The following is a 55,072-nucleotide window of genomic DNA, read 5'->3' as shown; positions in this document are numbered from 1 at the left end:
TGCTGTCGGTCGAGGACGAAGGCGTTTCGCCGATGATCTTCTACCGCAGCGACTGCGCCGACATGGCGCTGGCGCCGGAAAACATCGATGAAGCCTTCATCGCCTCGGCCCGCTCGATCGTCGTCACCGGGACGCATTTTTCCCGCCCCAACAGCGATGCCGCGCAGCGCAAAGCGATCCGCATCATGAAGGCCAAGGGCGGCAAGGTGGTGTTCGACATCGACTACCGGCCCAACCTCTGGGGCCTTGCTGGCCATGCCGAAGGCTTCGAGCGTTATGTGAAGTCCGACCGGGTTTCGGCCCAGTTGAAGACGGTGCTGCCCGATTGCGACCTCATCGTCGGCACCGAGGAAGAGATCATGATCGCGTCGGGCGCCGACGACTGCCTGAGCGCCTTGAAGACGATCCGCTCGCTGTCGTCCGCCACTATTGTGCTCAAGCGCGGCGCCATGGGCTGCATCGTCTATGACGGACCGATCAGCGACGATCTCGAGGACGGCGTCGTCGGCAAGGGGTTTCCGATCGAGATCTACAATGTGCTGGGAGCCGGCGACGCGTTCATGTCCGGCTTCCTGCGCGGCTGGCTCGGCGGCGAAGATCATGCGACGGCGGCAACCTGGGCGAACGCTTGCGGCGCTTTCGCCGTGTCGCGGCTGCTCTGCGCGCCGGAATATCCGACCTTCGACGAGCTCCAGTTCTTCCTCAAGAACAGCAGCAAGCATCTGGCGCTGCGCAAGGACGAGGCGATCAACCACATCCATTGGGCAACGACGCGCCGGCGCGACATTCCCTCGCTGATGGCGCTCGCCTGCGACCACCGCGTCCAGCTTGAGGATGTGGCTGCGAAGGCCGGTGCCGATCCCGCACGCATCCAGGATTTCAAGGTGCTGGCGGTCAAGGCTGCGGCGAAGGTCGCCGCCGGCCGCGACGGCTACGGCATGCTGATCGACGAGAAACATGGCCGCAAGGCGATGTTCGAATTCGCGCATCATCCCTTCAACTGGCTTGGCCGGCCGGTGGAGTTGCCGGGCTCGCGGCCGCTGCGCTTCGAATTCTCGCAGGACATCGGCTCGCAGCTCACCGAATGGCCGGTCGATCACTGCATCAAGTGCCTGTGCTTCTATCATCCCGACGATCCGGCGGCGCTCAAGGAAGAACAGCAGCAGAAGCTGCGCGCGCTGTTCGAAGGCGCGCGGAAAGTGGGCAGGGAACTTCTCGTCGAGATCATCGCCGGCAAGCATGGCAAGCTCGACGACACGACGATCCCGCGCGCGCTGGAAGAGCTCTATGCGCTCGGCATCAAGCCGGACTGGTGGAAGCTCGAGCCGCAGGCTTCGGCAGCGGCGTGGGCCAGGATCGAAGCCGTCATCCTGAAGCACGATCCGTGGTGCCGTGGTGTCGTGCTGCTTGGCCTGGAGGCGCCGCAGGACGAGCTGGAAGCGGCTTTCGCCGCTACCGCCAAGGCGCCCATCGTCAAGGGCTTTGCCGTCGGCCGCACCATCTTCGTCCACGCAGCCGAACAATGGCTGGCCGGCAAGATGTCGGATGACGATGCGATCGCCGACATGGCGCAGCGCTTCGAACAGCTGACCGAAGCGTGGCTTGCCGCGCGCGGCCGCAAGGCGGCATAAGAAGGCCCGGCATAAAGACTGCGGAGGAAAACACCATGAGCAAGACAATCCGCCTGACGATGGCGCAGGCGCTGACCCGCTTCCTGTCGCGCCAGATGACCGACATCGACGGCAGCAAAGTCCCGATCTTCGGCGGCGTCTGGGCGATCTTCGGTCACGGCAATGTCGCCGGCATCGGCGAGGCGCTCTATCAGGTCCGCGACGAACTGCCGACCTTCCGCGCCCACAACGAACAGGCGATGGCGCATGCGGCGATCGCCTATGCCAAGGCCAATTTCCGCCGCCGCTTCATGGCGGCGACCTCTTCGATCGGTCCCGGTGCGCTCAACATGGTGACGGCGGCGGCGCTCGCCCATGTAAACAGGTTACCCGTCCTGTTTCTGCCCGGCGACGTCTTCGCCAACCGCATCCCAGATCCGGTGCTGCAGCAGGCCGAGGATTTCTCCGACGGCACGGCGACGGTCAATGACTGTTTCCGGCCGGTGTCGCGCTATTTCGACCGCATCACCCGGCCGGAGCAGATCATCCCGGCGCTCAGCCGCGCCATGGCCGTGCTGACCGATCCGGCCGAGTGCGGGCCGGTGACGCTGTCGCTTTGCCAGGACGTGCAAGCCGAGGCCTATGACTATCCCGAGAGCTTCTTTGCCGAGCGGGTCTGGCACCAGCGCCGGCCGCGTCCGGATCGCCACGAGCTTGCGGCTGCTGTCGCCGCGCTCAAGGGAGCAAAGAAGCCGCTGGTGATCGCCGGCGGCGGTGTCCTCTATTCGCAAGCCTCGGAAGGGCTGGCGAAGTTCGCCGAGGGCGCCGGCATTCCGGTCTGCGAGACGCAAGGCGGCAAATCCTCGCTGCCGGACGACCATCCGCTCAACATGGCTGCGATCGGCGTCACCGGCACTTCTGCCGCCAACCGGCTGGCGGAGGAAGCCGATGTCGTGCTGGCCATCGGCACGCGCCTGCAGGACTTCACCACCGGCTCGTGGGCGCTGTTCAAGAATTCCGGCAAGACCATCATCGGGCTCAACGTGCAGCCTTTCGACGCCGGCAAGCACCGCGCGCTGCCGCTGGTTGCCGATGCGGCCGAGGGCCTGGCCGAGCTGGGTGCTGCGCTGAAGGGTTGGAAGGCACCTTCCACCTGGACCGACAATGCGGCCACCGGCAAGACGGCCTGGCAGGCCGAGGCCGCCAAGGTGACGGCGTCGACCAATGCCGCCTATCCGTCCGATGCGCAGGTGATCGGCGCGGTGCAGCGCGCCATGGGCTCCGGTGTGACGCTGCTGCATGCCGCCGGCGGCCTGCCGGGAGAACTGCACAAACTTTGGCAAGCCGGCGCGCCCGGTTCCTATCACGCCGAATACGGCTTCTCGACCATGGGCTACGAGATTGCCGGCGGGCTCGGCGCCAAGATGGCGAAGCCCGGCGAGGAGGTCGTCGTCATGATCGGCGACGGCTCCTATCTGATGCTGAATTCGGAGATCGCCACCTCGGTGATGCTCGGCCTCAAGCTGACCATCGTGCTGCTCGACAACCGCGGCTATGGCTGCATCAACCGGCTGCAGATGGCAACCGGCGGCGCCAACTTCAACAATCTCCTGAAGGACTCGCGCCACGAGGTCCTGCCCGACATCGACTTTGCCGCGCATGCGGCGAGCCTGGGCGCGATTGCCGAAAAGGTGCCGTCGATTGCCGGGCTGGAAAACGCGCTGGCACAAACCAAGAAGAATACGCGCACCACGGTGCTCGTCATCGACACCGACCCGCTGGTTTCCACCGATGCCGGCGGCACATGGTGGGATGTGGCGGTGCCGGAAGTGTCGGCACGGCAGCAGGTCAACGCGGCGCGCAAGGCCTATGACGAAAAGCGGCAGATGCAGACCGTGGGCGATTGATGTAAATGCTGGCGCCCCTACCTCCCCCTTGTGGGGAGGTCGGACCGTAGGTCCGGGTGGGGGTCTGGCGCCGCACCCCACTCCGCTGCTTTGCAGCGACCCTCCCCACAAGGGGGAGGGTAGATACGAACTGAAACTGGAGCGACGACTTGAAAGCGAAACTGGGCATGTCCCCCATTGCGTGGTGGAACGACGATCTTGCGGAACTCAGCGATGACGTGTCGCTGGAAGAATGTCTGCGCCAGTCGCGCTCGGCCGGATTCACAGGCATGGAGATGGGCCGGCGCTTTCCCAATGATCCCGATGTCATGCTGCCGATCCTGAAGGCAGCCGATGTCACGCTGTGCGGTGGCTGGTTCTCGGGCACGCTGGTCGATGGGGAGATGGCTGACAACAAGGATCGCATCCAGCCGATGATCGACCTGTTCAAGGCTGTGAGCGCGCCTTGCATCGTCTATGGCGAGGTCGGCCGCTCGATCCAGGGCGACCGCTCGAAGCCGCTGGCCACCAAGCCGAAGCTGTCGGACGACGAGATGAAGGCCTATGCGAAGCGCCTCACCGAGTTTGGCGAATGGTGCGCCGAACAAGGCATGCCGCTGTCCTATCACCACCACATGGCGGCGGTGGTCGAGACGGAGCCGGAGCTCGATGCCTTCATGCGCCATTCGGGCGAAGGCATTCCCTTGCTGCTCGATGCCGGACATCTGGCCTTTGCCGGCGGCGACGTACTGCGTGCCATCGACAACCACCACAAGCGCATCAGCCATGTACATGTGAAGGATGTGCGCATGGGCGTGATCGACAAGCTCGACCGCACGAAGCAGTCCTTCCTCGACGCCGTGGCGCTGGGCGCCTTCACGGTACCGGGCGACGGCTCGCTGGATTTCGGCGCCATCGTGCAGCGCTTCGCCGACCATGGCTACGAGGGTTGGTTCGTGGTCGAGGCCGAGCAGGACCCGAAGAAGAACCCGCCGCTCAGAATGGCTCAAGTTGGCTACAAGGAATTGATGCGCGTCATGACCGCCGCCGGCTACACGGTGGAGACGCAAGGCTTTCCCAATGCCTAGGGCTAGGTCTTCCCTATGCCTGATGCGATGGGTTCCCGGCGAAGCCGATTGCTGTAGATTGGCCCGATGAAAGATTCCGAACACCCCTTCTTCCGGCCTTTGTGGCGGCGTGTCGCCGTCGTCGCGGTCTGCGTCATCTGGTCGATCATCGAATTCGCCACCGGCACGCCGTTCTGGGGCGTGCTTGCGCTCGGCTTCGCCGGCTACGCCGTCTGGCAGTTCTTCTATCTCTACAAGCCGGCCGACGAGGCCAAGCCTCCGGTCGAGCCAAAGGAATAAAGCGGCCTATGACGCAGAAGGCTGACGGGTCGAGCACTGCGCGCATAACGGATCGCATGCGTTGGAGATTGGCTGAAACGCTCCTCGCTTCGTCATCCTGGGGCGGAGCAAGGAGCGAAGCGACGCAGCGCAGACCCCGGGGTCCATGCCGCGACATCAAAACGGCGCTGCGGTGCAGAATTCCGTTCCGCTGCGTTCTTGGACTGAGGTTACGGCATGGATCCTAGGGTCTCCGCGACGGAGCTTCGCTCGTGCTACGCCCTAGGATGACGAAGTTGGGAGGCTTCGGCCAATCTCGAAGATTGCGATAGGAGAGACACAATGTCGAAGCTGCTCGTCAAAGCCAACAAGGGCCATGGCCGCGTTGCCCATGTGACGCCGCAAATCGCAGGTTGGACCTATGTCGGTTTCGACCTGCATCGGCTGAAGGCCGGCGCGAGCGCGTCCGGCAAGACGGAGGATCGTGAAGTCTGCCTGGTGTTCGTCACCGGCAAGGGCAGCGCCACGGCCGGCGGCAAGGACCTGGGCTTGCTCGGCGAACGCATGTCGCCCTTCGAGGGCAAGCCCTGGTCGGTCTACGTCCCTGAGGGCTCGGACTGGTCGGTGACGGCGGATACCGAGCTGGAGCTGGCGGTCTGCTCGGCGCCGGGCCTTGGCGGCGGCTTGCCGGTTCGCGTCATCGGACCGAACGATCTCGGTCAGGAGGTGCGCGGCAAGGGCACCAACACGCGCTACGTCACCAACATCCTGCCGGAGGGCAAGCCGGCCGATTCGCTGCTGGTGGTCGAGGTCATCACGCCCGGCGGCCACACGTCGAGCTATCCGCCGCACAAGCACGACCAGGACAATCTGCCCACCGAATCCTATCTCGAGGAGACCTACTATCACCGCCTCAACCCGCCGCAGGGTTTTGCCTTCCAGCGCGTCTACACCGATGCCGACAAGAACGGCCATCGCGCGCTCGATGAGGCGATGGCGATCGAGGATGGCGATGTCGTGCTGGTGCCAAAGGGCTATCACCCCTGCGCCGCCTGCCACGGCTACGACCTCTACTATCTCAACGTCATGGCCGGACCGAAGCGGACGTGGAAATTCCACAATGCGCCCGAGCACGAATGGCTGATGAAGGCCTGACCGGTTCGTTCAGCCTTCGCAACAACTGGTCCAGCACGAAAAAATCGTCGGCTAATGACCCGGCCGCACCGTTTTGTTACCTGAATGCCTGCAAGGCTTCGTCAATCCGTCATGGAAATCACCTATGGCAGCGGGACTGACGAGGACTTCCCATGCGTTATGCCATCTATTTCACCCCCCGGCAGGACGAGAAGCTGGCGCGGATCGCCGCCAACTGGCTGGGCCGCGACCCGTTTGGCGCCGCGACAAGGCCGGTCGAGGCGGTAGCCGACCTGTCGGCGGCGGAAGTCGCTTTCCACACCGCTTCGGCGCGCCGTTATGGCTTTCACGCGACGCTGAAAGCCCCTTTCCGCCTGGCCGCCAACGAGACGGAAGCCTCGCTGCGCGCCGCACTCGACCATTTTGCCGAGGCGACGCCGGTGGTGACCATCCCGCGTCTCGTCGTCAGCCAGATCGACGGCTTCTTCGCACTGGTGCCGGAAGGCTCGCTGCCTCCGCTCAACCGCTTCGCCGATGACGTCGTGCTTGGCTTCGACCGGTTTCGCGCGCCACTGACGGAAGCCGAGATTGAGCGGCGCAGCCCGGATTCGCTGAAGCCGGCCGAGTTCCGCAATCTCTGCCAGTGGGGCTACCCCTATGTCTTCGAGACCTTTCGCTTCCACATGACGCTGTCCGGCCGGGCAACGTCACAGGAAAGCCCTCGTTTGCGCGCAGCAATCGACAGTCTGTTCGCGGACATTCTGCAACAGCCCGTGCTGGTGGATGCGCTGACATTGTTTGTCGAAACCGAACCGGGCGCACCGTTCATGGTGCTCTCGCATCACGCACTCGGGCGCCGTTCCGCCAGAAAAACTGCCTGACACCCTGCCGGAACAACCCCAGCCGGAATAACCAAGGACTGCCTGAAATGACCGCCGAGACTGTTCTCCACAACGCCCGCATCGTGCTTGCCGACGAGATCGTCGAGGGTTCGCTGGTGCTGCGCGATGGCTTTATCGCCGGCATCGAAACCGGCACCAGCCGGATCGGCGAGGATATGGGCGGCGATTACATCATTCCCGGGCTGGTCGAGCTCCACACCGACCATCTCGAAGGCCACTATGCGCCGCGGCCCAAGGTGCGCTGGAATCCGATCGCCGCCGTGCTCGCCCATGACGCGCAGGTGGCGACCGCCGGCATCACCACCGTGCTCGACGCCTTGCGCGTCGGCATGGACGAAGATGCCGACCTGACATCAGCCGATATCCGCAAGCTGGCCGACGCCATCGAGGACAGTGTGCAGCAGGATCGTCTGCGCGCCGACCATTTCATCCATCTGCGCTGCGAGGTTTCGGCGCCGGACTGCCTCAAGGCATTCGCCAATTTCGACGGCGACGAGCGGGTCAAGCTGGCATCGCTGATGGACCATGCGCCCGGCCAGCGCCAGTTCGTCAACCTCGAAACCTATGCCTATTATTACCAGCGCAAGCTGAAGCTGACCGATCGCGACTTCAAGGTGTTCTGCGAAAAGCGGATGGGGGAATCGGCGCTCAATTCGGCACCGAACCGGGCGGTGATCGCCGCCGCCTGCCATGAGCGCGGCATCGTGCTGGCCAGCCATGACGACGCCACCCTTGGCCATGTCGGCGAGGCGATCGAACAGGGCGTGCGCGTCGCCGAGTTCCCGACCACGGAAGAAGCCGCCAGGGCCTCGAAAGAGGCCGGGCTCGGCGTGCTGATGGGTGCGCCCAACGTCATGCGCGGCGCTTCGCATTCGGGCAATGTCTCGGCCCGCACGCTGGCCAGCGACGGCCTGCTCGACATCCTGTCGTCCGACTACATTCCCTTCAGCCTGATCCAGTCCGCATTCTTCCTCGGCGACGTCGTCGAAGGCATTTCCCTACCGCAGGCGGTCGCTATGGTGTCGAAGAACCCGGCCGATGCGGTTGGCCTGACCGACCGCGGCGTCATCGAGCAGGGCCGCCGCGCCGATCTGGTGCGCGTGCGCGTCGACGATCACATCCCGGTCGTGCGCACCGTCTGGCGGCAGGGGCGCCGGGTCGCATGATGGTGTCGGCGTTGATCGAGCGGGAATTGTCTGCCGAGACGTTTCCGATCCGCGATGGCGTCTTCGTCGCCGTGGTTGGACCAAGCGGCGCCGGCAAGGACACGGTGATCGGCTACGCCCGCGCCCGCTTTGCCGACGAGACAAGGCTGGAGTTCGTCCGCCGCGTCATCACCAGGCCGAGCGATGCCGCCAGCGAGGACCACGACACGCTGGCCGATGCCGCCTTCGTCGAGGCCGAAGCCGACGGCGCCTTCGCCATCTCCTGGGAGGCGCATGGTCTGCGCTATGGCATCCCGGCCGAAGTCGACTGGGCGGTCGCCAACGGCCATGTCACGGTGGCCAACGTATCGCGCGCGATCATTCCCGTTCTGCGCGAGCGCTATGCCAATCTGGCCATCGTCGAAATCACCGCCTCGCCGGAGGTGCTGGCCGAGCGGCTGGCGATGCGCGGCCGCGAGTCGCGCGGCGAGGTACTGGCGCGCCTGGCGCGCAGCGCCAATGTGACCCTGTCCGGACCTGGCGTCACCTCGATCGACAACAGCGGCCCACGCGAAGCGGCCGGCGAACGCTTCGCCGAGGTGCTGCGCAAGGCGATGGCTTTTTCCGACATGTCGGGTCTGATCTAGAGTTCTTCCCTTCTCCCACAGGGGTGTTTGGACTGGGGACATCGCGAACAGGTGTGCGAGGACATCGCGAACAGTTTTGCGCCTTTTGCGCGAGGGGGTTCGGGATGCCATTCGAGGACAGAAGCGCGATGTCCCCAGTCCAAACAAGGGGGAGAAGGAAGTCCGCGCCGTGCTACTCCGCGGCTTGGCCCGCCACGCCCTTGCGGGTGGCGTCGAGCATCAGTCGCCGTTCCCGGAACACGCCCCATTGCTGGTCGACCAGCACGCCGATGAGGATGACGCCGCCCATCACCGCGAAGTTGAGGGAGGATGGGATGCCGAGCAGATTAACGAGGTTCTGCAGCTCCTGCAGCAGCACCGTGCCGAGGATGACGCCGATCAGCGAGCCCTCGCCGCCGCGCAGCGAGAAGCCGCCGAGCACGGCTGCGGCAATGGCGTAGAGCTCGTAGAACTGGCCGTGGCTGGCTGGCGAAATCGAGCGCGTGTACATGGCGAAATAGATCGCCGACAGCGCCGTCAGCACGCCGCAGATGACATAGGCGGCCATGACGACGCGGCCGGTGCGGATGCCGGAATATTTCGCCGCCTCCTCGTTCTTGCCGATGGCATAGAGATAGCGGCCGAACACCGAACGGTGCAGCACCACCCACATGATGATGGAAATGACGATCAGCGCGATGAAGCTGTTGGGAACGCCCCACGAGCGGCCGGCAGTGAGGAATTCGAGGTCCGGAAAGTTCTGGCCGAAGGCGAAGCCGGCGGTGCCGTCGGCGGTGTAGAAGCGGGCGACGCCGCGGTAGATCAAGAGGCCGCAGAGCGTGACGACGAAAGGCTGCAATTTGAGCCTTGTGATCAGCCAGCCATGCACCAGGCCGATGATGGCGCCGAGGAAGAGGATCAGCACGAAGGCCAGCGGCCAGTCCAGGTTGCGCACGGCGATGAAGTCGATGAACAGCGTTCCCAGCAGCGCGACCACCGAGCCGACCGACAGTTCGATGCCGCCGGTGATGATGACGAAGGCCTGGCCGATCGACAGGATGCCGAACAGGCCGATCAGGTTCGAGGTGTTGGCGAGGTTGATCGGCAACAGGAAGCGTGGATTGATGATCGCCACGATCGCCCCGACCACCAGGATCAGGATCAGCAGGCCGAGATCTTTCTTGCTCATCGTCTTCTCCCCAATGCCTGCCTGAGCAGGTTCCGCGAGACCTGCGGCAAAACAGAACGCTATTTCGGCTGCTTGCCCACCGCCAGCAGCAGCACGTTTTCCTGGCTGAACCGATCCTTGTCGAGAATGCCCGAGATCTGGCCTTCATGCATGACGGCGATGCGGTCGGACACGCCGATCACCTCTTCCATGTCGGAGGAGATCATCAGCACGGCGACGCCGGCGTCGGCGAGTGCCCGCATCAGCCCGTAGATTTCCGCCTTGGCGCCGATGTCGATGCCGCGCGTCGGCTCGTCGAGGATCATCACTTTCGGATTCATGGCCAGCCATTTGCCGAGCACAACCTTCTGCTGGTTGCCGCCCGACAGCGTGCCGGTGCGCGTCTGCACCGAAGGCGCCTTGATGCCGAGATCTTTCTTCTGCTTCTCGGCGGTCGCGGTCTCGGCACTGGCCGAGACCAGGGAGCGCCGCGCATGCGCCGGCAGATTGGGCAGCGAAATGTTCTGCGCGATCGACAGGTCGAGCAGGATGCCGGTCAGCTTGCGGTCTTCCGGCACCAGGAAGATGCCATGCGCGACGGCATCCGCCGCGGAAGCCAGCGCAAGCGGCTTGCCGTCGAGTTCGAGCGCGCCGCCGAGCTTCGAGTCGATGCCGAAAAACACCCGCGCCAGTTCGGTGCGGCCGGAACCGACAAGGCCGGCAAGCCCGAGGATTTCGCCGCGCCTGACGTCGAGGTCGACCGGCCGGCCGGGATAGGCTGGCGTGCGGATGGCCTTGGCCGAAAGAGCCGTGGCGCCGGGCGCACGCGCGGCTTCCGAGGCTTTTTCGCGCTCTTTCAGCATGCGGCCGATCATCAGCTTGACCATCTGGTCGTGGCCGATGTCGTGCTTGCCCAGTGTGCCGGCCAGCATGCCGTCGCGCAGCACGACGACGCGGTCGGCGACGCGCTCGACCTCGTGCAGGCGGTGCGAAATGAAGATGACGCTGATGCCATCAGCCTTCAACGCCTTGATGACGTCGAGCAATTTGTCGGTTTCGGCGAGCGGCAGGCTCGACGTCGGCTCGTCGAGGATGACCAGCCTTGCCTCGATCGACAGGGCCTTGGCGATCTCGACCATCTGCTGCTGGGCCAACGACAGAGCGGAGACCGGCGTGTCGGCGGAGAAATTGGCGCCGACGCGCTTCAACAGCGGTGCCACCATGGCGCGCAGTTTTGCGCGGTCGACGAGCTTGAGCGGCCCGGCGCGCAACGGCTCGCGGCCGAAGAAGATGTTGGCGGCGACGTCGAGATTGTCGAACAGATTGAGTTCCTGGTGGACGAAGGCGATGCCCGAACCCAGGCTGCCTTCGACGGTCAGGCCCTGGTGAGCGGTGCCGTCAACCGTGATCGTGCCGCTGTCCGGCGTGGTGACGCCGCCGAGGATCTTCATCAAGGTCGATTTGCCGGCGCCGTTTTCGCCGACGAGGCCTATGACCTCGCCCGGCCTGACCTCCATGGAGAAGCCGTCCAGCGCGACGACGCCCGGATAGGTCTTGCGCACGTTCTCGAGGCTGAGGAACGGGGTGGTCGCAACAATGGATGTGTCGGAATAGTTCATCATGCCTGACAGCGATTGGCGGGCCGACCTCTCGGCAGACTGACGATCCTCGCGGTGTTCGTCAATGCGCGCAGCCGGCTCAAGCAAAGTTGAGCCGGCTGAACTGCTTGTGGTCTCAGTTTCCAGACATCGCCTTCAGGTTGGCGGCATAGGTGTCGACGTCATCCTTGCCGATGATCTTGGTCGGGATGATGATGAGGCCGCCTTCCGGGATGCCCGACTTGTCGCCCTTGAGGTAGGCTGCCATCAGCTTCATGCCCTGATAGGCCCATTCGAAGGGCTGCTGCACGACGGTTGCGGCAACGGTGCCTTCCTTGACGCCGCCCAGCGTGATCGGATCGTCATCGAAACCGACGACGGTGATCGAGCCGAGCTTGCCGGCATCGCGCAGCGCTTCATAGATGCGCGGCGTGTTGTAGGAATAGAAGCCGACCATGCAGGTGACGTCGGGGCTGGCGACCAGCGCGTCCTCGACATTCTTCTTGGCGCGCGCCTGGTCGATGTCGTCGCCGCGCACGTCAATGAGCTCGATCTTGGTGCCGGCCAGACCGTCCTTCATGCCCTGGATGCGCTCCTTGGCATTGTCGGCGCCGAGCAGGCCGACGAAGCCGAGGCACTTGCCGCCATTGGGCATCGCCTTCTTGGCGATTTCGGCCGCCTGCTTGCCGGCATCGACGTTGGACGAGCCGATATAGGCGACGCGCTTGGTCTGCGGGGCGTCCGAGTCGGTGGTGAACAGCGCCGTTTCCGAAGCGATCTTGTTGAGACCATCGGTCGAGGTCTTGGGATCGACGGCGGAGACCATGATGCCCTTGACGCCGGCCGTCACCAGATCGTCCATCAGCCGCTGCTGGATGGCGACCGAGGACTGCTCGGGATATTTGAGCTCGAGATTGTAGTCCGGCAGTTCGCCTTGCGCCTTCTTGACGCCGGCTTCGGCGGCCTTCCAGAAATCGGAAGCGCCGTTGACGACGAAGGCCAGCGTCGGCTTGTCGTCGGCGCGCGCGATTGCCGTGGCCGACAGGCCGAGCAGCAGCGCCGTGGCGGCTACGGATGCAGTTCGTATCAAGGATTTCATGTTCAACCTCCCGTTTGGCTCAGTCATCAGACTGACCGATCTTGCACTGACCTGATTTGCCGTTTGCAGCTTGGACCCCTCCTCCTCAAAGGGATTCCCGGCACCGAAAGAATGGCGTCGTTTCAGCCACGATACGGACCTTAGAGACTCATCCTTCGTTCGTAAATAGTCCGATTTGTCTGACATATCACATATCCGAGACATGGCTCGCGGAGGTAGGATCCGCTTGCCATCGGGCTATTTGCGTACACTCCCGCCGCTTCCGCACCCAACCGGGTCGGACGCGACAGATTGACGGTACAGCGCATTTTTGTATTAGTAAACAGTATTAGTTTTGAGGCGATCTCCGAGGGCGGGATTGCGGCTTCACGGCGTGTCCGCCGGCGAGCCGCCGCCATGGCTGCGCCGAAGCCCAGGCCTTGCGATGTTTGAGATACGGGCTGTATGGAGTTGTAAGGCGGATGGACGCTGAAGGTACTAATAGATATAAATACCTGAGACGGTCACGATAACCAGACGGCGTCACGCCACCTTGCCGGCCTGACGGGCTGCCGCTAGACAGACTGGGATTTGGAGGTGCCATGAGCGAGACGACGGAGCCGGCCATCGACACAGTGAAGCGCCGCAAGGCGCCGGCGAAGAGCGCCAGGGGTCGCGTCACCATGACCGACATAGCCAGGGCCGCCGGCTGCTCGCAGGCGACCGTTTCCTTCGTGCTCAACAATTCGCCCGGCATCCGGCTGTCGCAGCAGACCCGCGAACGGGTGATCGAGGCCGCGCGAACCCTTGGCTATGCGGCGCCCGCCTTCTCGGCTCTTCATCCGCCGATCCCCGCCTTCGAAGGACTGGATGGGGTGATCGGCTTCGCCGTCGACCAGCTTGCCACCAGCCCGGAAGCCGTCGTCGCCATCGAAGGCGCGCGGCAGGCCTCGTGGAATGCCGGCAATGTGCTGCTGGTGGCGCAGACGCTGGGCGATGCCGTCATGGAGCCGCGCGCCATTTCGGCGCTGACCAAGCGGGGCATTTCGGCGCTGATCTACATGACCATCTTCACCCGCGAGATATCAGCGCCCGACTATCTCTACGGCCTCGACATTCCGGTGATCCTGCTCAACTGCTACACGGCGGATTACGCCTTCCCGGCCGTGGTGCCGAGCGAGATCGCCGGCGGTCAGAGCTCGACCCGCCATCTGATCAGCCACGGCCATCGCCGCATCGCCACCATCACCGGCGAGCCTTGGATGCAGGCCGCACAAGACCGGCTGAAGGGATACCGCCGCGCGCTCGCCACCGCCGACATCCCGTTCGATCCGGAACTGGTGGTCGAGGGCGACTGGTCGGCCAGCGCCGGCTATGCCGCGACCGTCAAGCTGCTGGCGCTGAGGGACCGCCCGACCGCCATCTTCTGCCAGAACGACCGCACCGCGATCGGCTGCTACGAAGCGCTGAAGGAAGCCGGCCTGCACATTCCGCAGGACATTTCCGTCGTCGGCTACGACGACGAGGAAATCGCCCGTCACCTCTTCCCGCCGCTGACGACATCGATCCTGCCGCACATGGCGATGGGCCAATGGGCGATCGAACAACTCGAAGCGCCGGCGCCGCCTGGACGGGGGCGCTATCCGATTACGAAGCTGGAGTGCCCGCTGGTGGAGCGGGAGAGTGTGAGGGCTGTGGTCGGCTCGTCCGCGAGTTCGAGCGAAGCGTCGGTGGGTTAAAGCATCTGCTCGCGGGCCGGCGTCTTACCCGCCAACCATCAGCTTGACGACTTCGTCATGGTTCGTCTCCGAGATCTTGCGCTCGCCGGCCTGGACGCCGCGCCGCAGCACGACGATGCGGTCGGAAACGGCGAAGATGTCCTGCAGATTGTGCGAGATGAAGATCACGCCCCGCCCTTGCGCCTTGAGCTGGTGGATGAGCGAAATCACCTTGCGTTGCTCGGGCACGCCGAGTGCCGCGGTCGGTTCGTCCATGATCAGGATCTGCGCGTCCCAGTAGACGGCTCGGCCGATGGCGACAGCCTGCCGCTGGCCGCCGGAGAAATTGCTGACCGGGGCATCGAGCCGGCTGACATGGAAATCCAGCCGCCCCATGGTCTGCTTGGCGGCCACCGCCATGGCCTTGCGGTCGAGCACCGGCAGGAAGCCGAAGGCCTTGCGCATCGGTTCACGGCCGAGGAAGATATTGGCGCCGATGGACAAATTGTCGGCCAGCGCCAAGTCCTGATAGATGGTCTCGATGCCTTTTTCGCGCGCCTCCTGCGGTGTCGCGAATGTCACCGGCTGCCCCCTGAGCAGGATCTCCCCGCCCGTCGGCTGAAACACGCCCGATATCGCTTTGATCAGCGTGGTCTTGCCGGCGCCGTTGTCGCCCGCCAGCGCTACCACTTCTCCAGGCCGCACAGCCATGGAGAAATCGTTGAGCGCCTGGACGGCACCAAAGTGCTTGGACAGGTGGCGGACTTCGAGAAGCGGTGTGGTTTGCTGCGAACTACTCATCCTGGCGAGCTCCACTGAACCGGCGCTGCGCCTGGTCGATAAGGACGGAGATAATGATCACGAGGCCGACGGCGATGAACTGCCAGAACGGCTCGACATTGACGAAAACCAGCCCGTATTGGATGACCGCGATCACCAATGCGCCGGCGACCGTCCCGAAGATGGTGCCGGAGCCACCGAACAGGCTGGCGCCGCCGATCACCACGGCCGCGACGCTGTCGAGCAGCAAAGGTTCGCCTGCCTGGGCAGCGCCCGCGGTGAAGCGCGCCGCGTAGAGCGCGCCACCGAGGCCGGCGCACATCGCCGAAAGCACATAGAGACGCAGTATGTGCCCCCTGATGTCGATGCCGGCGCGACGCGCCGCCTGCACATTGGCGCCGATGGCGTAGTTGTGCTGGCCGAACCGGGTCTGGCTCAGAATGTAGTGCATCACCACGACGAAGATTGCGGTGATCATGACAAGATAGGGCACGCCGTGGAACTTGCCGTTGCCGAGCAGCGCGAACCATGAATTCTGGACCGGCACGGTGGTGCCGCCGGCAAGGAGATAGGCAGCGCCGCGCGCCACGCCGAACATGCCGAGCGTTCCGATGAAGGGCGGAATCCTCAGCCGCGAGATCAAAAGGCCGTTGATGATACCCGGCACGCCGGCGACGAGCACGGCCGCCAGAATGCCCGCCAGCATTGCCAGCGGCAACGGGATTGCGGCTCCCGCCATGTTGGTGGCATGGGCGGCAACGACGGCCGCAAGGCCCATGATGAAGCCCAGCGAGAGGTCGATGCCTCCCGAAATGATGACGAAGGTCTGTCCGGTCGCAAGCAGCAACGGCGCCACCGCAAATATCGCTATGGACTGCACGTTGAACGGGTTGAGCACAAAGGTCGCGCCGAAGGAGAGCCTCGACCAGACCTCGAAACAGATGATCAGGCCGGCGAGGAACAGCCAGGCGCGCCCTTCGGCGATGCGCCCGATCCAGGTCCTGGCCGGATCACCGTGATCCGCCTGAGGAGCGACATGCGTTTCGCCTTGGGTTGGTGATGTTGAGGTCATGAATGGTTCCGATCCGCGGCGCGGCCTCCGTCAAACAGGGTCACCCGGCGCAGGTCTCCTCCCGGCGCGCCGGAAGGAGACCAGGGCCGTCTGGATCATTCGGAGTAAAGATACTTCGAGATGTTCGGATCCGCGATGTTGGACTTGTCCATGATCGTGAAGCCGGTGCCGATCGAAACCGGGATCGAATTGCCGGTCAGATGGGCATAGGCTGAAACGACGCCAAAATAGCCGATCTCGGCCGGATGCTGGGCGATCGCAACGTCGACCAGGCCGGTGTTGATGTTGTCGACGATGCTGGTCGGGGCGTCGAACGCCACGACCTTGACGGTGCCGGTCTGCCCAGCCTGCTGGACGCCATTGGCAGCACCCAACGCGGAGAACAGGTTTGCGCCGAACACGCCAACCAGATCGGGATTGCGCGCGAACACGGCCTGCAGCTGCGAGGCGGCCTTGTTGGCATCGTTGTCGTTGAACTGAGTTTCGAGAACAGTGATGCCGGGATGGTTGGCCGCCATCTCCTTCTTGAAGCCCACTTCACGCTGGTCGGTGGTCGAAATGCCAGGCTTCACGTTTGAAACGTAGACCTTGCCCTTGTCGCCAATGGCGGTGGCAAGTGCGCGCGCGGCGATCTCGCCGCCCAGAATGTTGTCGGAAGCGATATAGGACAGCGGGAAATCCGCATCGCCGGCGCCGGTCTGGTAGACGCCGCTGCCGATGAAGGTATCGACGGTGATCACCGGAATGCCGGCGTCATTGGCTTTGCGCAGCGGCTCGACCAATTGAACCTTGTCGGTCGGCGCGATCAGGATGGCGTCCGGCTTCTTGGCGATGACCGCGTCAAGCACGGGAACCTGCGTTACCGGATTGAAATCCGGGGCACCCTGAAACACCAGGGTCACGCCAAGCGCATCGGCGGCCGCCTGGGCGCCCTTGCGCATGGTGATGTAGAAACCATCGGTGGTCAGGCCCGGAACGAGCGCGATGGTGTACTTCTTGTCCTGCGCCTGCGCGGGCGCAATCAGCGCCGTTGCGCCGATGGCGAGAGCCGCGAGCGCGGCAACAATCTTCTTCATGACATCCTCCTCAGGGGTGTTGGCAGATTTGCCGTTGCGATTGAAATCGGAATGGCCGTCAATTTGTTCAGGCTAGGGATCGCAAATGCGCCGACGGCCGGAAAGCGGGTCGCCTGCTTGCTGTCACGGGCAGCTCCTCCCAGGCGCCCCAAGTCGTTAGGTCAGCCGGTCGAACCCGACCCGCCTGATATCAGCAGTCCCGTTTCCTCGCCTCCGCAAGGTCAAGGGAACCGCGCCGCCCGGCGCGCATGCGTGCCTGGCTGGAAGGTTGTAACACTTTGCTGAAAGAAATTGCAACCGGGTATTTCCCGGACCGAAAGGCTTTCAAACCGGACAACATCTGTCTGCTCCGCAAAACCCCGCGCGGGAGACTAGAGCATGATCCCGAAAAGTGGAAACCGGTTTTCGAAGGAGATCATGCTCAAACAAAAGTCCCAAGTCGTTGTCGACACGACGGGTGATTTCGCAGGCTCGCGGGCCGGTTCGAGATCGATCAGGCGGCCGGTACACGCATCGACGCGACCGCCTCTACCGAGGCAAGAGCGCCTCGAGGATGGCCTGGGCCGTCTTGGTGTCCGTTATCAGCGCATTGATAAGCCTGGCGCGGACGGCGCCGATGATGGCGCTCGCCTTTTCCGGCGAAGCGGCAACACCGATCACCAGCGGGACGGCGCGAAGCTGGGCCGGCGACATCGCGATCATCCGGCTCTCGCCCTCCCAGGGGATAAGCGTGCCGTCGGCGTCGAAGTAGTGGCGGATGACGTCTCCGGCCGCATGGAACAAAGCCTGCTCGCTCAGTGTGGCAGCACTTGCCTCGGGCGGATTGATGGCATGCGGCAGGCCGATGCCGACGATCGCGACATCGGTTCGGTCCCAAAGCGCGACGCTGTCGGCAATGGCCGCGTCGCCAAGGAAGACCTCGCGCAATTCACTGGATGGCAGGTAGGGCGCATGGATGAAATGCGGCGTCCCGCCGAACTCCTCGGCGGCCAGCCGCACGAACTCGTTGATCTGGAAATGCGCCGCCTGCTGCTGCATGCCGCCGGTGGCCGCGACGGTCAGCACGCCGGGAATGCGCGGCAGACCTGCCCGGATCGCCTCGCGGATGGCGCGCCCCCAGCCGATGGCGACCACCGAGCCGGCCGAAAGGTCCGCTTGCCTGAGCATGGCGCCGAGCGGTGCGGCCAGCGCCGTCAGCGCGCCGGCGGCCGGCGTCTCGATGACCGCGGCATTGCGCAGCCCGAGCCCGTCGATCAGCTGCGTGGTGATGATTTCGGGCGTTGCAAGATCGAGAACCTCGATCCGTACGATGCCCTCTGCCCGCGCCCGCTGCAACAGCCGCGATATGGTCGCGGTGGAGACGCCGAGCCGCCGCGCGATATCGACCTGCGACATCTCCGCCTCGTAATGCATCTTGGCGACCGTGTGCAGCATCGTCCGCGATGCGGCCGCATCGTTTGCAGGAGGAACAGACAGCTTGCAATTCCTTTCAGCAATGTGTTACAGGTCCGGCGACTGATCGAGTTATCGCGCAAATCCGGCAGACCTGCAACGTGGGTTCGGTTCCACGCCAGGATTGCGGGGCAGACCGGATTTCCGGTTCGATAGCGCGGCCCTGCCCGCACGCGGGTAAAGACTGAACCTTATTCTGTTCCCACGGGATTTTGCGCCGGGGGCGCCAACATCGGACAAAGCACCATGACCAAGATGACGACTGCGGAGTTGCGCGGCTACCAGCAGATCTGCGGCAAGGACGGGGCGATGATGGCCATCGCCTGCGACCAGCGCGGCGGCATGCGGACCTTGCTGGCATCGGACCCCGAAGCACAGGCCAGGATCACCAACGACATGCTGGGCGACACCAAGGCCGACATCACGCGCTACCTCGCCAGCCAGGCCTCCTGCGTGCTGCTCGACCCGCTCTGCGCGGTGCCGCGGGTGGTCGATGAAGGGGTGCTGAACCGCGATACGGCGCTGCTCATCGGCCTCGACGCCTCCGGCTTCGATGTTTCGTCCGATGGCTACCGGCTGTCGCGCTTGGTGCCCGGCATCGATGCGCGCCGCGTGCGCGAACTGGGCGGCACCGGCGGCAAGATCATGGTCTATCTCAGGGCCGACAAACCGGAAGCGAACGAGCACAACATCGCCATTCTGCGCCAGTGCATCGCCGATTTCGGCAAGGAGGACCTGCTGCTCGTCGTCGAGTTCCTGACCTATCAGCTCGAGGGCGAAAGCCTGGAGGACTATGCGGCCAGCATCCCCTCGCTGGTCGAGGAGGGCACAAGGATTTCGCTGGAATGCGGGGCAAAGGTGCTGAAGCTTCCCTATCCCGGCACGCCCGAAGCCTGCGCCAGGATCACCAGCATGGCCGGCGAGGTGCCGTGGGCGGTGCTGTCGGCCGGCGTCAACCATTCGACGTTCCTCGGCCAGGTCGAAATCGCGATGAAGAACGGCGCCTCGGGTGTCATCGCCGGCCGCTCGCTGTGGAAGGACTGTATCTCGCTCGACCGTGACATTCAGCGTGAAAAGCTCAGGACTATCGCCGTGTCGAGATTGCGCGAGCTTCAGGCGGTGATTGGAAACTATCGCCGCAAGGCGGCCTAGCTGTTGTCGATATTCAGCCGGCCTGCGAATGGCTGATATCTGCGCTTCCGGTGCTCACGTACTATAAGTACGCTCCGCTCCGGTTCTCGGAAGCCACCATTCTCGACTCGGCCTGACCTGAATCTCAACACACCTTGGAGCAGGGCCAGACAAGTACGGGACGTCATGCCTCTCGACCATGATCCCGAAAAGTGGAACCGGTTTTCGGAAAAGATCATGGTCAAACGGCAAGATAATTCGATGGCCATCGGAATCGATATCGGCGGCACCAATTTGCGCGCCGCCCGCATTTCCGCCAGCGGCGAAATCCTCGAGCGCCTGTCCGAGAAAAGCGCGCCCGATCCCGAGCTCGTGCTCGGCCGCATCGCCGACATGGTGCGCCGGCTTGACGCTCCGCAAGTGGCGGCGATCGGCGTCGGCGTGCCCGGGCGCGTCGATGCGCGGCGCGGCGCGGTGCTGTCCGGCGGCTATGTCGACCTCGCTTCGGTCGCCTTGGCGCAACAGCTGGAAGGCCTGGCCGGCAAGCCCGTCATCATCGACAATGACTGCAACATGGCGCTGATCGCCGAGATGGCGCGGGGTGCCGCCGCCGGCCATGAAAACATCGTCATGTTCACCATCGGCACCGGCATCGGCGGCGCGGTCGTTGAAAACAGGCGGATCGTGCGCGGCAAGGCGACGGCGGGCCAGCTCGGCCATATCGGCGTCGACCTGAGCGGCGAGCCTTGCATCTGCGGTCGTCGCGGCTGCGTCGAAACCATCAGCTCCGGCACCGCGCTTGGCCGCCACATCGCACGCGCCGGCCTCGGTCCGGACGTTTCGGTCGATCAGCTTTTCGCCAGGGATGAAGGCGGCGACGCTGTTGCGCGCGGCATACTGGAAGCCTGGGCCGGGCCGCTCAGAGCGGCGATCGACACCGCGGTCGCCATGTTCGCCCCCGATCTGGTGCTGCTCGGCGGCGGACTTGGCCACGCCGCGCACAAGGCGCTTGCCAGGGCCCCCGCTTTGGCTGCGTGGTACCAGTGCCCGGTGGAACCGGCGCGGCTCGGCGACGACGCCGGCGTCATCGGCGCCGGCCTGCAGGCGATGGCGGCGGCGACAGCCAGCCAAGTGTCGCCCCAGGCGTCGCCAGTGTCCTTACCATCCGCCCTGCCCGACCGCGGCAGGCGCGCCGTGCTCGTCAACGGCATCCCCGCCAGCGGCAAGAGCACGGTCTCGCGCGGCATCACCGAGCGCATGGGCTGGCCCTTGCTGGCGCTGGATACGATCAAGAACCCGTTCCTCGAAGTGCTCGGCGGCGGCGACCGCGCGTTCAACCGCACGCTCGGCCGCGCCAGCTACCAGGCCATCTGGTCGGTCGTCGCGGAAGCCCCGGCGGGCAGCATCTTCGTCGTCGATGCCTGGTTCGGCTTCCAGCCGCGCCAGGTGCTCGAGGACCATTTGCGCCGCGCTGGCGTCGAAGAGACCTTCGAAATCTGGTGCCACGCCCCCGGCGAGGTCCTGGCCGAGCGCTACCGCGCCCGCCTCGACCAGCGCCTCCCCGGCCATCCCGGTGCCGCCTATATCCCCGAACTGATCGAACTGGCCAAACGCGCCGAGCCGCTGCGGCGCGGGGCGGTGTTCGAGGTTGATACGACGAGGGCGATTGATTTTGAGGCGATTGTCGGGTGGCTGCGGGAGGTGATGCAGGGGTAGGTGGGGCTCGACGCCGTATTCACGATACAAGCTACCTTTGGCGCTCGGCGACCGCGCCTTCTACTGGAGCACCGCACCGCGATCGGATGCCACGAGGCGCTGCAGGAAACCGGCCTGCCGCAGGACATTTCCGTCGTCGGCTTCGACGACGAGGCCGCCACCTCTTCCCGCCGCTGACGACCTCGATCCTGCCGCACATGGCCCGGGCCAGTGGGCGATCGAACAGCTGGAGGCGCCGGCGGCGCCTGGGCGGGGGCGCTATCCCATTACGAAGCTGGAGTGCCCGTTGGTGGAAAGGGAGAGTGTGAGGGCGGTGAAGGCCGGTTGATAGCTGTCAAGGCCGTAGCTGGCTCCACTAAGTTCCAATCGGGGTTGGTGAAATCAAGAACATACAGAGAACATAGGCTTGTATCTGGGAAGGATAATGACATTATGTCTCTGCAGGTCAAACAGCTACAGCAAGTTTGTACCGACGCAAAACCGGTAACCCTTTCACTCTCCTTTGAACTGGCCCAGGCTTCAAAGGTTCTCCCAGTTTCACTTACGGCAGTAATCCGGCGGACGCCCGATGAAATGCTTCCTATCGACCGACTGTTCCGCGAAGGCATGAGCCTGCCCGAGGTAAAAGCGTCTGCGCCTGGAGAGCTTGATGTTGTCCTGCTGATTGATGATGAGGAGCTGGCTACATTTCTAAACCTCTGCGAAGGCAAAGCTCACCTCGATCTCCTTGAATCAAAGGAGATCGTGGCAAAACTGGAGGCAAAAGGCTACCGAACCCCAATACGCACGAAGCGTTTTGTTAAAGGCCTGCCGGGTGATCTGCGCGCACTGCTGACACCAGAAATCACTGAGCCGGACATCGATGTTTTCGATGCATTTTTTGCTCTTCCAGATCCGCTGAGCCCTAGCAAGAAGAAGATTCAAGGCGGCAAACCGGACGTGCCTCCACCCCCGCCACCTCCTCCGCCGCCTCCACGCATACCTGCCCTGCTTGTGCAGACGCTTGATGACGGTTTCAGACTAACGGCGAACCCTGCTTACGCCGACTGGCCCGTGAACGTGTCAGTTTCGATGGCATATGCCGACGGTTCCCGGAAGCCTTCATGGAGCGAATATGATTTTCGGCCTTCAGAGCTGAAGACCGCCATGAATGGTTGTGAACCAAGTTTCACGAAGAACAAGCTGACGGCCAAGAATTGCGGACCGGGCTGCAACATTGAGGTGACGGGCTTTGACGCTCGGCGCGAAATTGACACCAACATCAAGGTTTGGAAAGATGCGCAGAACGATTAGACTGACGGGCAGAAAGCAGCTGCCCAGAAGCTGCGCCACCATTTCGATGCGCAAGGTTGCAGACAAGAAGGTGCTGACATTTACGATCGCCGACTTGCATTCGTTCAAAAGCTTCCCACAGTCCGCACGCGTCATGGTGAAACTGGTCGAGAACAAGCAGGTAGAGCTGGTCGATTTCGGCACTCTCGGAAATCTCAAGACCGCGATTGATCTCAAGAACCAGACCTATGACGATCCCACCTGCCAGCTACGCGTTGCCAACGCAGATGGTGAGCGGCTGGGCGTTCTTCTCGGGAGTACGAAGTCCTGGAGACTTAATTCCGATCATCCCGAGCAGCAGGGCGGTGTGCGCGGTCTGCTGAATTTCCTCCCTGCGAAGATTGCACCAAGGACATGGAGGCTGAACATCGAGGAAAATGCCCATCCAGTCATTCAGATCGACGACAGAATTCCGAATCCAAAGTCATGGGCGAAGAGTGATCCGATCTTTGTAGGCACTATCATGCCGGCCATTATGCAACAGGTTTTCACGGATATTCTTGATCACGAAAACCCAGAAGAAACCGACTGGATGAACGATTGGCTCAAATGGGCTGACGCACTGGCGCCGGGAAATTCCCCGCCGGCCTATCCAAGCGACAACAGGGAGCGGCGTGAATGGATTGATGGGATGATCGACAGCTTTAGTCAGCGGCATAAGCTCTCCGACCGAATCATTGAGCTCCTGCTAGATAAGGGAGGAGACAAGTGAAATTTTCGGGACTTTACGAATTTACCGGAGCAGGCCTTGATGCCTTTCAGGAGGCGTTTCATGGACTTCTTGAAGAAGACGCCGTTAGCCTCGACAATCCTGCGATTGCAAAACGCATCGACGGAACGCATGGCTTTGAGGTGATTGAATGGGTCACAAGTCGCGATATGGCAGCGGCCATTTTCAAGTCGGCTGGTAAAAACAATATCAACACGCTTTTCGACCGCCCCGGTCTCTGGGCGTGGCTGGCTTTTGTCTGTCGGGACATAGTTTATCCACGGCGGAAAGACGGAAAGCGAAAACTCGGCGAAGTGCACCGCTGGTATCCCAGTGAGGCAAGCGATTTTCAGAAGGGACAACGTCACCTGATCAGAATGCCGGTTCTGCTACTCTCGTCATTTGGCAGCAATGCCGACCATCTTCTACTCGGACCGCCTTCCGTTCCCGGAGAAGTTCGTGAGCAGCTAACCAGCCAGCAGGATATGTTCCACCCGGCTTTTCAAGCCGCTGCAAAAACGCTCTATTTTGATCCCACCACAGGCAAACTTCGGCGTGGCTCAGGCACCAAGAAAGGTGGATCATCAAGAAGACTGGCTACTGTCCGCAAACAGCTGGACGTTACGTGGGACCTATTTGCGCTCTCGCCAGAGCAGATTCTGGAGAAGCTCCCCAAGGAATTCGACAAGTTCAAAACAGCCAAATCGGCTTAGGCGGGTCGTTTCAGATCGTATGCCGTGAGGACAAATGTGGCGGCTGGCGCACCCGACAGGATTCGAACCTGTGACCTCTGCCTTCGGAGGGCAGCGCTCTATCCAGCTGAGCTACGGGTGCTTCCCGGTGATCCGGAAAACGAACCAGCCGGTGAACCGGCAAGTCACGGCTTCTTAGCGGAAGCCGGGGCGGGCTTCAACGGGCAATTGGTGATTGGGGGTTTCAGAGGGTCGCTTCGTCGGTGGGGCCTGTCGCATATGGCGCTCCCCCTCTCCGTCTCGGCTTCGCCGAGCCACCTCCCCCCACTTTGTGGGGGCGAGGAACCGCAGCTTTGCTTACTCCCCCGCTTCGCTCTTCACCGTCCGGCGCCCGCGCACCGTGCGCTTGGCCTTCTTCGCGCCGGCCAGTTCGTGCATCGCATCGAGCTGCATCTGCTGCATTTCGGCGAGCCGCGTCCATTGGCGCGAGATGAGGTAGTCGAGCTTTTCGTGCAGATGGCGCACTTCGAGCTCGGCCTTGAGGTTGACGCGGTAGTCGTTGAAGGAGCGCAGGCGGTCCTTGGTCTCCTGCCGCTTCTGGCTCATCATGATGATCGGCGCCTGGATGGCGGCGATGCAGGAGAGCAGCAGGTTGAGCAGGATGAACGGGTAGGGATCGAAGGCGGCCCTCATACCCTCGAGCAGGTTGATGCCGATCCACACCAGCAGCACGCTGGCAAACGAGATCAGGAACCACCAGCTGCCGCCGAAGGCCGCCATGTTGTCGGAGACGCGGTCGGCAAACGTCCGGTGCTCCTCGAACTCCTCCTCCGAGTTTTCGGAAATCGTGTCTTGCCTGGCGATCGATTCGACCACCTGGCGGTCGAGCTCGGAGAATTCGCCGTGCTCCTGCTGCAGCAGCTCCTTCATGTAGCGCATGCGGTAGCGGCCGAGTTCGGCGCGGCTGATGCGGGCGCCGGCCGGCAGGTCGGGATGATCGGCGTGGATGCGGTCGGCGAGGCTCGGGCGCAGCGTGTCGATGCGCACGAGATCGCGCTTGCGGAATTTGCGGCCCGATATCGCCGACGGTTTTTTCTTCGGCTTGCCGCGGTGGGCGCCGGGGCCCGATGGTTCCGAGTCCGGTACTTCGGGCGTTTCGAGGTGCTCGTCCGAGGTCTGGTCGGCCTCGTGCTCACTGACAATCGGCGCCTCGAAATATTCGCCGCCGCTGTCGTTCTCCTGCTCGGGCGGCTTGGGGGCGGTGCTCATGATGCGGGCTCCTGCTGTCGGGCTGCGAAGGACGATAGACAGAGGTGGCGGCGCATAGCCAGCGCCGGGCACGGATTTCGCAGGCCGGACAAGTGGTTTTGATCGGAGAGACGATGTGGCTCGACGCTGCCAGCGGGGGCTTGCAAGGGCGGACCAAGCGGACCATCAGCGGCAGCCGATATTGGCCGAAGCCTCCCCAACTTCGTCATCCACGGGCGAAGCGGGAGCGAAGCGGACGCGCAGACCCGAGGCCCCATGCCGTGACATTCGTGGAGGGTGCAGGGGAGCAGAATTCAGCACCGCTGCGGCGCTTTGAGGTCGCGGCATGGATCCTCGGGTCTGCGCCGCGTCGCTGCGCTCCTTGCTCCGCCCGTGGATGACGAAGTGATGGGCGTTCCGGCTAATCGCCAAAAACGGCACCAGGAACCGGGGCGTGCAAGGCTGCTGGACGATGTGGAAGGGCGACGGCAACAAAAAACCCGCTTTGCGGCGGGTCGCTGGCGCAAATCAGCACCATGGCCACAATATAGCATAATTGCCCTCACCGGGCAATCCGTCGCCGGGCAGCCGGGCGCAAATCGCGCTGCGGCCACTACTGCTCGGCGAACATCAGCCTTGTCTTGGTGCCGTCCATCGTCGGCGACAAACTCCGCTGGATCAGCGCTTCGACATGGTCGTTGCGCTGGCGGGCGCTGTCGGCGCCCATCACCACGACGACCAGATTGCGGCCGTCGGCATTGTAGGAGGTGACGATGTTGAAGCCCGACGCCCTGATGTAGCCGGTCTTGATGCCGTCGACGCCGCGCACGCGGCCGAGCATGTCGTTGTGGCCGCGCACCAGCCTGCCGCGGAACATGAAGTCGCTTTCGGAGAAATAATGGAACTGCTGGGGGAAGCGCTGACGCAGCGCCATGCCGAGCACCGCCATGTCGCGCGCGCTCGTGTGCTGGTCGGCGTCGGGCAGGCCCGAGGCGTTGCGGAACACGGTGCTGGTCATGCCGAGCTGGCGCGCCTTGGATGTCATCATGGCGGCGAACTGATCCTCCGAACCGCCGAGATATTCGGCCACGGCCACCGCCACGTCATTGGCCGATTTGACGACGATGGCGCGGATCGCCGAATCGACATCGATGCTCTCGCCGCGCCGGAAGCGCATCTTGGTCGGCGGCTGCGAGGCGGCATGGTCCGACACCGGGATCCGCGTCTCCTTGGTGACGCGGCCGGTCTCCAGCGCCTCGAACAGCAGATAGAGCGTCATCATCTTGGTCAGCGAGGCCGGATAGCGCTGCGCCGTCGAATTGACCTCGAACAGCTGCTTGCCGATCCTGGCGTCGACGACGATGGCGGCATATTTCTGCGCCGGCGCCGGCACGGCCAGCACGCTGTCGGGCGGCGTCGTGGCGCAGCCGGCCAGCAGCACCAGCAGGGCAAGTGCCGCAAAAACTCTCTGGATGAGCGGAAGGGGGTTGGACAAGGGCAAGTCTGTTCGGGTCAAGCTGTTGCTGAGATGCGGCGAAGCTAACGTAACGCGATTGATGCGTCCATTTGGTTAATGGCGGTCATACCCAGGATTGTCTTGCCCTTGCAAGCTTGCCATCTGCCCCGAAAACGCCCGTTTCCCGTGTCTTTCCTTGCCAAGGCCGCGTTTCCTGTGGGAAGGGGCGTGGTATCTGAGGGCTTGGGGGCTTGGCATGACGAATATCGGGGCCGGGGGCGTAGCGCCCTCGCTTATCAAGGCATCGCTCAGCCGCACCGGCAAATGGGCCGGCAGCGTCGCCTTTATCGGAGGTGCGGCGTCCGACATCCTCAATCCGCTGGCGCCGTTCGCCGCCTATATCGCGCTGGTCGCCTCGATCGCTGCGGCCATCATCGCCATTGCCATCGTGCTCAGGCTGGTGCTGGCGACCAAGGCGCTGCCGGCCTTGATCTTCGCCACCACGGCGGCGGCCGTTGCCGGCGGCGTCTACGGCCTGCAACAGCAGACCAACGCGCAAAACGGGGTGATCGCCGGCCTGGTGCCGGCCATTGCCGGGCTGCAGCAGTCGATGGGCATCGTCTCCGTCAAGGTGGCCAAGATCGAGCAGACCGTTACCGAGACGCAGAAGACGGTCGAAGAGGTCAAGCAGTCGACCGACACGGTGGTGAAGAAGACCGACGAGATCGCGTCGGCCCAGCAGCAGCAGACGCAGCAGACGGCGCAGGTGCAGAAGACCACCGAAGAGGTGAAGAAACAGACCGAGACGCTGGCCGCCGGCCAGGCGCAGCAGCAGGCCCAGACCGAAAAGCTGCAAGCGACGACGCAGCAGATCGCCGCCTCGATCGACACCATCGCCAAGGGTTTTGCCGCTCTTGCCGCGCAGGGCGGGGCGATTGCCGAGCCGAAGCGGCCGGACGAGTTCTACCACAATGCCCGCGTCTACGAGCTGTCCGGCGACATGCTCAACGCGCGGCGCTCCTATCTCGCCTTTGCCGGTTTCGATGTCGACGCCATCGACCCCTACACGCGCTTTGCCACGCTGCTGCGGGTGCAGGACGGCAAGGCCGGCGCCCGCGAGGTGTTTGGCGCGCTTGCCGACAAGGGCAAGGCGCTGTCGATCAAGCTCGTGCATATCCAGCAGTTCGACGACGCCCAGCGTCTCGACAAGCTCAACGCCTTCATCGCCGCCCATGCGGATTTCGCGCCGGCCTATTTCCTGTTGGCGCAGGAGTTCTCGGAGGACCGCCTCGGCGCCCAGACGCTGGCCGACAAGCGCAACGAGGCCAAGGCGCTGACCAGGTTCACGGCTCAAGAAAAGGATGGCGGGCTGCTCAAATATTTCGTCGACCAGACGCAGCTCGCCGACTGGCTGGACCGCAGCCGCAGCCGGCTGGCAGCCCTTGGCGACGTGCTCGACCCCGCCCGCTTCGTGCCTTCGCTGACGCCGATGCGTTCGAACCAGGGCTGGTCGATGACCATCTCGCTGCCGGAGCCGGCGACCGCCATCTCCTGGCGCATGGGCGATAGCGGTCCGTTCACCGACACCGGTTTTCTGGCACTCAACGACCAGACCACCGGCAAGCCGATGCCCAATCCGAGCTTCGAGATGCCCGACAGCACCGTGGCCGGGACCATCGCGATCAAATATCTCGACATCAGGGGCCGCGAGACCGGCCCGTTCGACATCCGCTTCGACCCGGAGACAGCGCTTCAGCAAGGCAACAAGCAGATCCTCGACCAGTTCTGGACCTCGTGGATCGCCTTCGATGCCAGCGGCAATCACGGCCTGGTCTACTTCACCCAGATGCTGTCCTACCGCTGCGCCATCAAACAGGTGCATTACAGCCTGGACGGCGCGGCGCTCGACAAGGAGATCAAGATGCCGCCTTGCGACAAGAAGGATCCCTACGCCATCCCCTACGAATACCAACCCTATTTCAAGGTCGCCGACAGCGTGAAATCGATGTCGGTGCAGGTCACCTACACCGACGACACCAAGTCGCCGGTGCGGGAGTACAAGCGGCAGTAGGAGCGGCCACCCTCTCCCTTGTGGGGAGGGTCGATCCGCGCAGCGGATCGGGGTGGGGGTCTTCCCGGAGCGGACCCCCACCCCGTCGAACGATCTCCGCTTCGCTCCGACCGCTCGCCGACCCTCCCCACCCACAAGGCTAGGGCATATACATATCTCGGTGCGGCGGATTGACTCGCCTTGGCTGGGTCGGATTCCGCGAATGCCTGAGGTATGATTTTTTCTGCGACGGTCTGATTTGCAAGGATTGTCGCCGATGTCGTGCCCGTCGTGGTCATTAGGTTTGTTTGGAGATCGCCGCCTCGATAAAGGGGGGCGTCGCTGCTCCAAGGCATGGTGCTGCGCGAAACGGTGTGCTTGCGCCAGCTTTCTGGCGGCAACCATTCCGAGGAGATCCGCTATGGGCGCTTTCTCGGCAATGATGCGGTGACGGTCGAGCGGGTGATTGAAGGCTGGAGCCAACCGACGCGGGTTGCAGTGGACGGCCGGCATGTTTTGGCGCTGCAAGACACCAGCGAGATCAGATTCCCAACGACGCAGGACAACCGGCGCGATCTTGGCAGGATCAAGAAGGGCAATTGCTGGGGCATGCTGCTGCATCCGATGCTCGCCCTTGATGCCGAGCGCGGTTCTTGCCTTGGTCTTGTGGGCGGGCGGGTTTGGACACGGGGCGATGAAGAGCTGCCACCGCACGCTGATCGCTCGTTGAGCGAGAAGGAATCGTGCCGCTGGGTCGAAACCGCGCAAGCGGCCAAGCCAGTGCTGGCCCGGGCCCGTATGGTCACTTTCATCGCCGATCGTGAGAGTGACTTTTATATGATGTGGGCGCGTGTGCCGGATGGCTCTTTCCACGTGCTGACACGCGTCATGCATGACCGCGCACTGCTTTCGGGCACAACGCTGCGCCGTGCCGTGCAGGAGGTGGCGTTCAGTGACACCCAGGTGATCGAGCTGCGCGAACGGGCCGACCGCCCGGCGCGTCGAGCCGAGCTTTGCTTGCGCTTTGGCGAAGCCACGATCCGGCGGCCGGGCAACCTGCGCGAGGCCAACCTGCCCAAAGGCGTGACGCTGCGCTGGGTCGAAGTCATCGAGACGGCTGCGCCCGCCGACGTGGAGCCGCTTCACTGGCTGCTGCTGACCACCCATGCGGTGGCCACACCCTCCCAGGCCTGGCAGATCGTCGACTGGTACAAGCAGCGCTGGGTCATCGAGCAGTTCTTCCGGGTGATGAAGAGCCAAGGCTTGAAGATCGAAGACAGCCAGCTGCAATCGGCCGCGCGCTTGGAAAAGCTCGTCGCCATCGCCGCCAAGGCCGCCATCATCGTCATGCAGCTCGTGCAGGCCCGCAATGGCCAAGGCGATCAACAGGCGAGCCTCGCCTTCACGTCCAACGAGATCGATACGCTCTCGGCGATCGAGACACGCTTCAAGGGCAAGACGCGGCTGCAATCCAATCCCTACCCCAAAAACTCACTCGCATGGGCGGCCTGGATCATCGCAAGGCTCGGCGGCTGGAACGGTTATGCCTCCTCAAGGCCACCAGGCCCTATCACCTTCTACAACGGCTTGGCCTACTTCCGTGCCTGTGCCGATGGTTGGGCCTTGCGAGATGTGTATATGCCCTAGCACCCACAAGGGGGAGGGTAAGAACGATGCAAAATGCCGATTGCGGTGCTTGCGCAACCGCCGCCGAACGGGTTCTGTTTGCGCCTTCAGAATCGGTGAGAGCGCAATGACCATCCATACGATCAAAGCCAGAGGTATTTCGGTTTCGCTCGACCTCACGGTCGGCCACATCGCCGACATGGTCGTCGAGGGTGGCGGACGCCAACTGAAGCCGTTGCATCGCGCGCCCTGGGTCGACGCGAACGAGACGTTGCCGGACAATTTGCCGGAAGGCACGGTTCGGCTGTCCGGCGATTTTCTCTGTGCACCGTTTTCGCGCAGCGATGTCGAGGATGCGCCGCTGCATGGCTGGCCGGCCAACAGCGCCTGGGATGCCGTCGAGAGTGCTGCGACAGAGGATGGCTGGCGCGCGGTCTTCCGCTTGCGGCGCAAGGTGATGGGCGCGAGCGTCGACAAGATCCTGACGCTGCGCGACGACCATCCCTTCCTCTACCAGGAGCATGTGTTTTCCGGCGGGCATGGCGCGATCTCGGTCGCCCATCACCCGATGACGGCGATGACGGGCGGCGGCAGGCTGGCCTTTTCGCCAAAGCGGTTTGCCGCGACGCTGGACGATCCGCTGGAGCCGAATCCCGCACGCGGCCGCTTCATGCTGGCCTACCCGGCGCGGTCCGCCGATCTCAGCCATTTTCCCGCCGCCAGCGGCGGCACGCTCGACCTGACGGAATACCGCATGGAAGACCGGCGCGAGGATTTCATCACGCTGGTCGAGGCCGATCATGGCGGGCCGGGCTGGACCGCGCTTGCGCGACAGGCCGAAGACGATCTGGTGCTGGTGCTGAAGAACCCGACTGAACTGCCGATCACCATGCTGTGGCTCAGCAATGGCGGGCGCGACTACGCCCCGTGGAGCGGCCGCCACCGCGGCGTGCTCGGCATCGAGGACGGCCGCGCCGCCGTCGGCCATGCCGCCTCGATCGGCGACAACTGGCTGAAGCGCGAAGGGGTAGCGACCGCCTTTGCGCTGGGCGAAGGCCAAAGCGTTTCCTTTCGCCATGTCATCGGCGCCGTGCCCCTGTCCGGCGGCGAGCCACCGCAGGAGGTCACGACAGCGGATGGCCGCATGCGGCTGGCAGCCGGCGGCGCGACGCGGGAGGTTCCCTTCGACAGCGATTTCCTGCGCATCGGCCGGCCAGCGGCTGACTGAGGCGGGGCTTGCTCGACTGCGGGTTTGAAATTTCCGCCAACTGCCGACAAGATGCAGCGGAAATTATGCCGATCATCCAGGCAAGCGAGGCTCTCATGTCCGAAATCGCCCATCTCGCCGCCACCATCTTCAAGCGTGCCGGCAAGGCAAGCCGCTTCATCGTCGCCATTGCCGGACCACCAGGCTCCGGCAAGTCGACGCTGTCGGCGCGGCTGCATGACCTGCTGCCCGAAGGTGCTTCGGAAGTCGTGCCGATGGACGGCTTCCACTATGACGACGTCGTGCTCGAGCGGCGCGGCCTGCGCGCACGCAAGGGCGCGCCGGAAACCTTCGACTTTGCCGGTTTTGAGGCCCTGCTGAAGCGCATCCGGGCGGGGGAACCCGACATCGCCATCCCGGTCTTCGACCGCGATATGGAACTCTCGCGCGCCGCCGCCTCGATCGTCGCCACCGAGACCAAATTCATCCTGGTCGAGGGCAATTACCTGCTGCTCGACGAGGAGCCGTGGTCGCGGCTGGCGCCGCTGTTCGACTTCTCGATCTTCGTCGACGTGCCACGCAATGAGCTCGAGCGCCGCCTGCTTGAGCGCTGGCACGAGCACGGCCGCTCCGCTGCGGATGCGCGCGCCTGGATCGCTTCCAACGACATGCCCAATATCGAGCGGGTGCTAGCCCGCCGCCGGGCCGCCGATCTGGTGATCGGCCTTTCCGCTTGATTCTACGGATTGCGCAAGGGGAACCTTAAGACTTTCAGGCCGTTATCGCCGACAAGGCAATTCTGCCAAAAGAGGGAGTCCGTGCGATGGCACAGAAGGCAAGAAAGCCCGCGCCCGCCAAGGGCAAGGCAACCCAATCCAAGGCAGGCGCCGGCCCGGCAATCGCGGCGCGTTCGAAGGATACCAAGCCGACCTTCGGCAAGGCAGCGCCGAAGAAAGTGGTGCCGGCCGCAGCCAAGGCTGCGCCGAAAGCTGCAAAGCCTAGAAAGCCGGCAAATACTGGCGATTCGCTGGGCGGCAGTGCCATGCGCACGGCCAAGGCCACGGCCAATGTCGCTGCCGGCGCCGTCATGGTTGCGGCCAGAGGCGCTGCGTCCCTCGCCGCGTCGGTCATGGGAAAGGGCGGCTCGAAAGCCAAGGCAAAGGCGAAATAGCCATTTTTTGGCTGGTTCCGGCTATCCCTTGGCCGGGATAGTCAGGCCCTTCTGCACCGCCGGCCGCGCCAGGCCGCGCTCCAGCCATGCCGCCACATTGGCGAAATCGTCGAAGCCGACGAGGTCGCGCGCTTCGTAGAAGCCGATCAGATTGCGCACCCAGCCGAGCAGCGAGATATCGGCGATGGTGTAGTCATTGCTCATGATCCACTTGCGGCCTTTCAGCCTGCCGTCGAGCACGCCGAGCAGCCGCCGCGATTCATCGCGATAGCGCTCCAGCGGCCGCTTGTCGGCGATCTCGCGGCCGGCGAATTTGTGGAAAAAGCCGACCTGGCCGAACATCGGCCCGACCGAGGCCATCTGGAAGAACACCCATTGGATGGTCTCGTAGCGGCGCGCGGCGTCCACGGGCATGAGCAGGCCGGTCTTTTCGGCAAGGTAGAGCAGGATGGCGCCGGATTCGAACAGGCCGATCGGCTTGCCATCGGGACCGTCCGGGTCGATGATCGCCGGTATCTTGCCGTTGGGGTTGAGCGACAGGAATTCCGGCGTCCAGCTTTCGTTCTTGCTGATGTTGACCAGATGCGGCTCGTAGGGCAGGCCGAGTTCCTCCAGGGCGATCGATATCTTCACCCCGTTCGGCGTTGTCGCCGAATAGAGCTGGATCCGGTCCGGATGCCTGGCCGGCCAGCGTGTTGCAATCGGAAAGGCGGACAGGTCAGCCATGGAAACTCCTGAATGGGGATTCGCGCCGAGCGGCGCGTTTGGCGGGTCGGCCAAGAATTAGACGCGCGCCACGACACGATCAATATGGCGGTAACGGTTTCGTCGTGCACGAACAGTCAACGGAACGGACCGCTCGTGCAGATCACGTGCTTGGAATCAGACGGCCTTGAAGGCCAGCACGGCATTGGTGCCGCCAAAAGCGAAGCCGTTGCTGATCGCGGCGCGCACCTTGCGCTCGCGCGCCACATTCGGCGTGACGTCGAGGTCGCAATCGGGGTCGGCCTCGCGAAAATTGGCCGTCGGCGGCACGATGCCTTCGCGGATTGCCATGACGCAAGCGATCATCTCCAGCGCGCCCGACGCGCCGAGGCAATGGGCATGCATCGACTTGGTCGACGACACCGAAAGCTTGTAGGCATGGTCGCCGAAGACGCGCTTGATCGCCGCCGTCTCGATCTGGTCGTTGGCCTTGGTGCCGGTGCCGTGGGCATTGAGATAGTCGACATCCTCGGGATTGAGCCCGGCGTCGGCCAGGCAGGCGCGCATGGCGGCCGTTGGTCCTTCGATGGTCGGCGCGACAATGTCGGACGCGTCGGCGGAGAGGCCGGCGCCGGCAATTTCGGCAAGGATGGTTGCACCGCGCGCCATGGCATGCTCGTAGGTTTCCAGCACCGCCATGCCGGCGCCCTCGCCGAGCGACAGGCCCTGGCGGTCGGCCGAAAATGGCCGGCAGGTATCCGGCGCCAGCACGCGCAAGGCTTCCCAGCCTTTCAGGATACCCCAGGCCAGTGGCGCATCCGTGCCGCCGGCGACCATGACGTCGGCGCGGCCGAGTCTGATCTGGTCGACAGCCGAGGCGATGGCGTGGTTGGATGAGGAGCAGGCCGAGGTGACGCCGAAGACCGGCCCGCGCAGGCCGAGACTCATGCTGACATGGCCGGAGGCCGCACTCGGCATCACCTTTGGCACAGTGAAGATACCGGCGCGGTTCTTGCCTTCAAGCAGGATGGCTCGATAGCTCTCCTCGATCGCCTCCCAGCCGCAGACGCCGACGCCGACGACCGCACCCATGCGATAAGTGGTGGCCTCATTCGAGACCAGGCCGGACTGCTGCATGGCTTCCCTGGCCGCGATGGTCGCCAGCAGGCTGAAGCGGTCCATCGACACGGTCTGCTTGCGGTCGATGCCGTGATCGGGAAGCGTCTTGATTTCGCAGCCGACCCTGACCTTCAGGTCATACAAAGGCGAATTGCTGATCGTGCCAATGGCCGAGCGGCCGGCGCGCATCTCGCTCCAGATCGTGGGCGCGTTGGTGCCGAGCCCGCAAATGCCGCCCATGCCGGTGATGACGACGCGCTGCCGCATTCAGTTCAGGCTTTTTTCGCGATCAGCGCGCGCACAGCTTCGACCATGTCGCCGACATTCTTCAGATTGCTCCAGGCGTCGACCGTGTTCATCTCGATCTCGATGCCATACTCTTCCTCGAGATCGAAAATGATCTCCGTCAGCTCGAGCGAATGGATACCAAGCGAGGTCAATTCGGTGGTGGTGGTGATTTCTTCGCCGCCCGGCTCGGCATGAGCCTTGATCTTCGCGATGATATCCGTTGCCAGCTGGTCGGCCATTCGGTTTCTTCCCCACTATGTCGCGTTTCCCGACGCCAACTGAGCAGCGCCCCTTTTTCTCCTGGTATCAAGCCGCCGTCGTCGTTTTATACCCCCGCCAAGCGCTGGATGACCGTACCAAGGTGGTTCCCTCTATAGAAACCGAAACGTTGTCAAGCAACAAGCTATATCGAACTGTCGGTCGACAAAGCCGCCGGAGTGCTTAACGTGCAGGCATGGATACGATCGAACATGGCGGGATTTCGACGCAGCGCGTTGCGGGCGTGGCGCGGCTTTCCTGCGCTCTCAGTGAGGGTCGCACGCGCCTGCGGCGCCTCTATCAGGACGGTGCCGCCAAGATAAGGATGCCGGCTGTCTCGGCCGATCCGCTCGAAGCGGTGCTGATCAATACCGCCGGCGGGATGACCGGCGGCGACCGTATCGCCTGGGACGTGGATGTCGGCGCGGCTGCCTCAGTGTCAATCACGACCCAGGCCTGCGAGAAGATCTATCGGGCGGCATCCGATCGTGCCGAGGCACGGGTCAATTTGTCGGTCGGTGAGAACGGCCGCATCGCCTGGCTGCCGCAGGAAACCATCGTCTTCGACCGGGCGGCCTTTGCCCGCACAATCGACGTCGAGCTTGCCGTCGGCGCCGAGGCGCTGGTGCTGGAAGCCGCCGTCTTCGGCCGCCTGGCGATGGGCGAACGCGCCACGCAGGGGCATTTCCACGACCGCTGGCGTGTCCGCCAGGATGGCTCCCTCATTCATGCCGAGGATTTCCGCATCGGACCCGATATCGCCGCCACGCTCGATCGCACGGCGATTGCCGGTGGCGCGATCGCGATGGCAACGCTGCTTTTGGTGTCGCCGCGGGCCGAAGCCCTGCTCGATCCGGTTCTGGAGATCGTCGGCGACCACGGCAGCGCCAGCGCCTGGAGCGTGAAGAAATCTGGCAAGCTTCTTGCGAGGCTCTACGCTGGGGACGGCTACCAGCTGCGCCAGCGGCTGGTTCCACTCGTCGAATTGCTCAATGGAAGGGCGGGGTTGCCCAAATTATGGTCACTATAGGCCTGTCTCTACCAGCTTTGGAAAACGCATGAACCTGACGCCGAGGGAAAAGGACAAGCTGCTGATCGCCATGGCGGCGATCGTGGCGCGCAAGCGGCTTGAACGTGGCGTCAAGCTCAACCATCCGGAAGCGATCGCGCTGATCACCGACTTCGTCGTCGAGGGTGCACGCGACGGCCGCCCGGTCGCCGAACTGATGGAGGCCGGCGCTCATGTCGTGACCCGCGCGCAGGTCATGGAAGGCATCGCCGAGATGATCCACGACGTGCAGGTCGAAGCGACGTTTCCCGACGGCACCAAGCTGGTGACCGTGCACGAACCGATCAGGTGAGGAGAGAAGAATGCTTGAGCTGCGCCCCAACTGCGAATGCTGCGACAAGGACCTGCCGCCGGAGGCGGCGGAGGCGTTGATCTGTACCTTCGAGTGCACCTTTTGCGCCGACTGCGTGGAACAGGTGTTGGGCGGTGTCTGCCCCAATTGCGGCGGCAATTTTTCGGCGCGGCCGATCCGCCCGGCGGCGATGTTGAAGAAATACCCGGCGTCGACCAGGCGCGTCCTCAAGGCCGAAGGCTGCGGCCCCCGCAAGGCGGCGTGAACACCACGACCGAGCCAAACGAAAGGCAAATAGAATGATCACTGCCAAACGCCTATGCCTGTCGGCGATCCTGCTGCTGGCCGCTGCCATGCCGGCCTATGCCCATGTCGGCATCGGCACGACCTCCTCCTTCACGGCCGGCTTCATACACCCGCTCTCCGGCCTCGATCACATGACGGTGATGATCGCGGTCGGGCTGTGGGCGGCGCTCAAAGGCGGCAAGGCGATTCTTGCCTGGCCGGCGGCTTTCGTCGGCGTCATGCTGGTCGGCGGCGCGCTCGGGATGGAGCATATGCCGCTGCCGTTCGTCGAACCGGGCATACTGGCCTCGGTCGTGGCGCTCGGGCTGCTGGTGGCACTGGCGGTCGATCTGCCGGTCTCGGCCGGCGTCGCCATCATCGGCTTGTTCGCGCTGTTCCACGGCCACGCCCATGGCACCGAGGTGCCGGAGAATGCCGGCGGGCTCGAATACATGGCCGGCTTCGCCATCGCCACCGCGCTGCTGCACACTACCGGCATCGCGGCCGGGCTCGGTCTCGGCATCCGGTTCCGTGGCCTGGCCCGTGCGGCGGGTGCCGCCTGCGCTGCGGTTGGTCTCGGCCTCGTCTTCGGCGTTCTGTGAGGGTGGCGATGATCCCCGGTGAAATCATCACGGTGGGCGGCGACATCGAGCTGAACAAGGGCCTGCCGACCGTCACCTTGAAAGTGGCCAACAGCGGCGACCGGCCGATCCAGGTCGGCAGCCACTATCATTTCTTCGAGACCAATGAGGGGCTGAAATTCGACCGTGAGCGGGCCAGAGGCATGCGCCTCGATATCGCCGCCGGCACGGCCATGCGCTTCGAGCCGGGACAGGAGCGCGACATCACGCTGGTGCCGCTCGGCGGCAAGCGCGAGGTCTACGGATTTCAGCAGAAGGTGATGGGCAAGCTGTGAAATCTTGCAGCGCGCTCAGCTCAGTTCGATGGCTTGGCCGCGGCGTAGATGACGATCTTTCCGGGATCGTCGAATTCGACGGCGAGAACATCCTGCGCAAGCACGCGCCGCGATTCGATGGCGTTGAACAGCAGCGCGTTGGCCTCGATCTCCTTGCGCAGTTCCGCAATGTCGTCCTGATGCTGTTTGACCTTGCTTTCGATCATCGGCGGCGGCCCGCCTTCGCTGCGCGCGGCGTCGGTAAGGAACACGATATCGACCTTGTCGAGTTTGGATGTCTTGCGCACCGTGCCGATGTTTTCACGCGTCCGGTCGATCGCCGTGGCGACCTTCCCGGCTTCCGCGGTCGTCTTGGTTTCTTCCTGGTTGACCTCCGAGCCAACGATCCGGTTGACCGTCTCCGGGCTTTCGAGGCCCTGCGCATTCAGCGCGGCGTGGGGGAGGCTCGCCGCCAGAAACGCTGTCGCTGCAATGGCATGCAGCCACCGGGCGTCAGGCAAGGTGATGGGGGCGTCGGGCAAGGTGGTGATGGTCATGGCTCGCTTTCGAGATTTGTTTCCGCACTCAGGAAGCGAAACGAATCCAGCCCTGCCACGGTTCCCTTGCCGATGCGGCCGGCGGGCCGGATGCCGGCCCGCCGCGCCGCTTTGTCAGCTCGCCTTCTTGGTGATGAGGGTCAGCGCGCCATTGGGCTCCATGCTGGCGGCGACGACCTGAGCCGAGCTAAGCCCCTTGGCTTCGAGCGCGGACTTCACCTTGGGCGTGGCGTCGATCGAGCTGCGCAGTTTCTTCAGACCATCGTCGCCACGTTGGGCGATCACCTGGTTGACCTGCGTCTGGGTGTCCTTTGGCAGCTCCGTGATGTCGACGATGTTGACGCTCTGGATCGTCGGAACGGCCGGCTGAGCCCCGGGCGCGGCCGGAGCAGGCGCGGTCTGCGCCGGAGCGGGCTGTTGCGCCGGCTGCTGTTGAGCGCTGGCGCCGCCCGCCAGGGTCAGGGTGGCGGCGGCAGCGGCGAAAAGTATCGTTTTGCGCATGGACATTCCTTCCATCGATTTGGCAAACGGTCGTTTTGGGGTGACCCCCTAACCTCAAACGCCAAATGGGATCAGAAGGTGTCGCCCAGCGGGTCATTCCATGACCATTGGATGGCGGCAATGTGTAACCGGGCTTCAATCAAACCGTATCTTGGCAAACCGCATTTCGGCAAACCGCATTTCGGGAGCAATCGCTGATGGCCAGAATTACCCGCGCCGCCTATGCGCAGATGTACGGTCCGACGGTCGGCGACAGAGTGCGGCTGGCTGACACCGAGCTGTTCATCGAGGTCGAAAAGGACCTCACCACCCATGGCGAGGAGGTAAAATTCGGCGGCGGCAAGGTTATCCGCGACGGCATGGGCCAGAGCCAGGTTTCCCGCGCGCAAGGCGCCGTCGACACCGTGATCACCAACGCGCTGGTGGTCGATGCCAGCGCCGGCATCTTCAAAGCCGATATCGGGCTCAGGGATGGCCGCATCGCGGCAATAGGCAAGGCCGGCAATCCAGACACTCAAGGTGGCGTCACCATCATCATCGGTCCCGGCACCGAGATCATTGCCGGCGAAGGCAAGATCCTGACCGCCGGTGGCTTCGACGCGCATATCCACTTCATCTGCCCGCAGCAGATCGAGGAAGCGCTGATGAGCGGCATCACCACCATGCTCGGCGGCGGCACCGGCCCGGCGCACGGCACCCTGGCGACCACCTGCACGCCGGGACCATGGCACATGGCGCGCATGATCCAGTCCTTCGATGCCTTTCCGATGAACATCGGCCTGTCGGGCAAGGGCAATGCGTCGCTGCCTGCAGCGCTCGAGGAAATGGTGCTGGGCGGCGCCTGCTCGCTGAAGCTGCACGAGGACTGGGGCACGACGCCGGCTGCGATCGACTGCTGCCTGTCGGTCGCCGACGACTATGATGTGCAGGTGATGATCCACACCGACACGCTGAACGAATCGGGCTTTGTCGAGAACACGGTGGCGGCGATCAAGGGGCGCACCATCCATGCCTTCCACACCGAGGGTGCGGGCGGCGGTCACGCACCTGACATCATCAAGGTCTGCGGCCTGCCCAACGTCATCCCGTCCTCGACCAATCCGACGCGGCCCTACACGGTCAACACGCTGGCCGAGCATCTCGACATGCTGATGGTCTGCCATCATCTGTCGCCGTCGATCCCCGAAGACATCGCCTTTGCCGAAAGCCGCATCCGCAAGGAGACCATCGCGGCCGAAGACATCCTGCACGACATCGGCGCCTTCTCGATCATCTCGTCGGATTCGCAGGCCATGGGCCGCGTCGGCGAAGTCGCGATCCGCACCTGGCAGACCGCCGACAAGATGAAACGCCAGCGCGGCTCGCTGCCGCAGGAGACCGGCAACAACGACAATTTCCGCGTCCGACGCTATATCGCCAAATACACGATCAATCCGGCCATCGCGCACGGGCTGTCGAAGGATATCGGCTCGATCGCGGTCGGCAAACGCGCCGACCTGGTGTTGTGGAATCCAGCCTTCTTCGGCGTCAAGCCGGACATGGTGCTGATCGGCGGCATGATTGCCGCCGCCCCGATGGGCGATCCCAACGCCTCGATCCCGACGCCGCAGCCAATGCATTACCGGCCGATGTTCGGCGCCTATGGGAAGGCCAGGACCAACTCGTCGGTAACGTTCGTCTCCAAGGCCGCGCTCGAATCCGGCCTGCACGGCAGGCTGGGTGTCGACAAACAGTTCGTCGCCGTCGAAAACACCCGCGGCGGCATCGGCAAGCATTCGATGGTGCTCAACGACGCCACACCGCATGTCGAGGTCGACCCGGAAACCTACGAGGTGCGCGCCGACGGTGAGCTGCTCACCTGCGAGCCGGCAACGGTGCTGCCAATGGCGCAGCGGTATTTTCTGTTTTGATCTTTGCAATCCTAAAGCGCATCGCACGAAGCCGTTTGAACGCGACGCGGTTTGGGGCAATATACACCCCATGAACAGGATCGATCGCCTCAGGACCCTTACGCCCTATGAAACGGACTTTGCGCAGTGGAGCGCCGAACAGGCAGCGCTGTTGCGCGACGGGCGCCTTTCCGAGCTTGATCGGGAGAACGTAGCCGAGGAGATCGAAAGCTTGGGGAGGAGCGACAGGCGGGAGATCCGCAGCCGGATGGAGGTGTTGATTGCACATCTCCTGAAATGGGAATTCCAGCCGGGCCACAGATGCCACAGCTGGCAGGCGTCGATCTCCGAACAGCGCGTTTGGATCGGAAATATCCTCAAGGACAGCCCGAGCCTCCGCCGTTACCCCGCGCAGATTTTCGACGAGGCTTACGGAGACGCTTTGCCGACAGCGGTAAGGGAAACGGGCTTGAGGAAGGCCCATTTCCCCAGCGAATCTCCCTTCACAGTCAAGCAGGCGCTCGATGGACGATTTTGGCCAGGCGGTCCGCTCTCAATGGATGACTTCCTGCGGGATTAGCCACTTCTTCGTTTTTTGCGTTCCCAGTTAGAGCCGACATATGGCCACCGAAATCGCCTCCGCCCACGACATTTTCCCGCACATCCGCATCGTCATGGGCATGGTGATCGGGCTCGGCGTCGCCCGCCTGCTGTCGGGCGTGGCGCGCATCGTCCAGCATCCCGGCCAGTACCGGCTCTATCCCGTGCATCTGGCCTGGGTCGCCTCGGTGCTTTTGATGCTGGTGCATTTCTGGTGGTGGGAGTTCGGCCTCTACGCCATCGAGACCTGGACCTTCGGCAAGTACCTGTTCATCATCTTCTACGCGATCACACTGTTCCTGCTCTGCGCGCTGCTGTTTCCCGATTCGATGCTGGACTACACCAGCTACGAGGATTTCTTCTATTCGCGCCGTGCCTGGTTCTTCGGGCTGCTGGCGGCGACCTATCTGCTCGACGTGATCGACACGCTGCTGAAAGGGCCGGAGCATTTCGCCCGCTTCGGCAACGAATATCTGTTCCGCACACCGGTCTTCGTTGCGCTGTGTATCGTCGCGATCCTGGTGCGCGATCGCCGCTTTCACATCGCCTTTGTCACGGCGGCGCTCATCTATCAGATATCGTTCATCCTGCGGCTCTTCGACACGATCGTATGACGGCCGCGGATGATCTAGGCTTCCGGGGAAAGGCAGGTTTGCGCATGTACAAAGCCCTCGGATCACGCGGATCCCGGGTCAGCCGCGTTCTCTGGATGCTGGAGGAACTCGGGCAGACCTATGAATTCGTCGAGGTCAAGCTGCGCTCGCCGGAAGCCTATACGCTCAACCCGTCAGGCAAGGTGCCGATCCTGATTGACGACGAACTGACAGTGACGGATTCGGCGGCGATCTGCGTCTATCTCGCCGACAAGCACGCGGACAAAGGGATGGGCGCCAATCCGGGCGTCGCCGGCCGGGCCGAGATGGATTCCTGGATGCATTTCGCCCAGAGCGAGTTCGAGGCGCCGCTGTGGAACAAATTGCGCCACCGCTTCCTGCTGCCGAAGGAAATTCGGGTCGATGTCGGTCCTGCCGCGGCTTACGATTTTGCCTCGGAACTCAAGGCGCTGGATCGGCGACTGGGTGATCGGCCTTTCGCGCTGGGCGACCGGTTTTCGGCTGTCGATGTGCTGCTCGGCGATATGGGTGGCTGGGCTCGCGCCGGCCGGTTCCCGATCGACTCCGAGCGCGTCAACGCCTATTTCGACCGCGTGCTGGCGCGGCCTGCCCGTGCACGGGCGCAAGCTAATGGAGGCTCCATGAAATGAAGCTCAACCTCAACACCGACTTCACCAAATTCCCACGCGCCGTCTCCGTGCTGTCCGCTGGCAAAGCCGGAGCCATCCCGCCATCCGGCCGTGCCGTTCTCGCCCATGACGAGCGGCATCTGCGCCGCCGGGCCATCGAACTTGCCGACGGCAGCAAGGTGCTGGTCGACCTTCCCGAACCCGTCGCCTTGAACGATGGCGACCGGCTTGTGCTGGAGGATGGCGCCCATATCGAGATCATCGCGGCGCCGGAAGAGGTCTATGACATCCGCGCCCGCGATGGCGTGCATCTGGCCGAGCTCGCCTGGCACATCGGCAACCGTCATCTCGCGGCAAGCATTGAGGCCGGGCGCATCCTCATCCTGCGCGACCATGTCATCAAGGCGATGCTGGAGGGGCTGGGCGCCACGGTGACCGACGTTTCCGAGCCGTTCAAGCCGGTGCGCGGCGCCTATTCCGGCGGACACGATCACGGCCATGCGCATGCCCATAGCCACGCCGAGACGCATTCTCACTCGCACAGCGAATCGCATTCGCACAGTCATGCTGGCCACCACCACGACCATGACTGAGCAGCCTTCGAACATCGCCCTGCTGCGATTGATGGCGTGGTTGTCGCCGGCCTTTCCGGTCGGCGGCTTTTCCTACAGCCACGGTCTCGAACGCGCGGTGCATGACGGGCTGATTGCCGATGCCGAGGGCCTCGCCGACTGGCTGGAAACGCTGATCGAGATGGGCTCGGGCTGGAACGACGCCGTGCTGTTCGCAGAAAGCTGGCGCCGGGCACGCCACGCCGGTGACCTCGATGACACAGCGGCACTTGCCGAGGCGCTGGCCGGCTCGCGAGAACGCCACATGGAAACCATGCTGCAAGGTGCTGCCTTCCTGAAAGCAGCGGCGGCCTGGCCCAACCCGGTGCTGGAGTGCTTGCCTACCGAATGCGCCTATTGCGTCACCGTTGGCGCCATTGCCGGCGGAAACGGCATCGCGCTTCAGGATGCGCTGTCCGCCTTCTTGCAGACCTTCTTCTCCAACCTCGTCCAGGCGGCGATCCGGCTCGGCATCGTCGGTCAGAGCAAGGCCACAGCTCTGTTAGCCGGCTTCGAACCGCTGGCCCTGGCGACCGCCAGCCGCGCCGCACGCTCGACATTGGATGATCTCGGCGGCTGCGCCTTTGTCTCCGATGTCATGGCGATGAAGCATGAAACCCAGTATTCGCGATTGTTCCGTTCATGATCGCCCTCGCCTTCACTCTCTCCTTCATCCTGCTGCTGATCACCGCACTGCATGTCTATTGGGGCCTTGGCGGCATCTGGCCGGGCAAGGATGCGGCCTCCTGCGCTCGTGCCGTGGTCGGCTTTCGCGGTGTCGATGAGATGCCGACGCCATTCGCCAGTTTCGCCGTTGCCGCGTGCCTCTGCCTGGCGACACTGTGGCCGCTGGCGCTCGAAGGCGTCTTTGCTTCACCCTTCCCAAAGGAGGGGCTCGCCGCCACGTCGCTGCTCATCGGGCTGGTTTTCCTGGGCCGCGGCATTGCCGGCTTCACGCCTTGGTGGCGGCGGCTGACGCCGGAACAACCTTTCGCGCGGCTCGACCTGCGTTACTACTCGCCGCTGTGCCTGTTGATCGGGCTCGGCTTTGCCATCCTCGCCATCACGGAGTTTCCCGCATGACACAGACAAATGGCCCGCTGCGCGTCGGCATTGGCGGGCCGGTCGGTTCGGGCAAGACGACGCTGACCGAAAAGCTGTGCAAGGCGCTGCGCGACGAATTCTCCATCGCCGTCGTCACCAACGACATCTACACCAAGGAAGACGCCATGATGCTGGTCCGGCTGCAGGCGCTGCCCGAGGATCGCATCATGGGCGTCGAGACCGGCGGCTGCCCGCACACCGCCATTCGCGAGGATGCCTCGATCAATCTGCAGGCGATCGCCGAGATGAACAGAAAATTCCCGGATCTCGACATCGTCTTCATCGAATCCGGCGGCGACAACCTCGCCGCCACCTTCTCACCCGACCTCGCCGACCTGACGCTCTATGTCATCTCGGTCTGCCAGGGCGAAGAAATCCCGCGCAAGGGCGGGCCGGCGATCACCCGCTCCGATTTCCTGGTCATCAACAAGAGCGATCTGGCGCCTTATGTGAACGTCAACCTGGATGTCATGGAGAGCGACGCCGGCCGCATGCGCGGCAAGCGGCCGTTCGGCTTCACCGACCTGTCGCGTGGCAAGGGACTGCAGGAGGTCATCGATTTCATCATCGAGCATGGCGGCCTGCGAGCCGGCGCTGCTGCCAGCACCGCAGCGTGAGATAGCCGTCCCTGCACCAACCAAAACCGGTTGCGAGCACGGGCTGGTCACGGCATTCTTGCCAAAATCGGAGGATTTTCGATGAGCATCGCCCGCCTGCAAAAGGAAACGCTGACCAACCTGACCTTCTACGAGGAGCGCGTCGATCTCGCCTGTGCCTTTCGCTGGACGGCGCGGCTCAACATGCACGAGGCGGTGGCCAATCATTTCTCGCTGGCTGTCAACGACGACGGCACGCAGTTCCTGATGAACCCCAACCAGGTGCATTTCTCGCGCATCAAGGCGAGCGACCTTTTGATGATCGATGCCAACGATCCCGGCACGCTCTCCGGCCCGAACGCGCCCGACCCGACGGCATGGGGGCTGCACGGCGCCATCCATCGAAATGTGCGCCATGCGCGCTGTGTCATGCATGTCCATTCGATCCACGCCACGGTGCTGGCATCGCTCGCCGACTCTCGCCTGCCGCCGATCGACCAGAATTCGGCGATGTTCTTCAACCGCCATGTCGTCGACGCGCATTATGGTGGGCTGGCCTTTGAGGAAGAGGGCGAGCGCTGCTCGGAGCTTCTCGTCGATCCCAAGGTCAAGGTGATGGTGATGGGCAATCACGGCGTGCTGGTCATCGGCGATACGGTCGCCGATGCCTTCAACCGCATGTTCTATTTCGAACGTGCCGCCGAGACCTACATCAAGGCGCTATGGACCGGCCGCCCGCTGCGCACGCTGTCCGATGCGATCGCCGAGAAGGCGGCAAGCGAGATGGACGACTATCCCGGCCAGGCCGAACGCCATCTCAGCGAGTTGAAGGCGATCCTCGACGAGCAGGAGCCGGTCTACCGAAATTGATCGCCTACAGGCCCAGCTCTGCCCGGAGCTGGTCGGCGCTGTTGATGACGACAGCGCCGGGCGGTCCTTCCATCGGCTTTTCCGGCCAGAAGATCGTCTTCATGCCCGCCGCCAGCCCCGCCATCGCGCCCGGCCAGCTGTCGTCGATGGCTACCGCCTGCGCGGGATCGACATCGGCCAGATACGCGGCGCGCAGGAACGGCTCGGCATGCGGCTTGCCTTCGCGCACGTCGTTGCGGCTGATCGTCTTCATGCCGGGGTAAGTCAAACCGACCATGCTCAGATTGGCGTCGACGATCATCCGGTCCGAATTCGAGACCACGGCTTGCGCCACGCCCCTTTCGCGCAGCTCGTTGAAGATCTCGATCGCGCCGGGGCGCGGCTTCAAGCCTTCGACCAGCGGCAGATAGTGCTCGTATTTGCGCACGATCCAGTCGTCGAACGGCAGATCCAGGCCGAACTCGTCGCGCATCATCTCGTAAACCGGCCAGGCCGCGACGCCGAGCACGCGCTCATGCAGGTCATCAGGTGGCACGAGGCCGACATTGCGCATCGCCGCCATCAGGGCGGCCTCGTGCAGCGGTTCGCTGTCGACCAGCGTGCCGTCCATATCCCAGAAAACCGCTTTCGGTGTCATGCAGCGCTCCTTTTTGCGATCCCTTAAAGGGTTTGCGCCAGGAGATAAACCTTCGGGACCGCAGAACGTGCCGCCTGTCGGACCGCAACCGCGCTTCTTTCCCTGCCACAGACATCGTGGGAGAAGAAAACCCTGGAGGTGCGTGCGTCGATGGGTGGCAAGCAATTGCCCTGGAGATTGACAATTGCGCAGCGCGCCGTTCCCTGCGAAAGTGGGCGTGGGCCGCTCTCATGACCGGCGGTCTCGGGAGGCAGAACGTGAATACCCGGCAAGATGGTGGCAGCAACAGGCTGGACGACGCGGCGCGCGCCGGCTGGCTTTATTATGTTGCCGGCAACACACAGGACCAGATCGCTTCCACGCTCGGCATTTCGCGGCAGACGGCGCAGCGGCTGGTGTCGCTGGCGGTGTCCGAGGGTTTGATCAAGGTTCGCGTCGACCATCCGATCGCCAACTGCCTTGATCTGGCGGGGCGGCTGAAATCGCGCTTCGCGCTCGATCTGGTCGAGGTGGTGCCGAGCGATCCGAATTCATCCTCGACCACGATCGGCATCGCCGAGGCGGCGGCCGCCGAGATTGAGCGGCGGTTGCGCTCGCCGACCCCGATCGTCATGGCCATCGGCACCGGGCGGACGCTGAAGGCGGCGATCGAGCAGTTGCCGCCGATGGAATGCCCGCAGCACAAGGTGGTGTCGTTGACCGGCAACATCTCGCCGGACGGCTCGGCCGCCTTCTACAACGTCATCTTCACCATGGCCGACAGGGTGAAGGCGCGATCTTTCCCGATGCCGCTACCGGTCATTGCCTCTTCGCCGGAGGAGCGCGAGATGCTGCTCAACCAGCCGATGATCCAGCCGACGCTGGCGCTTGCCGCCGAGGCCGACGTCACCTTCATCGGCATCGGCGATCTCGGCCCCAAGGCCCCGCTCTATGAGGACGGCTTCATTTCGGAAAGCGAATTGAAGGCGTTGCAGAAGGCCGGCGGCATCGCCGAGATCGTCGGCTGGGTGTTCGATCGCGAAGGCCGCATGATCGAGGGCATCACCAACGACCGGGTGTCGTCGGCTTCACTGCCGTCGCGCGAAAAATCGCTGGTCATCGCACTGGCCATGGGCGAACGAAAGCTGCCGGGCATCCTGGCGGCTGCCAACCGCCGGCTGATCAACGGCCTCATCACCGATGAGCGGACCGCCGCCGCCCTGCTGGCCAGCATCTGACCGGTCGCCTTTGTCTGTGGGGCATGGCAGCTTAGCAACCGATTTGCGATAAAGTCAGCCAGGCTATTTGCCTCGCCCGAAAGGGTCGTTGCCATCGAGGAAGCCGAGGTCGCGTTGCAGATGCGGCGACAGATCCCGGATGTCGAGATGCGCCCGCTTTTTTATCGCGAACCAGCCAAATCCGTCCGTGAGCCACGAAATCCAGCGATGATCCGGAGCGGGAGTGCATTTTTGCTGCGCCATGGTCATGATCGTCAACCTTCGCTATCCTGAACCCAAATGACGGGTTGACCAGGAATGTCGGTGTTGCCGGCCGCCTTTGCCAATCGAACGTCGATCATGACCCATAAGGAGGCCTTATGCCGGACCTCAGCTCGCGACAGGTTTCGCAGCTCCCGCCGCTGCAGGCGATCCGGGTGTTCGACGCGGTGGCGCGGCATCTTTCCTTCACCAAGGCCGCCGAGGAGCTCGGCATGACACAGGCGGCGGTCAGCTATCAGATCAAGGTGCTGGAAGAGCGCGTCGGCTCACCACTGTTCCTGCGCCGGCCGCGACAGATCACACTGACCGAGGCCGGACAGTGTCTGGCGCCCGGTGTCGGCGAAGCTTTCGCCATTCTCGGCCAGGCCTATGCTGCGGCGCGCGCCGGGGCCGACGGGCTGCTGTGCGTCACCACCGTGCTGACCTTTGCCTCGAACTGGCTGGCGCACCGGCTGGGCTCGTTCCAGATCGCTCATCCCGCACTTGCCGTGCGGCTCGAGACGTCGAGCCGCCTGACAGACTTTGCCCGCGAGGATACCGATATCGCCATCCGCTCGGGCGGCGGCAAATGGCCGGGCCTGGAGGCGCACAAGCTGCTCGATGCCGATTTCACGCCGATGCTGAGCCCCAAGCTCGCGGCAAGCATCGGCGGCGTCAACGAACCGGCCGACCTCTTGCGGCTGCCGATCCTCGATCCTGGCGACATCTGGTGGACGGAATGGTTCTCGGCGGCCGGCGTGCACTCGCATGATCTTGCCAAACGACCCGGCAGCAGCATGGGCGCGCAGGCCTATGAGGCCAATGCGGCAATCGCCGGCCATGGCGTCGCGATCCTGACCAGGGCGTTGTTCAAGGCGGAGCTCGCCGACGGCCGCCTGATCCAGCCTTTCGAGCTGGTCGGCGACGACGGCCACGCTTATTGGCTGGTCTATCCCCAGGCGCGCCGCAACGTGCCGAAAATCCGCGCCTTCCGCGACTGGCTGCTGGCCGAGATCGCCTGCTGACGGCAAAGCCCTCGGGCACCGCACCAAATCCCGCAAACCCTTTCGCTATCGTCACCTGATGTCCGGGCGACGGGCGGGCTCACCTTGGCAATCTACGTGTTCCAGGTCGACCGGCCTCGCCGAGTGCTGCGCTGCAGCATCGAATCCGACTTGACATAATTAACGCCAAGTGAGTAATTGCCCAAAGCCAAGGCAAATGCTCATCTTGGTTCAAGGGAGGAATTTGATGAAACTTCGCACGCTCACCCTGGGCTTGTTGTCGGCCAGCGCGCTTGCGTTCGCCGCACACGCCGAATCCATCACCATCGCCACTGTCAACAATGGCGACATGGTCCGCATGCAAAAGCTGACGGAAGACTTCACCAAGGCGAACCCCGACATCCAACTCAACTGGGTTACGCTTGAGGAAAACGTGCTGCGCGAGCGCGTCACCACCGACATCGCCACCAAGGGCGGCCAGTATGACGTGATGACCATCGGCACCTATGAAGTTCCGATCTGGGCCAAGCAGAACTGGCTCTTGCCGCTCGACAAGCTTGGCGACGACTACGACGCCAAGGACATCATCCCGGCCATCGCCGGCGGCCTTTCGGTCGACGGCAAACTCTATGCAGCGCCCTTCTACGGCGAAAGCTCCTTCGTCATGTACCGCAAGGACCTGATGGACAAGGCCGGGCTGAAGATGCCCGACGCGCCGACCTGGGACTTCATCAAGCAGGCCGCCGACAAGATGACCGACCGCGCCAATGGCGTGAACGGTGTGTGCCTGCGCGGCAAGGCCGGCTGGGGCGAGAACATGGCCTTCCTGACCGCCATGTCGAACTCCTTCGGCGCCCGCTGGTTCGACGAGAACTGGAAGCCGCAGTTCGACCAGCCGGAATGGAAGAACACGCTGCAGTTCTATGTCGACCTGATGAAGGCCGACGGCCCCGAGGGCGCGTCCTCCAACGGCTTCAACGAAAACCTGGCACTGTTCCAGCAGGGCAAATGCGGCATGTGGATCGACGCCACCGTCGCCGCGTCTTTCGTCTCCGATCCCAAGGCATCGCAGGTCGCCGATAAGGTTGGATATGCGCTGGCACCCGACAATGGCCTGGGCAAGCGCGGCAACTGGCTGTGGGCATGGTCGCTGGCGATCCCCGCCGGCACGCAGAAGGCTGATGCCGCCGAGAAGTTCGTCTCCTGGGCGACCAGCAAGCACTATGCCGAACTGGTTGCTTCGAAGGAAGGCTGGGCCAACGTTCCTCCGGGCACGCGCTCCTCGCTCTACGCCAATGCCGAATACCAGAAGGCGGCTCCGTTCGCCAAGATGACGCTGGACTCCATCAACGCCGCCGATCCGACGCATCCGACCGTCAAGCCGGTGCCTTATGTCGGCGTCCAGTTCGTCGCCATCCCTGAATTCCAGGGTCTTGGCACCACCGTCGGCCAGCTCTTCTCGGCGGCACTTGCCGGCCAGTCGAGCGTCGACGATGCCTTGAAGCAGGCCCAGGACGCTGCCACCGCGGCAATGACCGAAGGCGGATACATCAAGTAAGGCTCCTCCCGGTGCCGAATGCCGGTCGCCTCCTTGACCGGCAACGGCCGCCCGAGTTCCCAGTTCGGGCGGCCGCCTTTAACGCCTTTTGAAAATTCAGTCTGACCAGTGAAGGGTGACCGTCATGGCTACTCAGCAGACCCGTTCGCTTGCCCGTTTCATGATGGCGCCATCCGTGGTGCTGCTGTTCGTCTGGATGATTGTGCCGTTGGTCATCACCATCTGGTTCTCCTTCCAGCAGTACAATCCGCTCAATCCGATCCGCGACGGCTTCGTCGGCTTCTCGAATTACGCGCTGTTCTATTCCAACCCGGCCTTCCTGCAGTCGATTCTCAACACGCTCACTTTGGTGGTCAGCGTGCTTTTGATCACGGTGATCGGCGGCATCCTGCTGGCGCTTTTGATCGACCAGCCGATGTGGGGCCAGGGCATAGTCCGCATTCTCGTCATTTCGCCGTTCTTCGTCATGCCGCCGGTGGCCGCATTGGTCTGGAAGAACATGATCATGCACCCGCAATATGGAGTGTTCGCCGATATAGCGCGCTTCTTCGGGGTCCAGCCGATCGACTGGTTCGGGCAGCATCCGATGCTGGCGATCATCATTATCGTCGCCTGGCAGTGGCTGCCTTTCGCCACACTGATCCTTTTGACCGCATTGCAGTCGCTCGATGGCGAGCAGAAGGAAGCCGCCGAGATGGACGGCGCCGGCTTCATCAGCCGCTTCATCTATCTGACGCTGCCGCACATGTCGCGCGCCATCACCGTCGTCATCCTGATCCAGACGATCTTCCTTTTGTCGGTCTATGCCGAGATCCTCGTCACCACCAATGGCGGCCCGGGATACGCCTCCACCAACCTGCCCTTCCTCGTCTACCAGAAGGCGTTGCTGGAGTTCAAAATCGGCCAGGCATCCGCCGGCGGTGTGATCGCCGTCATTCTCGCCAACATCGTTGCCTTCTTCGCCATGCGCGCCGTCGGCAAGAACCTGGACAAGTAAGGGAGGATACGATGGCACGCTCAGTCACCACCCAGCACAAGACGATCGCGACAGTTGCCGCCTGGATCGTCGCCCTGCTCATCTTCTTCCCGATCCTCTATACGATCATCACCTCGTTCAAGTCGGAGCAGGAAGCCATCCAGGGTTTCAGCATCATCCCGTCGGGGACATTTGAGAGCTATGCCGAGGTTCAGGCGCAGAGTGGCTACTTCAAGTTCTTCTTCAACTCGGTGCTGCTCTCGGTCGGCTCGACCATCCTGGCCCTGCTGGTCGCCATACCGGCAGCATGGTCGATGGCGTTTGCGCCGACCAAGCGAACCAAGGACATATTGATGTGGATGCTGTCCACCAAGATGATGCCCGCGGTTGCCGTGCTGTTCCCGATCTACCTGATCTTCCGCGATACCGGACTGCTCGACAGCCGCATCGGCCTGATGATCATGCTGATGCTGATCAACCTGCCGATCGTGGTGTGGATGCTCTACACTTATTTCCGCGAAATACCGGGCGAGATCCTGGAAGCGGCGCGCATGGACGGCGCCTCGCTGTGGAACGAGATCGTCTATGTGCTGACGCCGATGGCGGTGCCGGGCATCGCCTCGACGATGCTGCTCAACATCATCCTGGCCTGGAACGAGGCATTCTGGACAATCCGGCTGACGACCACGGAAGCCGCACCCTTGACTGCCTTCATCAGCTCGTTCTCCAGCCCGCAAGGCCTGTTCTGGGCCAAGCTTTCGGCCGCCTCGACGCTGGCCATAGCGCCGATCCTGATCATGGGCTGGTTCAGCCAGAAGCAGCTGGTGCGCGGCCTGACATTTGGTGCGGTGAAGTAACGGAATTTGCCCGAAGCAATCGGCAGAAATAACCCCTCGGGAAGGAAACCATGGGAAACATCACGCTCAAGAACGTCTCCAAATCCTTCGGAGCGACGTCCATCATCCCCGGTCTCGACCTGGTGATCGAGAATGGCGAGTTCGTCGTCTTCGTCGGCCCGTCCGGTTGCGGCAAGTCGACATTGCTGCGGCTGATCGCCGGGCTTGAGGACACCAGCGGCGGCACCATCAACATCGACGGCCGCGACGTCACCGGCGAGGCGCCGGCCAAGCGCAAGTTGGCCATGGTGTTCCAGTCCTATGCGCTCTATCCGCACATGACGGTGGGAAAGAACATCGCCTTCCCGCTGAAGATGGCGGGCGAGGACCAGGCCACCATCGACAGGAAGGTGAAGGACGCGGCGCGCATCCTCAATCTCACCAACTATCTCGAACGCAAGCCCGGCCAGCTCTCGGGCGGCCAGCGCCAGCGCGTCGCCATCGGTCGCGCCATCGTGCGCCAGCCCTCTGCCTTCCTGTTCGACGAACCACTGTCCAACCTCGATGCGGCACTTCGCGGCACCATGCGGCTGGAGATCAGCGAGCTGCATCATCAGCTTAAGACGACCATGGTCTACGTCACCCACGATCAGGTCGAAGCCATGACCATGGCCGACAAGATCGTCGTGCTGAACGCCGGCAACATCGAGCAGGTCGGCTCGCCGATGGAGCTCTACAAGACGCCGAAAAACCTGTTCGTCGCCGGCTTCATCGGCTCGCCGAAGATGAACCTGATCGAAGGCGCGCCGGCTGCCAAATACAGCGCCAAGACCATCGGCATCCGCCCTGAGCATCTGGAGATATCGACCACGGCGGGCGACTGGAAGGCCACCGTCGGCGTCGCCGAGCATCTCGGTTCCGACACCTTCCTGCATGTCCAGGCCGATGGCGTCGGCCCGCTGACGGTGCGCGCCGACGGCGAACTCGCCGTCCATCACGGCGACACCATCTATCTGACGCCCGACAAGGCCAAGCTGCATCGCTTCGGCGACGACGGAAAGGCAATGTGAGCATGCGACTGGCCGGCAAATCCGCGCTGATCACGGGTTCGGCCCGTGGCATCGGCAGAGCCTTCGCCGAAGCCTATGCCGGCGAAGGCGCCATCGTCGCCATCGCCGACATCAATCTCGAGGCCGCGCAGAAAACGGCCGCCGAGATTGGCGGCAAGGCCTATGCGGTCAAGCTCGACGTCACCGACCTCGCCTCGATCGAGGCAGCGGTGAAAGCCGTCGAGACGAAGACCGGCGGCCTCGATATCCTGATCAACAACGCCGCTTTGTTCGACCTGGCACCTATCGTCGAGATAACCAAGGCAAGCTACGACAAATTGTTTTCCGTCAATGTCGCCGGCACGCTGTTCATGCTGCAGGCTGCCGCCCGCTCGATGATCGCGCGCGGCAAGGGCGGCCGGATCATCAACATGGCAAGCCAGGCCGGGCGGCGCGGCGAGGCTCTGGTCGGCGTCTATTGCGCCACCAAGGCCGCCGTCATCTCGCTGACCCAGTCGGCGGGGCTCGACCTGATCAAGCACCGTATCAACGTCAACGCGATTGCCCCTGGTGTCGTCGATGGCGAGCACTGGGATCACGTCGATGCGCTGTTCGCAAAATATGAAAACCGGCCGAAGGGCGAGAAGAAGAGACTGGTTGGCGAGGCGGTGCCGTTTGGCCGCATGGGCACGGCGCAGGACCTTACCGGCATGGCGGTTTTTCTCGCCAGCAGCGACGCCGAATACATCGTCGCCCAGACCTACAATGTCGACGGCGGCCAGTGGATGAGTTGAGGGCGGGGGACGGCCTCTGCTCCTCGTCCCTCCGCGGGGAGCAGAGGCCGACATCAGAGGCCGTATCGACCTCAAGAAATGCCCCCTTATCCTCTCCGCGTGAAGACGGGAGAGGGAGTAACGAAGGCCGAAGCCCGGCCAAAGGGTAAAACAGATGACCGTGAAACTCTCGTCCTCAAACCTCTCCAGGCTGCCCGCGGAGGTCGCCGGTCCGAAGTATGACCGCTCGACGCTGAAGGCCGGGATCGTGCATTTCGGCGTCGGCAATTTCCACCGCTCGCATCAGGCCGTTTATCTCGACGATTTGTTCAATGCGGGCATCGGCCATGACTGGGCGCTGGTCGGTGCCGGCGTGTTCGACGGCGAGAAGATCGGCCGCGCCAAGCTGGACGAGCAGGACTGGCTGACCACCGTGGTCGAACAGGATAGCGGCCATATGAGCGCCCGCGTAACCGGCGCCATGATCGACTTCCTGATGCCCGGCGATGCTGCCGGCATCATCGAACGGCTTGCCGACCCGGCGATCAAGATCGTTTCGCTGACCATCACCGAAGGCGGCTACTTCATCGACCCGGCCTCCGGTGTCTTCAACCCGACCCACCCCGACATCGTCGCCGACGCCCAACCGGGCGCCACGCCGAAGACGGTGTTCGGCATCATTCTCGCCGGGCTGGTGCGGCGTCGCGACGAGGGCACCGTGCCGTTCACGGTCATGTCGTGCGACAACATTCCCCACAATGGCCATGTCACTTCCGACGGCGTCATTGGGCTGGCCCGTCTGATCGACGAGGATCTGGCGACCTGGGTTAGCGAGCATGTCGCCTTCCCGAACGGCATGGTCGATCGCATCACGCCGGCCACCACCGACCGCGAGCGCGGCATCCTGGCCAAGGATTTCGGGCTGGAGGACAACTGGCCGGTGTTCTGCGAGCCGTTCCGGCAATGGGTGC

57 protein-coding genes, 1 tRNA gene and 1 pseudogene (2 of these 59 running past the window's edge) are annotated in these 55,072 nt (G+C 63.5%); 42 read left to right on the top strand and 17 right to left on the bottom strand.

The window, feature by feature from the left end; translation table 11 throughout:
* The 8 genes from ACFOJ9_RS35190 to phnN all read left to right on the top strand — a co-directional run.
* A protein-coding gene (locus tag ACFOJ9_RS35190) for a bifunctional 5-dehydro-2-deoxygluconokinase/5-dehydro-2-deoxyphosphogluconate aldolase (protein ID WP_378986216.1) crosses the window boundary here: on the top strand, positions 1–1,631 show its 3' portion. Its footprint begins 304 nt before the window's first position; 1,631 of the gene's 1,935 nt are visible here — the last part of the coding sequence; its start codon lies beyond the left edge, outside the window; the stop codon is at positions 1,629–1,631.
* Positions 1,632–1,666: 35 nt separating this feature from the next.
* Positions 1,667–3,517: a 3D-(3,5/4)-trihydroxycyclohexane-1,2-dione acylhydrolase (decyclizing) gene (gene iolD, locus ACFOJ9_RS35185; RefSeq protein WP_378986214.1), complete on the top strand. Its 1,851-nt coding sequence runs from the start codon at positions 1,667–1,669 to the stop codon at positions 3,515–3,517.
* Between the two features lie 149 nt (positions 3,518–3,666).
* Positions 3,667–4,584, top strand: coding sequence for a myo-inosose-2 dehydratase (iolE, locus tag ACFOJ9_RS35180; protein ID WP_378986212.1), 918 nt, complete (start codon positions 3,667–3,669; stop codon positions 4,582–4,584).
* 66 nt (positions 4,585–4,650) lie between these two features.
* Positions 4,651–4,863, top strand: coding sequence for a DUF3329 domain-containing protein (locus tag ACFOJ9_RS35175; protein WP_378986210.1), 213 nt, complete (start codon positions 4,651–4,653; stop codon positions 4,861–4,863).
* A 321-nt stretch (positions 4,864–5,184) separates the two neighbouring features.
* On the top strand, positions 5,185–5,997 hold the full coding sequence (iolB, locus tag ACFOJ9_RS35170) for a 5-deoxy-glucuronate isomerase (protein WP_378986208.1): 813 nt from the start codon (positions 5,185–5,187) through the stop codon (positions 5,995–5,997).
* A gap of 152 nt (positions 5,998–6,149) precedes the next feature.
* Positions 6,150–6,857 carry a DUF1045 domain-containing protein gene (locus ACFOJ9_RS35165; RefSeq protein ID WP_378986206.1) on the top strand — a complete coding sequence of 236 codons (708 nt, stop codon included), beginning with the start codon at positions 6,150–6,152 and terminating at the stop codon, positions 6,855–6,857.
* Positions 6,858–6,904: 47 nt separating this feature from the next.
* Entirely contained in the window at positions 6,905–8,044 is a 1,140-nt protein-coding gene (locus ACFOJ9_RS35160; protein ID WP_378986204.1) for an alpha-D-ribose 1-methylphosphonate 5-triphosphate diphosphatase, read from the top strand.
* Complete coding sequence (phnN, locus tag ACFOJ9_RS35155; RefSeq protein ID WP_378986202.1) at positions 8,041–8,670, top strand: phosphonate metabolism protein/1,5-bisphosphokinase (PRPP-forming) PhnN; 630 nt, start codon at positions 8,041–8,043, stop codon at positions 8,668–8,670. The genes ACFOJ9_RS35160 and phnN overlap by 4 nt, the downstream gene beginning before the upstream one ends.
* 172 nt (positions 8,671–8,842) lie before the next feature.
* Here phnN and ACFOJ9_RS35150 read toward each other — a convergent pair whose 3' ends face one another.
* From ACFOJ9_RS35150 to ACFOJ9_RS35140, 3 genes are all read right to left on the bottom strand, one after another.
* Positions 8,843–9,838, bottom strand: coding sequence for an ABC transporter permease (locus ACFOJ9_RS35150; RefSeq protein WP_378986200.1), 996 nt, complete (start codon positions 9,836–9,838; stop codon positions 8,843–8,845).
* Between the two features lie 59 nt (positions 9,839–9,897).
* Positions 9,898–11,436, bottom strand: coding sequence for a sugar ABC transporter ATP-binding protein (locus ACFOJ9_RS35145; RefSeq protein WP_378988265.1), 1,539 nt, complete (start codon positions 11,434–11,436; stop codon positions 9,898–9,900).
* A gap of 115 nt (positions 11,437–11,551) precedes the next feature.
* Complete coding sequence (locus tag ACFOJ9_RS35140) at positions 11,552–12,514, bottom strand: sugar-binding protein (protein WP_378986198.1); 963 nt, start codon at positions 12,512–12,514, stop codon at positions 11,552–11,554.
* Between the two features lie 662 nt (positions 12,515–13,176).
* Between ACFOJ9_RS35140 and ACFOJ9_RS35135 the strand changes: the two genes are divergently transcribed.
* The gene (locus ACFOJ9_RS35135) at positions 13,177–14,232 is read left to right on the top strand and encodes a LacI family DNA-binding transcriptional regulator (RefSeq protein ID WP_378988262.1); all 1,056 of its coding nucleotides are present in this window, start codon (positions 13,177–13,179) and stop codon (positions 14,230–14,232) included.
* Between the two features lie 24 nt (positions 14,233–14,256).
* Here the strand turns inward: ACFOJ9_RS35135 and ACFOJ9_RS35130 are convergent, their stop codons facing one another.
* The 4 genes from ACFOJ9_RS35130 to ACFOJ9_RS35115 form a co-directional block, all read right to left on the bottom strand.
* Complete coding sequence (locus ACFOJ9_RS35130; protein ID WP_378986196.1) at positions 14,257–15,012, bottom strand: ATP-binding cassette domain-containing protein; 756 nt, start codon at positions 15,010–15,012, stop codon at positions 14,257–14,259.
* The gene (locus ACFOJ9_RS35125) at positions 15,005–16,063 is read right to left on the bottom strand and encodes an ABC transporter permease subunit (protein WP_378986194.1); all 1,059 of its coding nucleotides are present in this window, start codon (positions 16,061–16,063) and stop codon (positions 15,005–15,007) included. The genes ACFOJ9_RS35130 and ACFOJ9_RS35125 overlap by 8 nt, the downstream gene beginning before the upstream one ends.
* Before the next feature lie 95 nt (positions 16,064–16,158).
* Positions 16,159–17,139, bottom strand: a complete 981-nt coding sequence (locus ACFOJ9_RS35120; RefSeq protein ID WP_378986192.1) for an ABC transporter substrate-binding protein — start codon at positions 17,137–17,139, stop codon at positions 16,159–16,161.
* 528 nt (positions 17,140–17,667) lie between these two features.
* Positions 17,668–18,573, bottom strand: a complete 906-nt coding sequence (locus ACFOJ9_RS35115) for a sugar-binding transcriptional regulator (RefSeq protein ID WP_378986190.1) — start codon at positions 18,571–18,573, stop codon at positions 17,668–17,670.
* A 264-nt stretch (positions 18,574–18,837) separates the two neighbouring features.
* Between ACFOJ9_RS35115 and ACFOJ9_RS35110 the strand changes: the two genes are divergently transcribed.
* The 6 genes and pseudogenes from ACFOJ9_RS35110 (at position 18,838) to ACFOJ9_RS35085 (ending at position 24,192) form a co-directional block, all read left to right on the top strand.
* The gene (locus ACFOJ9_RS35110) at positions 18,838–19,743 is read left to right on the top strand and encodes a tagatose-bisphosphate aldolase (protein WP_378986188.1); all 906 of its coding nucleotides are present in this window, start codon (positions 18,838–18,840) and stop codon (positions 19,741–19,743) included.
* Positions 19,744–19,983: 240 nt separating this feature from the next.
* A complete protein-coding gene (locus ACFOJ9_RS35105; protein WP_378986186.1) occupies positions 19,984–21,438 on the top strand; it encodes an ROK family protein in 1,455 nt (484 codons plus the stop codon).
* A gap of 72 nt (positions 21,439–21,510) precedes the next feature.
* A pseudogene (locus tag ACFOJ9_RS35100) lies at positions 21,511–21,766 on the top strand (substrate-binding domain-containing protein); the annotation flags it as partial.
* Between the two features lie 104 nt (positions 21,767–21,870).
* On the top strand, positions 21,871–22,731 hold the full coding sequence (locus tag ACFOJ9_RS35095) for a hypothetical protein (RefSeq protein WP_378986184.1): 861 nt from the start codon (positions 21,871–21,873) through the stop codon (positions 22,729–22,731).
* Positions 22,715–23,482 carry a hypothetical protein gene (locus ACFOJ9_RS35090; protein WP_378986182.1) on the top strand — a complete coding sequence of 256 codons (768 nt, stop codon included), beginning with the start codon at positions 22,715–22,717 and terminating at the stop codon, positions 23,480–23,482. The genes ACFOJ9_RS35095 and ACFOJ9_RS35090 overlap by 17 nt, the downstream gene beginning before the upstream one ends.
* Complete coding sequence (locus tag ACFOJ9_RS35085) at positions 23,479–24,192, top strand: hypothetical protein (RefSeq protein WP_378986180.1); 714 nt, start codon at positions 23,479–23,481, stop codon at positions 24,190–24,192. Before ACFOJ9_RS35090 ends, ACFOJ9_RS35085 begins: the two co-directional genes overlap by 4 nt.
* 44 nt (positions 24,193–24,236) lie before the next feature.
* Here the strand turns inward: ACFOJ9_RS35085 and ACFOJ9_RS35080 are convergent.
* The 3 genes from ACFOJ9_RS35080 to ACFOJ9_RS35070 all read right to left on the bottom strand — a co-directional run bounded on the left by ACFOJ9_RS35080 (position 24,237) and on the right by ACFOJ9_RS35070 (position 26,914).
* A tRNA-Arg gene (locus tag ACFOJ9_RS35080) sits at positions 24,237–24,313 on the bottom strand.
* Between the two features lie 215 nt (positions 24,314–24,528).
* A complete protein-coding gene (locus ACFOJ9_RS35075) occupies positions 24,529–25,440 on the bottom strand; it encodes a DUF1003 domain-containing protein (RefSeq protein WP_378986178.1) in 912 nt (303 codons plus the stop codon).
* Positions 25,441–26,032: 592 nt separating this feature from the next.
* Entirely contained in the window at positions 26,033–26,914 is an 882-nt protein-coding gene (locus ACFOJ9_RS35070; RefSeq protein ID WP_378986176.1) for a D-alanyl-D-alanine carboxypeptidase family protein, read from the bottom strand.
* Positions 26,915–27,131: 217 nt separating this feature from the next.
* Here ACFOJ9_RS35070 and ACFOJ9_RS35065 point away from each other — a divergent pair, with 217 nt between their 5' ends.
* The 5 genes from ACFOJ9_RS35065 (at position 27,132) to ACFOJ9_RS35045 (ending at position 32,929) form a co-directional block, all read left to right on the top strand.
* The gene (locus tag ACFOJ9_RS35065; protein WP_378986174.1) at positions 27,132–28,946 is read left to right on the top strand and encodes a methyl-accepting chemotaxis protein; all 1,815 of its coding nucleotides are present in this window, start codon (positions 27,132–27,134) and stop codon (positions 28,944–28,946) included.
* A gap of 333 nt (positions 28,947–29,279) precedes the next feature.
* Entirely contained in the window at positions 29,280–30,572 is a 1,293-nt protein-coding gene (locus tag ACFOJ9_RS35060) for an IS4 family transposase (RefSeq protein WP_378979481.1), read from the top strand.
* A 106-nt stretch (positions 30,573–30,678) separates the two neighbouring features.
* Complete coding sequence (locus ACFOJ9_RS35055; RefSeq protein WP_378986172.1) at positions 30,679–31,779, top strand: hypothetical protein; 1,101 nt, start codon at positions 30,679–30,681, stop codon at positions 31,777–31,779.
* Between the two features lie 95 nt (positions 31,780–31,874).
* A complete protein-coding gene (locus ACFOJ9_RS35050; protein WP_378986170.1) occupies positions 31,875–32,495 on the top strand; it encodes a nucleoside triphosphate hydrolase in 621 nt (206 codons plus the stop codon).
* Positions 32,496–32,581: 86 nt separating this feature from the next.
* Positions 32,582–32,929 (top strand): hypothetical protein, encoded by a 348-nt coding sequence (locus ACFOJ9_RS35045; RefSeq protein WP_378986168.1) that lies wholly within the window; start codon positions 32,582–32,584, stop codon positions 32,927–32,929.
* A gap of 21 nt (positions 32,930–32,950) precedes the next feature.
* Here the strand turns inward: ACFOJ9_RS35045 and ACFOJ9_RS35040 are convergent, their stop codons facing one another.
* The 3 genes from ACFOJ9_RS35040 to ACFOJ9_RS35030 form a co-directional block, all read right to left on the bottom strand.
* Positions 32,951–33,655: a glutathione S-transferase family protein gene (locus ACFOJ9_RS35040; protein ID WP_378986166.1), complete on the bottom strand. Its 705-nt coding sequence runs from the start codon at positions 33,653–33,655 to the stop codon at positions 32,951–32,953.
* Positions 33,656–33,811: 156 nt separating this feature from the next.
* Positions 33,812–35,020, bottom strand: coding sequence for a beta-ketoacyl-[acyl-carrier-protein] synthase family protein (locus ACFOJ9_RS35035; RefSeq protein ID WP_378986164.1), 1,209 nt, complete (start codon positions 35,018–35,020; stop codon positions 33,812–33,814).
* 5 nt (positions 35,021–35,025) lie between these two features.
* Positions 35,026–35,280 carry an acyl carrier protein gene (locus ACFOJ9_RS35030; RefSeq protein WP_013528393.1) on the bottom strand — a complete coding sequence of 85 codons (255 nt, stop codon included), beginning with the start codon at positions 35,278–35,280 and terminating at the stop codon, positions 35,026–35,028.
* 215 nt (positions 35,281–35,495) lie between these two features.
* Between ACFOJ9_RS35030 and ACFOJ9_RS35025 the strand changes: the two genes are divergently transcribed.
* The 5 genes from ACFOJ9_RS35025 to ACFOJ9_RS35005 are packed head-to-tail and all read left to right on the top strand — an operon-like array spanning position 35,496 to position 37,861.
* Entirely contained in the window at positions 35,496–36,329 is an 834-nt protein-coding gene (locus tag ACFOJ9_RS35025) for an urease accessory protein UreD (RefSeq protein WP_378986163.1), read from the top strand.
* A 28-nt stretch (positions 36,330–36,357) separates the two neighbouring features.
* The gene (locus ACFOJ9_RS35020; RefSeq protein ID WP_023693076.1) at positions 36,358–36,660 is read left to right on the top strand and encodes an urease subunit gamma; all 303 of its coding nucleotides are present in this window, start codon (positions 36,358–36,360) and stop codon (positions 36,658–36,660) included.
* Positions 36,661–36,670: 10 nt separating this feature from the next.
* Entirely contained in the window at positions 36,671–36,925 is a 255-nt protein-coding gene (locus ACFOJ9_RS35015) for a DUF1272 domain-containing protein (protein WP_378986162.1), read from the top strand.
* A gap of 34 nt (positions 36,926–36,959) precedes the next feature.
* Positions 36,960–37,547 carry a HupE/UreJ family protein gene (locus tag ACFOJ9_RS35010; protein WP_378986161.1) on the top strand — a complete coding sequence of 196 codons (588 nt, stop codon included), beginning with the start codon at positions 36,960–36,962 and terminating at the stop codon, positions 37,545–37,547.
* A gap of 8 nt (positions 37,548–37,555) precedes the next feature.
* The gene (locus ACFOJ9_RS35005) at positions 37,556–37,861 is read left to right on the top strand and encodes an urease subunit beta (protein WP_378986159.1); all 306 of its coding nucleotides are present in this window, start codon (positions 37,556–37,558) and stop codon (positions 37,859–37,861) included.
* A 20-nt stretch (positions 37,862–37,881) separates the two neighbouring features.
* On the opposite strand, the gene ACFOJ9_RS35000 is transcribed toward ACFOJ9_RS35005, so the two are convergent.
* Together ACFOJ9_RS35000 and ACFOJ9_RS34995 are read right to left on the bottom strand one after the other, a co-directional pair.
* Complete coding sequence (locus ACFOJ9_RS35000) at positions 37,882–38,397, bottom strand: hypothetical protein (RefSeq protein ID WP_378986157.1); 516 nt, start codon at positions 38,395–38,397, stop codon at positions 37,882–37,884.
* 114 nt (positions 38,398–38,511) lie between these two features.
* Positions 38,512–38,898: a hypothetical protein gene (locus tag ACFOJ9_RS34995; protein ID WP_378988259.1), complete on the bottom strand. Its 387-nt coding sequence runs from the start codon at positions 38,896–38,898 to the stop codon at positions 38,512–38,514.
* Positions 38,899–39,095: 197 nt separating this feature from the next.
* Between ACFOJ9_RS34995 and ureC the strand changes: the two genes are divergently transcribed.
* The 9 genes from ureC (at position 39,096) to ACFOJ9_RS34950 (ending at position 45,811) form a co-directional block, all read left to right on the top strand.
* Positions 39,096–40,808, top strand: coding sequence for an urease subunit alpha (ureC, locus tag ACFOJ9_RS34990; protein ID WP_378986155.1), 1,713 nt, complete (start codon positions 39,096–39,098; stop codon positions 40,806–40,808).
* A gap of 70 nt (positions 40,809–40,878) precedes the next feature.
* A complete protein-coding gene (locus ACFOJ9_RS34985) occupies positions 40,879–41,367 on the top strand; it encodes a DUF29 domain-containing protein (RefSeq protein ID WP_378986153.1) in 489 nt (162 codons plus the stop codon).
* Positions 41,368–41,407: 40 nt separating this feature from the next.
* Positions 41,408–42,001 (top strand): hypothetical protein, encoded by a 594-nt coding sequence (locus tag ACFOJ9_RS34980; RefSeq protein WP_378986151.1) that lies wholly within the window; start codon positions 41,408–41,410, stop codon positions 41,999–42,001.
* Between the two features lie 44 nt (positions 42,002–42,045).
* Positions 42,046–42,651: a glutathione S-transferase family protein gene (locus ACFOJ9_RS34975; RefSeq protein ID WP_378986149.1), complete on the top strand. Its 606-nt coding sequence runs from the start codon at positions 42,046–42,048 to the stop codon at positions 42,649–42,651.
* On the top strand, positions 42,648–43,223 hold the full coding sequence (gene ureE, locus ACFOJ9_RS34970) for an urease accessory protein UreE (protein ID WP_378986147.1): 576 nt from the start codon (positions 42,648–42,650) through the stop codon (positions 43,221–43,223). The genes ACFOJ9_RS34975 and ureE overlap by 4 nt, the downstream gene beginning before the upstream one ends.
* Positions 43,216–43,887, top strand: coding sequence for an urease accessory protein UreF (locus ACFOJ9_RS34965; RefSeq protein ID WP_378988256.1), 672 nt, complete (start codon positions 43,216–43,218; stop codon positions 43,885–43,887). Before ureE ends, ACFOJ9_RS34965 begins: the two co-directional genes overlap by 8 nt.
* A complete protein-coding gene (locus tag ACFOJ9_RS34960) occupies positions 43,884–44,324 on the top strand; it encodes a DUF3995 domain-containing protein (protein ID WP_378986145.1) in 441 nt (146 codons plus the stop codon). The genes ACFOJ9_RS34965 and ACFOJ9_RS34960 overlap by 4 nt, the downstream gene beginning before the upstream one ends.
* Positions 44,321–44,962: an urease accessory protein UreG gene (gene ureG / locus ACFOJ9_RS34955; RefSeq protein ID WP_378986143.1), complete on the top strand. Its 642-nt coding sequence runs from the start codon at positions 44,321–44,323 to the stop codon at positions 44,960–44,962. The genes ACFOJ9_RS34960 and ureG overlap by 4 nt, the downstream gene beginning before the upstream one ends.
* An 81-nt stretch (positions 44,963–45,043) precedes the next feature.
* Entirely contained in the window at positions 45,044–45,811 is a 768-nt protein-coding gene (locus tag ACFOJ9_RS34950) for a class II aldolase and adducin N-terminal domain-containing protein (protein ID WP_378986141.1), read from the top strand.
* Between the two features lie 4 nt (positions 45,812–45,815).
* Here the strand turns inward: ACFOJ9_RS34950 and ACFOJ9_RS34945 are convergent, their stop codons facing one another.
* Positions 45,816–46,448 carry an HAD family hydrolase gene (locus ACFOJ9_RS34945; RefSeq protein ID WP_378986139.1) on the bottom strand — a complete coding sequence of 211 codons (633 nt, stop codon included), beginning with the start codon at positions 46,446–46,448 and terminating at the stop codon, positions 45,816–45,818.
* Between the two features lie 257 nt (positions 46,449–46,705).
* On the opposite strand from ACFOJ9_RS34945, the gene ACFOJ9_RS34940 reads away from it, so the two are divergent.
* The gene (locus ACFOJ9_RS34940) at positions 46,706–47,665 is read left to right on the top strand and encodes a sugar-binding transcriptional regulator (protein ID WP_378986137.1); all 960 of its coding nucleotides are present in this window, start codon (positions 46,706–46,708) and stop codon (positions 47,663–47,665) included.
* 63 nt (positions 47,666–47,728) lie between these two features.
* Here the strand turns inward: ACFOJ9_RS34940 and ACFOJ9_RS34935 are convergent, their stop codons facing one another.
* Positions 47,729–47,914: a hypothetical protein gene (locus ACFOJ9_RS34935; protein WP_378988253.1), complete on the bottom strand. Its 186-nt coding sequence runs from the start codon at positions 47,912–47,914 to the stop codon at positions 47,729–47,731.
* A 110-nt stretch (positions 47,915–48,024) separates the two neighbouring features.
* On the opposite strand from ACFOJ9_RS34935, the gene gcvA reads away from it, so the two are divergent.
* The 7 genes from gcvA to ACFOJ9_RS34900 all read left to right on the top strand — a co-directional run.
* The gene (gcvA, locus tag ACFOJ9_RS34930; protein ID WP_378986135.1) at positions 48,025–48,930 is read left to right on the top strand and encodes a transcriptional regulator GcvA; all 906 of its coding nucleotides are present in this window, start codon (positions 48,025–48,027) and stop codon (positions 48,928–48,930) included.
* Positions 48,931–49,156: 226 nt separating this feature from the next.
* Positions 49,157–50,467 (top strand): ABC transporter substrate-binding protein, encoded by a 1,311-nt coding sequence (locus ACFOJ9_RS34925; protein WP_378986133.1) that lies wholly within the window; start codon positions 49,157–49,159, stop codon positions 50,465–50,467.
* 124 nt (positions 50,468–50,591) lie between these two features.
* A complete protein-coding gene (locus ACFOJ9_RS34920) occupies positions 50,592–51,464 on the top strand; it encodes a carbohydrate ABC transporter permease (RefSeq protein WP_352776184.1) in 873 nt (290 codons plus the stop codon).
* Between the two features lie 11 nt (positions 51,465–51,475).
* A complete protein-coding gene (locus ACFOJ9_RS34915) occupies positions 51,476–52,300 on the top strand; it encodes a carbohydrate ABC transporter permease (protein WP_378986131.1) in 825 nt (274 codons plus the stop codon).
* Positions 52,301–52,350: 50 nt separating this feature from the next.
* Positions 52,351–53,349: an ABC transporter ATP-binding protein gene (locus tag ACFOJ9_RS34910; protein ID WP_378986129.1), complete on the top strand. Its 999-nt coding sequence runs from the start codon at positions 52,351–52,353 to the stop codon at positions 53,347–53,349.
* Positions 53,350–53,351: 2 nt separating this feature from the next.
* Positions 53,352–54,122, top strand: coding sequence for an L-iditol 2-dehydrogenase (locus ACFOJ9_RS34905; protein ID WP_378988250.1), 771 nt, complete (start codon positions 53,352–53,354; stop codon positions 54,120–54,122).
* A gap of 154 nt (positions 54,123–54,276) precedes the next feature.
* Positions 54,277–55,072 carry the 5' portion of a mannitol dehydrogenase family protein gene (locus tag ACFOJ9_RS34900; protein WP_378986127.1) on the top strand. Its footprint extends 683 nt past the window's final position, so the window shows 796 of its 1,479 coding nt (coding positions 1–796); the start codon lies at positions 54,277–54,279; its stop codon lies beyond the right edge, outside the window.

This window comes from Mesorhizobium cantuariense (genome assembly GCF_042647205.1).
Taxonomy (GTDB): domain Bacteria; phylum Pseudomonadota; class Alphaproteobacteria; order Rhizobiales; family Rhizobiaceae; genus Mesorhizobium; species Mesorhizobium cantuariense.
This window is presented reverse-complemented; position numbering and strand designations above follow the sequence as displayed.

Coding starts and splice junctions, on each gene's coding strand:
- ACFOJ9_RS35090 (WP_378986182.1), top strand. CDS start 22,715: ATGCGCAGAACGATTAGACTGACGGGCAGAAAGCAGCTGCCCAGAAGC.
- ACFOJ9_RS34995 (WP_378988259.1), bottom strand. CDS start 38,898: ATGCGCAAAACGATACTTTTCGCCGCTGCCGCCGCCACCCTGACCCTG.
- ACFOJ9_RS35020 (WP_023693076.1), top strand. CDS start 36,358: ATGAACCTGACGCCGAGGGAAAAGGACAAGCTGCTGATCGCCATGGCG.
- ACFOJ9_RS35040 (WP_378986166.1), bottom strand. CDS start 33,655: ATGGCTGACCTGTCCGCCTTTCCGATTGCAACACGCTGGCCGGCCAGG.
- ACFOJ9_RS35030 (WP_013528393.1), bottom strand. CDS start 35,280: ATGGCCGACCAGCTGGCAACGGATATCATCGCGAAGATCAAGGCTCAT.
- ACFOJ9_RS35095 (WP_378986184.1), top strand. CDS start 21,871: ATGTCTCTGCAGGTCAAACAGCTACAGCAAGTTTGTACCGACGCAAAA.
- ACFOJ9_RS34915 (WP_378986131.1), top strand. CDS start 51,476: ATGGCACGCTCAGTCACCACCCAGCACAAGACGATCGCGACAGTTGCC.
- ureG (WP_378986143.1), top strand. CDS start 44,321: ATGACACAGACAAATGGCCCGCTGCGCGTCGGCATTGGCGGGCCGGTC.
- ACFOJ9_RS35120 (WP_378986192.1), bottom strand. CDS start 17,139: ATGAAGAAGATTGTTGCCGCGCTCGCGGCTCTCGCCATCGGCGCAACG.
- ACFOJ9_RS35165 (WP_378986206.1), top strand. CDS start 6,150: ATGCGTTATGCCATCTATTTCACCCCCCGGCAGGACGAGAAGCTGGCG.
- ACFOJ9_RS35140 (WP_378986198.1), bottom strand. CDS start 12,514: ATGAAATCCTTGATACGAACTGCATCCGTAGCCGCCACGGCGCTGCTG.
- gcvA (WP_378986135.1), top strand. CDS start 48,025: ATGCCGGACCTCAGCTCGCGACAGGTTTCGCAGCTCCCGCCGCTGCAG.
- ACFOJ9_RS34925 (WP_378986133.1), top strand. CDS start 49,157: ATGAAACTTCGCACGCTCACCCTGGGCTTGTTGTCGGCCAGCGCGCTT.
- ACFOJ9_RS35110 (WP_378986188.1), top strand. CDS start 18,838: ATGACCAAGATGACGACTGCGGAGTTGCGCGGCTACCAGCAGATCTGC.
- ACFOJ9_RS35055 (WP_378986172.1), top strand. CDS start 30,679: ATGACCATCCATACGATCAAAGCCAGAGGTATTTCGGTTTCGCTCGAC.
- ACFOJ9_RS34905 (WP_378988250.1), top strand. CDS start 53,352: ATGCGACTGGCCGGCAAATCCGCGCTGATCACGGGTTCGGCCCGTGGC.
- ACFOJ9_RS35135 (WP_378988262.1), top strand. CDS start 13,177: ATGACCGACATAGCCAGGGCCGCCGGCTGCTCGCAGGCGACCGTTTCC.
- ACFOJ9_RS35130 (WP_378986196.1), bottom strand. CDS start 15,012: ATGAGTAGTTCGCAGCAAACCACACCGCTTCTCGAAGTCCGCCACCTG.
- ACFOJ9_RS34945 (WP_378986139.1), bottom strand. CDS start 46,448: ATGACACCGAAAGCGGTTTTCTGGGATATGGACGGCACGCTGGTCGAC.
- ACFOJ9_RS34935 (WP_378988253.1), bottom strand. CDS start 47,914: ATGACCATGGCGCAGCAAAAATGCACTCCCGCTCCGGATCATCGCTGG.
- ACFOJ9_RS35060 (WP_378979481.1), top strand. CDS start 29,280: ATGGTGCTGCGCGAAACGGTGTGCTTGCGCCAGCTTTCTGGCGGCAAC.
- ACFOJ9_RS35075 (WP_378986178.1), bottom strand. CDS start 25,440: ATGAGCACCGCCCCCAAGCCGCCCGAGCAGGAGAACGACAGCGGCGGC.
- ACFOJ9_RS35035 (WP_378986164.1), bottom strand. CDS start 35,020: ATGCGGCAGCGCGTCGTCATCACCGGCATGGGCGGCATTTGCGGGCTC.
- ACFOJ9_RS35025 (WP_378986163.1), top strand. CDS start 35,496: ATGGATACGATCGAACATGGCGGGATTTCGACGCAGCGCGTTGCGGGC.
- ACFOJ9_RS34980 (WP_378986151.1), top strand. CDS start 41,408: ATGGCCACCGAAATCGCCTCCGCCCACGACATTTTCCCGCACATCCGC.
- ACFOJ9_RS35005 (WP_378986159.1), top strand. CDS start 37,556: ATGATCCCCGGTGAAATCATCACGGTGGGCGGCGACATCGAGCTGAAC.
- ACFOJ9_RS34960 (WP_378986145.1), top strand. CDS start 43,884: ATGATCGCCCTCGCCTTCACTCTCTCCTTCATCCTGCTGCTGATCACC.
- ACFOJ9_RS35050 (WP_378986170.1), top strand. CDS start 31,875: ATGTCCGAAATCGCCCATCTCGCCGCCACCATCTTCAAGCGTGCCGGC.
- iolB (WP_378986208.1), top strand. CDS start 5,185: ATGTCGAAGCTGCTCGTCAAAGCCAACAAGGGCCATGGCCGCGTTGCC.
- ACFOJ9_RS34910 (WP_378986129.1), top strand. CDS start 52,351: ATGGGAAACATCACGCTCAAGAACGTCTCCAAATCCTTCGGAGCGACG.
- ACFOJ9_RS35000 (WP_378986157.1), bottom strand. CDS start 38,397: ATGACCATCACCACCTTGCCCGACGCCCCCATCACCTTGCCTGACGCC.
- ACFOJ9_RS35150 (WP_378986200.1), bottom strand. CDS start 9,838: ATGAGCAAGAAAGATCTCGGCCTGCTGATCCTGATCCTGGTGGTCGGG.
- ACFOJ9_RS35160 (WP_378986204.1), top strand. CDS start 6,905: ATGACCGCCGAGACTGTTCTCCACAACGCCCGCATCGTGCTTGCCGAC.
- ACFOJ9_RS34965 (WP_378988256.1), top strand. CDS start 43,216: ATGACTGAGCAGCCTTCGAACATCGCCCTGCTGCGATTGATGGCGTGG.
- ACFOJ9_RS35010 (WP_378986161.1), top strand. CDS start 36,960: ATGATCACTGCCAAACGCCTATGCCTGTCGGCGATCCTGCTGCTGGCC.
- ACFOJ9_RS35065 (WP_378986174.1), top strand. CDS start 27,132: ATGACGAATATCGGGGCCGGGGGCGTAGCGCCCTCGCTTATCAAGGCA.
- ACFOJ9_RS34920 (WP_352776184.1), top strand. CDS start 50,592: ATGGCTACTCAGCAGACCCGTTCGCTTGCCCGTTTCATGATGGCGCCA.
- iolD (WP_378986214.1), top strand. CDS start 1,667: ATGAGCAAGACAATCCGCCTGACGATGGCGCAGGCGCTGACCCGCTTC.
- ACFOJ9_RS34985 (WP_378986153.1), top strand. CDS start 40,879: ATGAACAGGATCGATCGCCTCAGGACCCTTACGCCCTATGAAACGGAC.
- ACFOJ9_RS34950 (WP_378986141.1), top strand. CDS start 45,044: ATGAGCATCGCCCGCCTGCAAAAGGAAACGCTGACCAACCTGACCTTC.
- ureE (WP_378986147.1), top strand. CDS start 42,648: ATGAAGCTCAACCTCAACACCGACTTCACCAAATTCCCACGCGCCGTC.
- ACFOJ9_RS35045 (WP_378986168.1), top strand. CDS start 32,582: ATGGCACAGAAGGCAAGAAAGCCCGCGCCCGCCAAGGGCAAGGCAACC.
- ACFOJ9_RS35105 (WP_378986186.1), top strand. CDS start 19,984: ATGGCCATCGGAATCGATATCGGCGGCACCAATTTGCGCGCCGCCCGC.
- ACFOJ9_RS34975 (WP_378986149.1), top strand. CDS start 42,046: ATGTACAAAGCCCTCGGATCACGCGGATCCCGGGTCAGCCGCGTTCTC.
- ACFOJ9_RS35145 (WP_378988265.1), bottom strand. CDS start 11,436: ATGAACTATTCCGACACATCCATTGTTGCGACCACCCCGTTCCTCAGC.
- ACFOJ9_RS35125 (WP_378986194.1), bottom strand. CDS start 16,063: ATGACCTCAACATCACCAACCCAAGGCGAAACGCATGTCGCTCCTCAG.
- ACFOJ9_RS35115 (WP_378986190.1), bottom strand. CDS start 18,573: ATGCTGCACACGGTCGCCAAGATGCATTACGAGGCGGAGATGTCGCAG.
- ACFOJ9_RS35015 (WP_378986162.1), top strand. CDS start 36,671: ATGCTTGAGCTGCGCCCCAACTGCGAATGCTGCGACAAGGACCTGCCG.
- phnN (WP_378986202.1), top strand. CDS start 8,041: ATGATGGTGTCGGCGTTGATCGAGCGGGAATTGTCTGCCGAGACGTTT.
- ureC (WP_378986155.1), top strand. CDS start 39,096: ATGGCCAGAATTACCCGCGCCGCCTATGCGCAGATGTACGGTCCGACG.
- ACFOJ9_RS35175 (WP_378986210.1), top strand. CDS start 4,651: ATGAAAGATTCCGAACACCCCTTCTTCCGGCCTTTGTGGCGGCGTGTC.